Consider the following 57,671-nt stretch of genomic DNA (forward strand, 5'->3'; position numbering starts at 1 on the left):
GGGTGGAGCAGCCCGGTAGCTCGTCAGGCTCATAACCTGAAGGTCGTTGGTTCAAATCCAACCCCCGCAACCAATCACTCGACAAAGCCGCCTTCGGGCGGCTTTTTGCGTTTCCGGCGCGCTGGATCGCGGGACGCGGGCGGGCTAACGCGATCGGCATGCGCCACGACGATAACCTCACCGCCCCCCGCCGGACCTTCGTCACCCATCTCGAATGCGCGATGACGGGCGCGTGCTATGACGCCGACCGGCTCCACGGGCTTTCGCAGGCGGGTCGCCCGCTTCTCGTCCGCTACGACCTTGCGGGCGTGGGCGCGGCGCTGTCGCCCGCGGAACTGGCCGCGCGGCCGGCAGATCTGTGGCGCTACCGCGAATTGCTGCCCGTGCGGAACGCGGCGAACATCGTCAGCCTGGGTGAAGATGCGACGCCGATCGTCCCGCTTCCCCGCGTCGGTCGGGGTGCCGGCGCGGCGGACCTGTGGGTCAAGGATGAGGGGCGCCTGCCCACCGGTTCGTTCAAGGCGCGTGGCCTGGTCATGGCACTGTCGATGGCGAAGGAGCTTGGCGTCACGACGATCGCGATGCCGACCAACGGCAATGCCGGCGCGGCGGCCGCCGCTTATGCCGCCCGGGCGGGGATTGAGGCGGTGATCTTCTGTCCCGACGACACGCCGGAAATCAACGTGCGTGAGATCGCGGCGCTCGGCGCGCGTGTCTATCGCGTCAACGGGCTGATCGACGATTGCGGCAAGCTGGTCGCGGCGGGGAAGGAGGCGAACGGATGGTTCGACCTCTCGACGCTCAAGGAACCCTATCGGATCGAGGGCAAGAAGACGATGGGCCTCGAACTCGCCGAACAGCTTGGCTGGCAATTGCCCGACATCATCTTTTATCCCACCGGCGGCGGCACCGGCCTGATCGGCATGTGGAAGGCATTTTCCGAGATGGAGGCGCTCGGCTGGATCGGTGCGAAGCGCCCGCGCATGGTGGCGGTGCAGGCCGAGGGGTGCGCCCCGATCGTGCGCGCCTGGGAAGAGGGCGCGCGCCACGCGACCCGCTGGGAGGATGCGCACACCGTCGCCGCAGGGATCCGCGTGCCACAGGCGGTGGGCGATTTCCTCATCCTCGACGCGGTCCGCGAAAGCGGCGGTTTCGCGATGGCGGTTGGCGATGCCGCGATCCTCGAAGCGGTCGAGGATGCCGCGCGGCTCGACGGCATGCTGCTCTGTCCGGAAGGCGGTGCGACGCTCGCGGCGTGGCGGCGCGCGATCGCCGAGGGCCTGGTTTCGCCCGACGAACGCGCGCTTCTGTTCAATTGCGCCACCGGCCTCAAATATCCGATGGAGGATCGCTCGCGCCTGCTCGACCGGCACGCACCAATCGATTTCGCCGCGCTTTAACGCGCGTCCTTCACCCACAACATCGCGATCGCGGCGGCAACCAATGTGGCCGCGGCAAAGGCCATGGTCCAGATCGGCTCCTGCGGGAAGAAGTGCTTCATGATCGATCCCATCACCGTCGCGACGAGCAGTTGCGGCACGACGATGAAGACGTTGAACAGCCCCATGTAAACGCCCAGCTTCGCCTGGGGCAGGCTGGAGGCGAGGATGGCATAGGGCATGGCCAGGATCGACGCCCAGGCGATTCCGACGCCGATCTCGCTGACGATCAGCCAGTGTGGATCATGGATGACGAAGAAGCTGCCATAGCCCGCCGCACCGCACAGCAGGCCGACGATATGCGTGCGCGCCTTGCCGATGCGCGCGGAGAGGAGCGGGAGCAGCGTCAACGCGGCGACGGCGGCGACCCCGTTATAGACGGTGAACAGCACCCCGACCCAGTTCGCCCCCTCCTGAAAGCGCGGATCGCTCGCGTCCGCCGCGCCGTAAAAATATTGGGCGACCACCGGGGTCGTGTTGATCCACATGATGAACAGCGCCGACCAGCTGAAGAACTGGGCGACGGCGAGCCGCTTCATCAGCGTCGGCATGCCGGAAAAATCGCCGACGATGTGGCTCAGCATGTTGGCCGTCCGCCCGCTCCGCGCCAGCCCACGGGCGGTCAGGCTGGCAATGCCATAGGCCGCCAGCAGGCCGCCGAGCAGATACATCTCCTTCTCAAGGTCCAGCCACAGGACAAGAAGGGTGACCGCCAGGCCCCCGCCGATCCAGGCAAGCCCGCCGACCGGTCCGCGTGTCGCCAGCGCCCGCATCGCCGCGCCGCCGTCATCGGCCTCGCGCCCGTCGAACGCCGCCATTTCGTCCGGCGCATATTCGCGGGTCGATACCACCGTCCACAACACGGCGAGGAACAGCGCGCCGCCGCCGAACCAGAAGGCATAGCGGACCGTATCCGGAATGGTCCCGACCGGTGCCGCGTTCGACACGCCCAGATGTTCGAGCGCCCATGGAAAGATCGATCCGACCACCGCGCCCGCGCCGATGAACGCGGTTTGCACCGCATAGCCGGCGCTGTGCTGGTCCTTGCGCAGCATGTCGCCGACAAAGGCGCGGAACGGCTCCATCGAAATGTTGAGCGACGCGTCGAGCAGCCAGAGCATTATCGCGGCAAAGAGCAGGACATGCGCCAGCGGCATCGCGAACAGCGCAAGTGCGGCCAGAATCGCCCCGGCCAGGAAATAGGGCCGTCGTCGCCCCAGCCGGCCCAGCCACGTGCGGTCGCTCATATGGCCGATCACCGGCTGGATCAAAAGGCCGGTCAGCGGCGCGGCGATCCACAGCGCGGGCAGATTGTCGATCTCGGTCCCCAGCGACTGGAAGATGCGACTCATATTGGCGTTTTGCAGGGCAAAGCCGATCTGGATGCCGAAGAATCCGAACGAGATGTTCCACAGGCCGGCAAGGCCCTGGCGCGGTTTTTCCATGTAAGTTCCTCGGTTCGGGTTCAGGCGGGCGCGCCGCACGATCGACGCACGATCAGGCGCGCGGGCAACAGGATGTCATGGACCCGCTCTTCGCGGATGCGGCCGAGCAGCGTTTCGACAAGCGTGCGGCCGGCCGCGCGCGTATCCTGCATGACCGTGGTGAGCGGTGGGTTGGTGAAGCTCGCCGGGGCGATATCGTCGAAGCCGACCACCGCGACATCCTCGGGTACGCGGCGCCCGCTCGCGCTGAGCGCGCGCATCGCGCCGATCGCGATCAGGTCGCTCGCCGCCAGGATCGCGTCGAAGGTTTCGCCGCTCGCGATCAACGCTTTGGCAGCGGCGGCGCCGGCTTCTTCCGATGTGATCGCGTCGAACAGCAGCCGCGCGCGCGGAATGATCCCCGCTTCCTTCAGGGCGGCGACATGGCCGCGATAGCGGTCGTGAAATTCGGGATAGTGGCTCGATGCGGTGCCGAGAAAGGCAATGTTGCGCCGGCCGAGGCCGATCAGGTGCCGGGTCGCCTCGCGCCCGCCACCATGATTGTCGCATCCCACCGTCAGGCCGATCCGCTCCGACTGGACCGACCCCCAGCGCACGAAATGCGTCCCCTGCGCGATCAGTTCGGCCAGCTTCCCCCGATACAGCTCATAATCGCCATAGCCGAGCAGGATCAGCCCGTCCGCACGGCGCGAATCCTCATATTCCTGATGCCAGTCGCTGCCCAGCTGCTGGAACGATACCAGCATGTCCTGCCCGTGATCGGCACAGGCGCGCATGATCGACCCCAGCATCGACAGGAAGAAGGGGTTGATCGCGCTGTCGTCCGTCGTCTCGTCCTGAAAGATCAGCACGGCGAGCGTTTCGGCATGGCGGCTGCGCAGGTTCGACGCCGCCTTGTCGACCCGGTAATTCAGCCGCTGGGCGATCGCCTCGATCCGTTTGCGCGTGGCTTCGTTCACGCCCGGGCCGCCGCGCAGCGCGCGCGATACGGTCGGCTGGGACACGCCGGCCAGATGGGCGATATCGAATGAAGTCGGCTTGCGCTGCATGGCCCGGCGTTCGTCCTCCCGTCCGCGAATGTTTCCCCCGCTGGACCATCCCGGACTTCACTCCACTTCGCCTTCCGCGTCAATGTTGCGCACGGGCCACGCTTTGGGCGTGCGCCAATGAATACGTATTCGGGTCGCTGGCGATCCGGCGCGGTTGCGGGGATTAGGGCGGCAAGGCGCCGCGTCCGGCGCACATATCCGGCGATCATCCAGCCGGGACTGGGGAGGATTTATGCGTCGATTGACCCGTGGCGGCCGTGCCGCCATTTTCCATTTCGCGACCAGCGGCAGCGCGATCGCCGCGTGTCTGGTCCTTGCCGCGCCGGCAATGGCGCAGGACGCGCCGGCCCCTGCCGATGACGGCATGGCGGCGCAGGACAACGGCATCGTCGTCACCGGATTCCGCGCCGCGCTGGAAAGCGCGGTCAGCACCAAGAAGCGCGCCGACCAGATCGTCGAGTCCGTCTCCGCCGAGGATATCGGCAAGCTGCCGGACGCATCGATCGCCGAATCGATCGCGCGCCTGCCGGGCCTGTCGTCGCAGCGGGTCGCGGGACGCGATTCGGTGATCTCGGTCCGTGGCTTCGGTCCCGATTTCGCGACCACCACGCTCAACGGCCGGCTCCAGACCTCGACCAACGACGCGCGCGCGGTCGAATTCGACCAGTTCCCGGCCGAAGTCGTCAATGGCGTCGATATCTACAAGTCGCCCAAGGCGTCGCTGGTCGGCCAGGGCCTCGCCGGGTCGGTCGATATCCGCACGATCCGCCCGCTCAGCGTGTCGAAGAACGTGTTCGCGGTCGGCGCGAAGGGCATCTATGTCGATAATGGCAAGCTGAACCCCGGCTCGCACGACTTCGGCTATCGCCTGAACGCGACCTATATCGGCAAGTTCATGGACGACCGGCTCGGGATCGCGATCTCGGCGGCCTATCTCAACGAGCCGTATCAGGAAAAGGACGAGCGCTCCTGGGGCTATCCGGGCAGCGGCACCGCCGCCGACCCCTATGTGATCGGTGGTCTGGAGAGCAACAACATCTCCACCGATCTCAAGCGGCTGGGCCTGACCGGTACGCTGCAATATGAGTTCACGCCGAACCTGACGCTGACGATCGACGGCTTCTATTCGAACTTCAAGGACAGCCAGACCAAGCGCGGCGTCGAGATTCCGCTCGCCTGGGGCGGCGCGGCGCTGTCCAACGCGACGGTGCAGAACGGCGTCGTCACCGCCGGCACCTTCGCCAACGTCCCCTCGGTCGTGAACAACAAGGCGTATGACAAGAATGCCGACCTTTATTCGGTCGGCGGCAATCTGGCGTGGAAGGGCGACAGCGGCTGGGGCGCGATGGTCGATATCGGCTGGTCGCGCACCGACCGCGTCGAAACCGAGATTCAGACCAATGCCGGCACCGGCCCGGGCGCGGCGGGCGCGAACGACACGATCGCCTTTACCCAGGGTCCGGACGGCATCTTCGTCACCAGCCACCAGATCGATTATTCCAATACCGGCCAGATCTTCATCACCGATCCCAATGGCTGGGGCGGTGGTGCGCCCGGTGGGCGTCAGCACGGCTATCTCAACAACCGCACCGTCGATGACGAAATCCTGCAATTCTCGGGCGAGGTCAGCCGCGAGTTCGAAGGCGCGCCGGTCAGCGCGCTGCACTTCGGCGGCAGCTATGTCAGCCGCGACAAGTCGCTGACCCCCGACGAATATTATCTGCGCATCGCCGGCACGGCGTTGCAGGCGGCGGTTCCCCAGCAATATCTGCTCTCGCCGATCACCAGCTGGGTCGGCCTGGGCAAGGTGCTCAGCTACGACATGCGCGGCATGCTGGCGGGCGGGTTCTTCGACCGCGTGGCGAACACCAGTGAGGGCGTTCGCGCCAAGGCGTTCCAGCTGAGCGAGGATGTCGCGTCCGTCTATGCGATGGCCGACCTTCAGGGGACGTTCGGCGGCGGCACCATCTCGGGCAATATCGGCGTCCGTGCGGAGCATACCGACCAGACCTCGGACGGCTTCATCGTCACCGCGGCGAACGGCATTCAGCCCTATTCGGACGGTGCGAAATTCTGGGACGTGCTGCCCAGCGCCAACGTCTCGTTCCGCTGGGATTCGGGCTTCGTCGTGCGGCTCGCCGCCGCGCGGGAGATCATGCGCCCGCGCATGGACGATATGGCGGCGAAGTTCAGCTATGGCTACGACACCAATCTCGGCATCATTTCGGGAAGCAGCGGCAACCCGCGCCTGCGCCCCTATCGTGCGCTGGCGTTCGACCTGAGCCTCGAAAAATACTGGGGCAACAAGGGCTATGTCGCCGCCCAGTTCTTTTACAAGGCGCTGGATTCCTTCGTCTATCAGGCACAGGCGCCCTATGACTGGAGCGGCTTCCCTAATCCGGGCGTTCCCGGCGGCGGGCCGGTCACCAACCTTCAGGGCGTGATCACCTTCCCGATCAACGGCAAGGGCGGCACGATCTATGGCGTCGAAGTCGCCGGCACGCTGCCGTTCGAAACCTTCGTCTCCGCGCTCGACGGGTTCGGGATCACCGGCGGCGTCAGCTACACGATCCCCGAAGTCGCGCCCAGCCCGGGTGCGGATCCGGAGGATATTCCCGGCTATTCGCGCTGGGTGGCGAACGGCACCGCCTATTTCGAGAAATGGGGCCTGAACGTGCGCGGCTCGATCCGCTACCGCTCGACCTATCGCGGCGATTTCACCACTTTCGACGGCAATCCGGATCGTCGTCGGGTGCGTGGCGAAACGCTGTTCGACGCGCAGATCGGTTATGATTTCCAGCCGGGTAGCGCGCTCGAAGGGCTGTCGGTGTTCGTCCAGGGGCAGAACCTCACCAACGAGCCGTTCGTGTCCTATGACAAGAACAACCCGGTGACGGTGCTGAACTATCAGACCTTCGGGCGCCGCTTCTACCTGGGCGCGACCTACAAGTTCTGATGCTCCTCGTGGCTCCCGCTGCGCTATCGTCGCAGCGGGAGCCGCCCCCGACGGCTCGAGCAGCGGGACAGGATCATGACGCCAAGCAACCGCATCATCGTCGTCGGCGGCGGCACCGCGGGCTGGATGACGGCGGCGGCACTCGCGCGCTTCTGCCATCCGGCGCGCACCGTCACGCTGGTCGAATCGGATGCGATCGGGACGGTCGGCGTCGGCGAGGCGACGATCCCCGCGATCCGCAATTTCAACAACGCGCTCGGTATCGACGAGGCCGCGTTCCTGGCCGCGACCGGCGGCACCTACAAGCTCGGCATCGCGTTCGAGGGGTGGGGCGCCCCTGACGAGGCCTATATGCACGCGTTCGGCGTGGTGGGGCGCGGGCTGGGCCTGCTGCCCTTTCACCATTACTGGCTTCGCGCGCGCGCGGATGGCCTGGCCAAGCCGCTCGGCCACTATGTCTTCAACACGGTGGCGTGCGGTGCCAATCGGTTTGCGCATATCGATCGTGCGGATGACAGCCCGCTTCCCCCGGTCCCCTATGCCTTTCATTTCGATGCCGGGCTGTACGCGAAATTCCTGCGCGGCTTTGCGGAGGCGCGCGGCGTCATCCGGGTCGAGGGGCGGATCGATCATGCCGAACGCAGCGCGACCGGCGACATCGCGGCGGTCGTACTGGACGGCGGAACGCGGGTCGCGGGCGATCTGTTCATCGACTGTTCGGGATTTGGCGGGCTGCTCATCGAACGCGAGATGCAGGCCGGGTTCGAGGACTGGAGCCACTGGCTGCCCTGCGACCGCGCGGTCGCGGTGCCGTGCGAAAGCGTCGCGCCGCTGGTCCCCTATACCCGCTCGATCGCGCGCAGGGGCGGCTGGCAGTGGCGGATACCGTTGCAGCACCGGATCGGCAACGGCCATGTCTTTTCGTCGGCACATCTGAGCGAGGACGAGGCGACGGCGACGCTGCTCGCCAATCTCGACGGGGCGCCGACCGCCGAACCCCGGACGTTGCGGTTCAGCACCGGGAAGCGGCGGCGGGCGTTTGTCGGCAATGTCGTCGCGATCGGCCTGTCGTCCGGCTTTCTGGAGCCGCTCGAATCGACAAGCATCCATCTCATCCAGACCGGAGTGAACCGGCTGCTCGACCTGCTGCCTGCCGGCCCGGTCAGCGCGGCGACGCGCGACGAATATAACCGCCAGTTCGATGCCGAAATGGCGTCGATCCGCGATTTCATCATCCTCCATTATCACGCCAATGGCCGGATCGGCGAGCCGCTCTGGGATCAGGTCCGTGCCATGCCGATCCCCGACAGCCTGACCGAACGTCTCGACCTGTTTCGCGCGGAGGGGCGCATCTTTCGCCGCGGCGACGAGCTGTTCGACGTTCCCGGATGGGTGCAGGTGATGATCGGCCAGGGGGTGATCCCCCGGCACTGGCACCCGATCGCCGATCAGGCCTCTCCGGAAAGCCTGCGCACGTTCCTCGACACGATCGAGGGCGCGTACCTCAAGGATGCCGGGCGGCTGCCCGAACATGCCGCCTATATCGCCCGCTTCGCCCCCATGCCCCCGCAGCAGGAGCCCGTATGATGAGAGTATCCGCCGCCCTGACGACCGCCCTGCTGGCGGCCTGTGCGCTGCCCGCCGCCGCACAACAGGCCGAACCCGCGGAACTTCGCGCGCGCCCGGCGGAGGCTGAAGTCCTCTATTTCCTGTTGCCCGACCGGTTCGAAAACGGCGATCCGTCGAACGATCGCGGCGGGCTGGCCGGCGGACCGTTGCAGACCGGGTTCGATCCGACGCGAAAAGGGTTTTTCCATGGCGGCGATCTGGCCGGCCTGATCCGCAGGCTCGACTATATCCAGGGGCTGGGCGCCACCGCGATCTGGCTGGGTCCGATCTACAAGAACAAGCCGGTCCAGGGCGGTCCGGGCGAGGAATCGGCGGGATATCACGGATATTGGATCACCGATTTCACCCGCGTCGATCCGCATTTCGGGTCGAACGCGGAGATGAAGGCGTTCGTCGATGCGGCGCATGCGCGCGGCATCAAGGTCTATCTCGACATCATCACCAATCACACCGCCGACGTGATCCAGTATCGCGAATGCCCGACGAGCGCGTGCGCATATCGCAGCCGGGCCGACTATCCCTATCAGCGTCGCGGGGGCATCAAGGGCGCGGCGATCAATCCCGGATTCCTGGGCGACAATGTCCAGACCGCGGAGAATTTCGCGAAGCTGACCGATCCGACCTACGCCTATACCCCCTATGTGCCACCGGCGGAGCGCACCGTGAAGGTGCCGGCGTGGCTCAACGACCCGATCTGGTATCACAATCGCGGCAACACGACGTTCAAGAACGAGAGCTCGACGATGGGCGATTTTGTCGGGCTGGACGATCTGATGACCGAAAATCCGCGCGTCCTCGCCGGATTTATCGACATTTACGGCGCCTGGATCGACCGGTTCGGGATCGACGGCTTCCGCATCGATACCGCCCGGCATGTGAACCCGGAATTCTGGCAAGGGTTCACCACGGCGATGCTGGCCCGCGCGGCGGCAAAGGGCATCCCCAATTTCCATATCTTTGGCGAGGTCGCCAATGAAGGGGATGTGGGCGACCTGGCGGTGCATACCCGCGTCCACAAACTGCCCAGCGTGCTCGATTTCGGGTTTCGCGCGGCGGTGCAGGCGACGGTGGCCGGCGACAGGGGGACCGACATCCTTGCCGACCTGTTCGACCGCGATCCGCTTTATGAAGGCGGCGCGGCAGCGGCGTTGCGCCTGCCGACCTTTATCTCCAACCACGATCATGGCCGTTTTTCGACCGATGTGCGCAAGGGGCTGCCGCAGGCGGATGATGCCGAGGTGCTGGCACGCGTGAAGCTGGCGCATGCGATGCTGTTCCTGCTGCGCGGCGTGCCGACCGTCTATGCCGGCGACGAACAGGGATTTGTCGGCGACGGCAACGACCAGGATGCGCGCGAGGACATGTTCGCGAGCCGGGTCGCGGTCTATAACGACAATCGCCTGCTCGGCACCGCGAAGACCACGGCGGTGTCGAACTTCGATCCCACCCATCCGCTCTACGCCGAAATCGCGAAGCTGGCGGCGGTGCGCCGCGCGACCCCGGCGCTGTCGCGCGGGCGCCAGGTGACACGCAATTATGAGGAGACGCCGGGCCTGTTCGCGGTCTCGCGCTTCGATCCCGACAGCGGGCGCGAAGTGATGATCGCGTTCAATACCAGTGGCAAGCCGATTACCCGCCAGGTCGAGGTGGGGGCGGCCGTCACCGGCTTTACCGCGCTGGTCGGCCGCTGTGCGCCGACACCGGCCGCACCGGGCAGCGTTACCGTCACGCTGCCGCCCTTCGGCTATGTCGCCTGCGTGGCGAATGGAGGTGCGAAATGAGCGAAGCCGCTTCGCGCGCCGCCCCCCTCGCCCAGCACGACTGGTGGCGCGGCGCGGTGATCTATCAGATCTATCCGCGCAGCTTTGCGGATTCGAATGGCGACGGGATCGGCGACCTGCCGGGGATCACGGCGCATCTCGATCATGTCGCCGCGCTTGGCGCCGATGCGATCTGGCTCTCGCCCTTCTTCACCTCGCCGATGCGCGATTTCGGCTATGATATTTCGGACTATTGCGACGTCGATCCGATCTTCGGCACGCTCGCCGACTTCGATGCCCTGATCGCGCGCGCGCATGCGCTTGGCCTGCGCGTCATCATCGATCAGGTCTATTCGCATACCTCCGATCAGCATCCCTGGTTCCGCGAGAGCCGGTCGGATCGGACCAATCCGCGCGCCGACTGGTATGTATGGGCCGATGCAAAGGCGGACGGGTCGCCGCCCAGCAACTGGCAATCGGTGTTCGGCGGTCCGGCCTGGACCTGGGACGCGCGGCGGGGCCAATATTATCTGCACAATTTCCTGACCGAACAGCCCGACCTCAACCTGCACAACCCGCAGGTGCAGGACGCGGCGCTGGCGGCGGCCAAATTCTGGCTCGACCGCGGGGTCGACGGGTTCCGCGTCGATGCGATCAACTTCGCGATGCACGATCCGCTGTTGCGCGACAATCCGCCGGCGACGGATGGCGGCCCGCGTACCCGGCCGTTCGATTTCCAGCAGCATCTCTACAATCAGAGCCATCCGGATATCGTCCGGTTCCTGGAACGGCATCGCGCGCTGACCGACGGCTATGGCGGCCGGTTCACCGTCGCCGAAGTCGGCGGCCCGACGCCCGAGGCAGAGATGCACGCCTTCACGCGCGGCGACACCCGGCTCAACAGCGCATATGGGTTCGACTTTCTCTATGCGGACCGGCTGACACCCGCGCTGGTGCGCAAGGCGGTGGAGACCTGGCCCGACACGCCGGGGACCGGCTGGCCGAGCTGGGCATTCGAAAATCACGATGCGCCGCGCGCCATTTCGCGCTGGATCGATCCGCAGCATCGCGACGCCTTCGCGGCGATGAAGATGCTGCTGCTGATGAGCCTGCGCGGCAACGCCATCCTGTATCAGGGGGAGGAGCTGGGCCTGACCCAGGTCGAGATCCCGTTCGAGCGGCTTCAGGACCCCGAAGCGATCGCCAACTGGCCGCTGACGCTCAGCCGCGATGGCGTGCGCACGCCGATGCCGTGGCAGGCCGATGCGCCGGCGCTGGGGTTCAGCACGGGCGATCCGTGGCTGCCGCTCGGCGCCGACCACGCCGCGCTGGCGATCGACCGGCAGGCGGGAGACCCCGGCTCGCTCCTCAACCTGACGCGCGATCTGGTCGCGTTGCGCGCCGCCAATCCGGCGCTGCGTGCCGGAGCGATGCATGTGGAGCATGCGACCGACGCGCTGCTCGTCTTTACCCGGAGCGGGGACGGGCAATCGCTGCTCTGCGCCTTCAATCTGGGTGCCGGGCCGCTCGACTGGAGGCCGGCCCAGCCCGATCGCTATCGCGTGCTGCGCGCCGTGGGTGGTGCCGATCAGGACGGCCTGCCCGCCTATTCGGGCCTGCTGCTCGCACAGATCGCCTGAACCAAGGGAGCATAGGATGCGCATGTTTTTCGCCATCGCGGCGCTGGCCGTGACCGCCCTCGCCACGCCGGCGACCGCCCAGGACAATGTCCGTGACGCGAGCGCATCGTCGCCCGACGGCACGATCCGCGTCACCCTCTCGACCGATGGCGAGGGGCGGCCGCTCTATGCCGTCACGCGCGACGGCAAGCCGCTGATCGCGCCCTCGCGCCTTGGCTTCCTCCTCGCCGACGCGCCCAAGCTCGAACGGCATTTCCGGATCGAAAGCGCAAAGACCAGCAGCTCCGATTCGACCTGGGAACAGCCCTGGGGCGAATGGAAGACGGTGCGCGATCGCCACACCGAATTGCGGATCCGGCTGAAGGAAACGACGGCGCTCGCCCGGGTGATGGACGTCGTGTTCCGCATCTTCGACGACGGCATCGGCTTTCGCTACGAATTTCCCCAGCAGGCCAATCTCAAGACGCTGAACATCGCCGACGAACTGACCGAATTCGCGGTGGCGAGCGACGGCACCGCCTGGTGGATTCCCGCCGGCGAGTGGAACCGCTACGAATATCTCTACAATCGCACGCCGGTGAGCGCGGTGGCGCAGGCGCATACCCCGATCACGATGAAGCTGGCCGACGGCACCCACCTCGCCTTTCACGAGGCGGCGCTGGTCGATTATTCGGCGATGTGGCTGCGCCGGGTTGAGGGGACGCGGTTCCGCGCGACGCTGGCCCCGGCCTCTTCGGGGCCGCGGGTGGTGCGCGACACGCCGTTCGTCACGCCATGGCGCACCGTGCGGATCGCGCCGGATGCGCCACATCTTTATATGTCCCAGCTCGAACTCAACCTCAACGAACCCAACAAGCTGGGCGATGTCAGCTGGTTCAAGCCGAGCAAATATGTCGGCGTGTGGTGGGAAATGCACCTCGACAAGGCGACGTGGAGCACCGGTCCCCGGCTGGGCGCGACCACCGCGAACGTGAAGCGCTATATCGATTTCGCGGCAAAGAACGGTTTTCGCGGCGTGCTGGTCGAAGGGTGGAATGTCGGGTGGGACGGTGACTGGTTCGACGGCGGCGACGCGTTCGACTTCGCCAAGCCGGTGCCGCAATTCGATATGGAGGCGCTGTCGCGCTATGCCGCCGCAAAGGGCGTGCATCTGATCGGCCATCATGAGACCGGGGGATCGGCGAGTCATTATGAGCGGCAGCTCGACGCCGCCTATCGCTATGCCGCCGCGCACGGCATTGAGGTGGTGAAGACCGGCTATGTCACCGATGCTGGACAGATCGATCGCATCTGGCCCGACGGCCATGTGACGCAGGAATGGCATGACGGCCAGTTCATGTCGCGCCATCACCTGAAGGTCGTCGAAACGGCGGCGAAATACCATATCGCGGTCAACCCGCACGAACCGATCAAGGATACCGGCCTGCGCCGCACCTATCCCAACTGGGTCAGTCGCGAGGGTGCGCGTGGCCAGGAATATAACGCCTGGGGCAATCCCAAGAACCCGCCCGAGCATGAGGCGAACCTGTTCTTCACCCGGATGCTCGCCGGTCCGTTCGATTTCACGCCGGGCGTGCTGAGCCTGGAGGGCAAGGGTGGCACGCCGATCCTGTCGACCGCGGCCAAGCAGCTGGCGCAATATGTCGTCCTGTATTCGCCGATCCAGATGGCGGCGGACCTGCCGGAAAACTACGCGAAATATCCCGGCGCGTTCCAGTTCATCAAGGACGTGCCGACCGACTGGTCGGATACGGTCGTACTGGCGGGCGAGGTGGGCGACTATGTCGCGGTCGCGCGCAAGGATCGCGCCGGCGCCGACTGGTATATTGGCGCGGTGACCGACGAGACGGCGCGCACGGTCGAACTGAAGCTCGACTTTCTCGACCCCGGCCGCAGCTATGAGGCGCAGATCTATCGTGACGGCGACGGCGCCGATTACCGCACCGGCACGCGTCACGCGATCGCGATCGAAAAGAAGCGCGTGAAGCGCGGGGAGACGATCAGGCTGTGGATGGCGCCGGGGGGCGGTGCGGCGATCCGCTTCGCGGCTTCTCCCAGAGGTTGAAGCTCGGCAGCACGTCGGTCGGACTGTAGGGCGGGGTTCAGGCGCGAACCCAGCCGACCTCGGGATCGTTGAAGTCGACCACATCCGCCAGCTCCCAGACGTTCGAATAGCCATAGCCGACCAGGTTGATGAACGTCTGGATATTGAGCGCCAGCGACCGTGCCTTGACCGGCACCGGGCGGCGATTGTTGCGGAAATTGTTGTTGCAATAGATCAGGATGCGGCGGCCGCTATCCGCGCCAATCGTCTTTGCGAGCGAGCCGGCATGGAAATCGGGCAGCGGCAGGTTCACCGCGCCGCCGATATGACCTTCGCGAAAGGCGGTTTCCGACCGTGCGTCGAGCAGCAGCGTCCCCGCCTCCTTCGCTTCCCGGGCGAAACGGTCGAACGGCAACAGCCGTTGCGCGCGCAATGCCCGCACGTCGCCGGTCAGCTGCTGAAACCCGCGATAGTCGATCTGGGGATTGCCGCCATCGCGCGCCTGTGCGGGAGGGCGCGGTTGCGTTTGCGGGGCGCTGCGGGCGAGCGCGGGCGCGGTGGCGCCGGCGCCGAACAGGGTGAGGAACAGGCGGCGGTGCATGGCGATCCCTTTGTCGTTGCCGGGCGTCCGGCGGATGAACCGTTGACGCGCGCCGGGTCGCGGCGCACCGTCGATCTAACGCAAGGGGGGACGCATGGCCGACGGACTGTTTCGTACGAAGATCGTGAAGGGTGCGGAGGAACATGCGCCCGAACACCGGCTGGCGGCGACGCTCAGCTGGCCCCATCTGATCGCACTGGGGGTCGGCGCGATCGTCGGCACCGGCATCCTGACGCTGATCGGCGTCGGCGCGGGCAAGGCGGGGCCGGCGGTGATCCTCTCGTTCGTGATCGCCGGCGCGATCTGTGCCTGCGCGGCGCTGGCCTATGCCGAAATGGCGACGATGATGCCGGCCTCGGGCAGCGCCTATACCTATAGCTATGCGGTGCTGGGGGAGATCATCGCCTGGGTCGTCGGCTGGTCGCTGATTCTCGAATATTCGCTGGTGGTCAGCGCGGTGGCGGTCGGCTGGTCGGGCTATGCCGCGCCGCTGCTACAGGGGTGGCTGGGCGTGCCGATGTCCGTGATGGAGGGGCCGCATGCCGGCGGCATCGTGAATCTGCCGGCGATCGGCATCATCGCGGTGGTCGCGGGGCTGCTGTCGTTCGGTACGCGGGAAAGCGCGACGCTCAATGCCGGCCTCGTCGTCGTGAAGATCGTGGCGCTCGCGGTCTTCGTCTCGGTCGCGCTTCCCTATTTCGACGCCGCGAATTTCGAACCGTTCGCGCCCTATGGCTTTGCCAAGACGGTGTCGGCGGACGGTGTCGAGCGCGGGGTGATGGCCGCCGCCGCGATCATCTTCTTCGCCTTTTACGGGTTCGATGCGATCTCCACCGCGGCGGAGGAGACGAAGAATCCGGGCCGCGATCTCGCCATCGGCATCGTCGGGTCGATGATCGCCTGTGTCGCGATCTACATGCTCGTCGCGGTCGCGGCGGTCGGCGCGGCATCCTATACCAGCTTCGCCAACAGTCCGGAGCCGCTCGCGCTGATCCTGCGCGAGTTGGGACAGCCGAAATTCGCGACCTTCCTCGCCGTATCGGCGGTCATCGCGCTGCCCACGGTGCTGCTCGGCTTCCTGTTCGGACAGAGCCGCATCTTCTTCACCATGGCGCGCGACGGAATGCTGCCGATTTCGCTCGCCAAGGTGTCGAAGCGCGGGTCGCCGGTGCGCATCACCGTCTTCACCGCGATCATCGTCAGCGTGATCGCCGGGCTGCTGCCGATCGACGAGATCGCCGCGCTCGCCAATGCCGGCACGCTGGCGGCCTTCGCCGCCGTCGCGGTGTGCATGATGGTGCTGCGTCGGCGTGCGCCCGATGCGCCGCGCATGTTCCGCACGCCGCTCTGGTGGCTGGTCGGCGGGATCGCGGTTCTCGGCTGCGCCTATCTCTTCTTCAGCCTGCCGAACAAGACGCAGCTGTGGTTCCTCGGCTGGAACCTGTTCGGTCTTGTCATCTACTTCGCCTATGCCCGCCCGCGGGTAACGGCGAAGGGAGTGGCATGACCGGCTGGCATATCGGAGTCATCGGCGGTTCGGGCCTGTATGGGGTCGATGGGATCGAGGGCGGCGAATGGGTCGATGTCGCCTCGCCCTGGGGCGAACCGTCGGATGCGATCTTTACCGGGCGGCTGGGCGATGTGCGCGTGTCGTTCCTGCCGCGCCATGGGCGGGGACACGGGATCGCCCCGTCCGACCTGAATGCCCGCGCCAATATCGATTGCCTGAAGCGGCTGGGCGTCACCGACATCCTGTCGGTCTCGTCGGTCGGCGGGCTGAGCGAGGCGCGCGCGCCGGGGACCTTCACCATCGTCGATCAGTTCATCGATCGCACGCGCGGCCGTCCATCCAGCTTTTTCGGGACCGGCATGGTCGCCCATGTCTCGATGGCCGATCCGGTCTGCCCGCGCCTGTCACAGCTTGCCGGGGACGCGGCGGAAGCGGCGGGCGCGACCGTGCATCGCGGCGGCACCTGCCTGGTGATGGAGGGGCCGCAATTCTCGACCCGCGCCGAAAGCCACCTCTATCGCAGCTGGGGCTGTTGCGTGATCGGCATGACCGCGATGCCCGAGGCGAAGCTGGCGCGGGAGGCCGAACTGCCCTTCGCGATGATCGGCATGGTCACCGACTATGATTGCTGGCGCGAGGAAGAGGCGGGCGTCGATGTCGCGCAGGTGATCGCACAGCTCTCCGCGAATGCGGCGAATGCGCGCGCGACGGTGCTGAACCTGCTGCGCGCGCTGCCGTCCGAACGGGCGCCCAGCGCGACCGATACCTGCCTCGACACAGCGTTGATCACCGCACCGCCCGCGCGCGATCCCGACCTGCTGGCGCGGCTCGACGCGGTCGCGGGGCGCGCGTTCGCGGCGGGGCGTTAGGCGCTCAGCCCAGCATCTCCGCGAGCGTGCGGGCGATATTCTCGATCGTATAGGGTTTCTGGATCACCTGGCGGCCACGATGCCGGTCGGGAAACTGCGCCTGCTCGCCATATCCGGTGGCGAACATGAACGGGATCTGCCGGTCGAACAGCGCGTCGGCGATCGGAAAGCTGTTGTTGCTGCCCAGATTGATGTCGAGGATCGCGACGCTGGGCGGATTCGCGGTAATCAGGTCGAGCGCGGCATCGACCGACGAGGCGGTCGCGACATCGTCTGCGCCCAGCCGGGTGACGATATCCTCGGCATCCAGCGCGATGATCAGGCTGTCCTCGACCAGCAGGACATTCTGCCCCTTGAGCAGGTCGGCCGGCGGATCCTCCCGATGCCCGGCGGCGGTTTGCGAAAAGCGGATCGCGGGTCCGGTCGATGATCGCGGTTCGGACACGTGGCGGGCGGGAATGCAGAAATCGGCCTCGAACCCGGTTTCGGGATAGCGCGCCTCCGCCTCGCCACCCAGATCATAGGGAAGCGAGCGTTCGATGATCGTGGTCCCAAACCCCTTCCGCGTCGGCTTGACCATCGCCGGGCCGCCAATGTCGCGCCATTGCAGCAACAGGTCGCCCCGCGCGCCGCGGTGCCAGCTGAATTCGACATGTCCCCCCGGGACAGAGAGCGCGCCATATTTGGTCGAGTTGGTGACCAGCTCATGCACCACCAGCGCCATGGTCGAAAAGGCCTGGGGGTTGAGCATCACCGGTTCGCCCTTTGCGTGAATCCGGTCGCCGCCCTCCACAAATGCACCCGATTCCGCGTCGATCAGCGTCTGTAGCGAGGCGGGACCCCAATGATCCTCGGTAATCTGATTGTGCGCGCGGGCGAGCGCATGGATGCGCCCGTCCACGACCTTGACGAAATCGCGCACCGCCTCGTCCTCGGGCTGGGCCTGCCGGATCAGCCCGCGGATCAGGCCCAGGATGTTGCGTACGCGATGATTGAGTTCGGCGATCAGCAGTTCCTGTCGCGCGCTCGCCTGCTGCCGCTCGGCCGATGCCTCGTCGGCGAGCCGCAGCACCACCTCGATCAGCGTCGCGCGCAGCGTTTCGGCAACCCGCATCTCCGACACGGAAAAGGGTTGAGAGCGCCCGCGCACCAGTTCCTTCCATTCCTCGAAGCTCTCGCGCGGGGTCAGGCGCGGGCCGTTGGGGCCATATTCGACCGGCTTGTGCGGATCGCCGGCCCAGCGGATCGAGCGGACCATCTCGGACCGGAACAGCACGACATAATCGCGCGGCGAGCGTGACACGGGAATGGCAAGCAGCCCGGCGGCGGCGCTGGAGAATTTGTCCGCGTCATCGATCAGCGAACCGATATGGTCGGTCGCGAACACCTTCCCCGCCGCGGTCGCGTTGAGCGCGCGGACGATCCGGCGGAACTCCTCGGTCGGCGGGGTGATCCCGGAAAAGGCGTAGCTGCCCGACAGCCAGACGCCGACTCCGTCGGCGGGAATGGCATGAGTCAGAATATCCGCCAGCCAGTCGGGGTCGCGCAGCAGCGCCTCGTCCGATGCGACGGCACCCAGCAACTGGTCCGAAATGTCGCGCGCGCGCCGTTCGAACTCGACCGTCTGTTGCCGTTCGCGGCTCTCCAGGCGCATCGAGAACATCTGGGCGAACAGTTCGGACACCGACCGCCGTTCGAAACTGGGGCAGCGCGGCGAATAATGGTGACAGGCGAACAGCCCCCACAGCTTGCCCTCGACCACGATCGAGATCGACAGCGAGGCATCGACGCCCATGTTTTTCAGGTATTCGATATGGATCGGCGACACCGATCGCAGCAGCGAAAGCGACAGGTCGAGCGGCTCGCCCTTCTCGTCGAGCTGGGGAACGATCGGCACCGGCGCCGCATGGACATCGGCGATCACGCGCAACAGGTTGCGGGTATAGAGGATACGCGCCTGTGCGGGGATGTCGCTGGCGGGATAGTGCAGGCCGAGAAAGCGGCCGATACCCGGCTTGCACGCCTCCGCCACCACCTCGCCCGAGCCGTCGGGCGCGAAACGATAGACCATCACCCGGTCGAATCCGATCAGCGCGCGGACCTGGCGCGCGCCTTCGCGGAAAAAGGCGGTCAGGTCGTCGCACTGGTCCAGCCGCGCGATCATCGACCGCACCGTGCCGGTCACGTCGCCGATCTCGCCGATCGATCGCTCCGCCTCGATCACGATCTGCCCGCGCGAGAGATGGACCGCGACGTCGAACCGCTCGCCGTCGGGAGTCAGTTCGATGCCGAACAATCGCTCGATCGCGTCGGCGCCGCGCAGCATGGCGGTGCGATTGCGCAATTCGTGCATCGCCGGTGCCGTGAATATCTCCGCCAGCGGCAGCCCGATCGCGTTGCCCGGCGACATGCCGATAAAGCCGGCCAGATTCTCGGACGCGCGCGCGATGATCCAGTCGGCGGTCAGGGCGATCAGAAAACCGATCGGCTGGACCGCGCCCAGAATATGGATGGGTTCGCGGTCGCAATTGGTCAGATTGACCGTCGGGGCATCACTCAAAGCAGCTCGTCCTTCCATGCCGCATCGCGCTTTCCTCGAACATCGCGAAGATGCGGCGGGCTGTGTCCGTCGCCGTAGCCCGTTGCCGTTCCGTAACTAACGCGCGATCGAGGATTTGGATCAATCCGCGCCATTTTTCGGCATCCTGGCGCGCGCCCAGAAAGCGGCGGGGCAGCGTGTCGGGGACCGATCGGACCAGCAGCTTGCCCCCCAGTCGCGCGCCTTCAAGGACATAGAGCGCGCCCAGCACCTGCGCCGCGCCGATGAGTTCGGGGGCGGAGAGCGGGGCGGGCAGGGCGGCGCCAAGCTCAGCCAGATCGGCGCGCAGCGCATCGCCGCGCTGCCGCTCCGGCCAATCCGTCACCGGCAGGTCCGGGCAGGCATCGATCGCCGCCTCGACCGGCAGCAACGCCGCGGCCTGCGCGCGCAGAAACGCGGTGTAGGATCCGCGCACGCCCAGCTCGAAGCCGGAAAAGGCCGTATCGACGCGCGCATGGTCGGGCGCGGTCGCCGCACGAAGAATCTGGCGGGCGGAAACGGGGACGTTCATCCGACCGGCTTGTGCCGCAGGCTTCGGCTCCGTCGCAAGTGATTGTTTCAGCCGGGGATCATGCCGGCGCGCGACCCGCGATATGGTGCAGGATCTCACGCCTGCGCGTGTCGCTCGCGCCCGACCATTCGGCAATTTCCCCGATCGTCCGGCGACACCCCTGGCACAGCCGGTCCGGTCCGATACGACAGATCGCGACACAGGGGCTCTGCACCCCCGGCAGCGGCGTGAATTCGAGGAAATCGTCGGCGTCGCCCGACGCGGTCACGCCGGGATCGTGAAGTTCAGGAAATCGGGAACCGGGCCGTTCCAGCCGCCGTCATCGGGACCGTGACCATCATGATGGTCACGGTCGCGCCGCCGGTCCCGCTCGGGGCGGGGCGCGCGGGCAGCGGCCGGTGCGCGATGCGGTTCACGGTCACGGCGCGTTTCGCGCTCGGCAGGCGGCGCGTCGTCCTCCGGAACGGAGTCCTTCGCGGCCGGCTTGGCTTCGCCCTTCTTTTCGCCGGCCTTCTTGCCGCGACGCGCGCGGGGCTTGTCGTCGGTCGGCTCGGCAGCAGGTACGTCGCCGATCCGCTCGATCTTCTGCCCGGTCAGCTTCTCGATATTTTCGACCGCCTCGGCATCGGCGCTGGTGACCAGCGTGTAGGCGGTGCCGGTCGCCCCCGCGCGGCCGGTGCGGCCGATGCGGTGGACATAATCATCGGGATGCCAGGGCGCGTCGAAATTGAAGACGTGGCTGACGCCCTTGATGTCCAGCCCGCGCGCCGCGACGTCCGACGCGACCAGGATGTTCACGTCCCCGGTCTTGAACCGGTCGAGTTCGGCGAGCCGCGCCGGCTGGTCCATGTCGCCATGGATCTCTGCCGAGCGGAAGCCATGTTTCTTCAGGCTCTTGTTCAGCTCGCGAACCGTCGTCTTGCGATTGCAGAAGATGATCGCGGTGCGCACATCCTCCGCGCCCAACAGGCGGCGCAGCGTCTCGCGCTTGCCGAACGCGCTGCTCGGCGCGGAAACCAGCCGCTGGGTGATGTTGATATTGGTGGTCGCGGGGCGCGCGACCTCGATCGTCTTGGGGTTCGTCAGGAACCGGTCGGCCAGCTTCTTGATCGGCGGCGGCATCGTCGCGGAGAAGAGAAGCGTCTGGCGATTGGCGGGCAGCTTCGTGCAGATATTCTCGATATCGGGGATGAACCCCATGTCGAGCATCCGGTCCGCCTCGTCGATCACCAACAGGTTGCACCCGGTCAGCAGGATCTTCCCCCGCTCGAACAGGTCCATCAGCCGGCCGGGCGTGGCGATCAGCACATCGACGCCCTTTTCCAGCGCCTTGACCTGATCGCCCATCTGCACGCCACCGATCAGCAGCGCCATCGACAGCTTGTGATGCTTTCCGTATTTTTCGAAATTCTCGGCGACCTGCACCGCCAGCTCGCGGGTGGGCTCCAGAATCAGGCTGCGCGGCATCCGCGCCCTGCTGCGCCCTTCGGCCAGCACATCGATCATCGGCAGCACGAAGCTGGCGGTCTTGCCGGTGCCGGTCTGGGCGATGCCGATCAGGTCGCGCATCATCAGCACCGGCGGGATCGCCTGGCGTTGAATGGGGGTCGGTTCGGTATAGCCGGCCTCTGTGACGGCCTTCAGCAATTCGTCAGAGAGGCCGAGATCGGCAAAGCTCATCCAGATGTCCGGAAAATATGCAGGCGACAGGCCCGCCTAACCCCGGCGCGCATCGGAGAAATGCGCCCGAAAGTCAAGGTTGGAAGGGGTCAACGCTCGGGAATCAGGGTGCGGAACGCCTGAATCCTGCATTCGCCGCCCGAACGGGAGCGGAACACGTCGCGCTTCGCGCAGACCATCCCGTCCTTGGTCGGGCGGACATAGAAGCCCGAATAGAAATCGAGCGACGGGCATTCGCGGCCCAGCTTCGCGCGCACGCGGCGCCCGCCGGCCAGCACCAGGTCCACGCTGTCGGCGCGGGTGATCGCGGCGCCGCTCACCGCCTCCATCCGCACGCATTTGTCGGCATCCCGCTCGACCCAGGTGATCGGCGGCAGCGGCGCGGCCGGGGCCGACACGCGGCGCGCGGCATCCGGGCCGGGGATGCGGATGACGATATGCTGCTGGATGCGAATCTGCGTTACCCGGCCGGGGGCCGGATCGGGCGGCACGGCAAGTCCCTCTGCCCCCATCGGCGGCAGAAAGAATGCAGTGATCGCGGCAAGCAGTTCGTTCACCATGAAGATGTGCCTCATAACGGCATCGTTTGAACAGTGGATGAATTGCCGCGCGCCATCCCGCCATGGTACCGGCGCGGCATGAACGAACAGCAGCGACAACTGGTGGCCCGGGCGGTCGAACGGTTCGGAGCAAAGGTCGCGGTGACCGATCCGGACGCGATTCGCCCGTGGCTGACCGATTGGCGCGGACGCTATCATGGCGCCGCGCCCGCGCTGCTTCAGCCGCAATCGACCGATCAGGCGGCGGCGCTGGTCGCACTCGCGGCGCAGCATGGCGTGGCGCTGGTGCCGCAGGGGGGGAATACCGGCATGGTCGGCGGCGCGACTCCGCCCGCCGACGGATCGGCGCTGATCCTGTCGACCCGGCGGATGAACGCGATTCGCCGCATCGATGCCGGCGCCGGGCTGGCGGTGGCGGAGGCGGGGGTGATCCTCGCCGAGCTGCACGGCGCGGCGATCGCGGCGGGGCAGCGCTTTCCCCTGACGCTGGGCGCGCGGGGCAGCGCGACGATCGGCGGCCTCGTCTCCACCAACGCCGGCGGCACGCAGGTGCTGCGTTTCGGGACGATGCGGGCGCTGGTGCTGGGGGTGGAGGCGGTGTTGCCGGACGGCAGCATCCATGACGGCCTGGCCCCGCTCAAGAAGGACAATCGCGGCTATGATCTCACTCAGCTGCTGATCGGGGCGGAGGGGACGCTGGGCCTGGTCACCGCCGCGACGCTCCGGCTCGTTCCGGCGGTGGCGGCGCGGGCGGTCGCGTGGGTGGGCGTCGAAACGCCACACGCCGCGCTCGCCCTGCTCCGCCTGTTCGAACGCGCGGGGGAGGTGGTCGAGAGTTTCGAGGTCGTTCCGGCGCATTCGCTCGACCTGGTGCTGCGCCACATCCCGGACACCCGCGCGCCGCTCGCCGGATCGCACCCCTGGCACGTGCTGGTCGAGGCGGTGGCGAGCGCGCCCGGCGATCGCGATCCCGGGGCGCTGATCGAAACCGTGCTGGCCGGCGCGCTGGATGCGGGCCTGATCCGCGACGCCGCGCTGGCGGCGAGCGAGGCGCAGGCCGAGTCCTTCTGGAAGCTGCGCGATTCGATTTCGGAGGCGGAACGCGCCGACGGGCCGGCGCTTCAGCACGACATCTCGGTCCCGGTCGCGGCGATGCCCGATTTCATGATCGACGGCGCGCGCGCGGTAGAGGCGCGCTTTCCCGGCACCAGCGCGGGGGCGTTCGGCCATCTGGGCGACGGCAATGTCCATTTCCATGTGCGCGCGCCCCGTGGCAGCCCCGCCGACTGGGCAGCGGCGGCGAGCGGCACGATCAGCCCGTTCGTCCACGACCTGGTGGTCGCGGCGGGGGGATCGATCTCCGCCGAACATGGCATCGGCCAGATGAAGCGCGACGAGCTGGCGCGCCTGTCCTCGCCCGCCCGCATGCACGCCCTCGCCGCGATCAAGCGGGCGTTCGATCCGGCCGGGCTGTTCAATCCGGGGAAACTGGTTACCCTTGCGCAGGACGGCGTGCGTCAATAGACCGCGCGCATTCGAATCCCAGGAGAAGACGATGGCCACCGCGCCGCAGACCCAAGGCCTTCCGCTGTTCTATAACGACCTTCAGCCGCTTTCGAGCGAGGCGCACGCCGATTTCAAGGCGCGCACCGTCACCTCGGCGCCGTTCATGGCGAAGCAGCATGCGATTCCGCTGACGGTCGAGGAATTCCCGCTGGTGCAGCGTTTCATGCCGATCGTGTTCTCCGTCGGCGATGAGCCGGTTCCGCTCGCGCTGATGGGGCTGAACGAGGGGGTGAACGTCTTTTTCGACGACGCCGGCAACATCAAGGAAGGTCTCGAAATCTACCTTCCGGCCTATGCGCGCCGCTACCCGTATCTTCTCGCCAAGCTGCGTCCCGATGCCGAGGAGCTGTCGCTCTGCTTCGATCCGACGTCCGACATGATCGGTGCGTTCGACGAGGGGCAGGCGCTGTTCGAGGACGGCAAGCCCACCGAGCTGGTCCAGCAGATCCTGAAATTCAACGAGGATTTCGAGATTGCCGGGCAAAAGACCGGCGCGTTCGTCAAGGAGCTGAAGGACCAGGGACTGCTGATGGACGGTGAGGTCGCGATCCAGGCCGAGGGCGAGGAACAGCCCCATGTCTATCGTGGCTTCCAGATGGTCGATGAGAACAAGCTCAACGAACTGCGCGGCGACCAGCTGCGCAAGATGGCACAGAACGGCATGTTGCCGCTGATCTATGCGCATCTCTTCTCGCTGGGCCTGATGCGCGACATCTTCGCCCGCCAGATGCAGGCCGGTTTCGCGCCGCCGCAGCCGGCGGCCTGAGCCGATGGCCGCGGCGTTCCGCAGCGATCGCTACACCAGCGTCGCGATCGCGCTTCACTGGACCCTCGCGGCCCTCATTCTGTTCAACCTGTTCGTGGGGATCGGGCATGATGCCCTTCCGCGCGACTGGGCGCTGATGCCCGCGCACAAGGCGGTCGGCATCCTGGTGCTGGCGCTCAGTCTGGTGCGTCTGGGCTGGCGGCTGGCGCATCGCGCGCCCGATTTCGCGCCCGGCGTCCAGCCCTGGGAAAGGCTGGTCGCGAAGGTCACCCACTGGACCTTCTACGCGCTGATGATCGTCGTTCCGCTGACCGGGTGGATGCTGGTGTCCGGCGCGAAGACGCCGCGGCCCTTCTCGTTCTTCGGGCTGTTCGACGTTCCCTTCCTCCCCGTCGGCCGCGCCGGCGGCGGATTCGGCCATGAGGCGCATGAGGTGCTGGGCTATGCGATGGCTGCGCTGGTCGCGCTCCACGTCGCGGCCGCGCTCTGGCACCAGTTCGGTCGGCGGGACGGAACGCTTGGCCGTATGATTCCCGCCCTGAAACGGGGGGCTTAGCGGTCGTCGCCACTCGGTTCGTCGCATTTGCGATTGTGGCCTTGAAGCAACGGTCAAGCCTGCATATATTCGACTTGTACGGTTTCCGTGTCCCCCCTTTCGCGGAACCGTGCGGCACGCCTGCGGGCGTGTCTCCTCCCTGAACCTTGGCCGCCCGGTGGCAACACCGGGCGGTTTTTTTATGCCAACGAGGTACGGGTCGCGGCGGTCACTCTGCGGCGTCCGCCAGCGGCAGCGTCTCGTCCGCGACCGCATCCACCACCCGGCGCAGCAGCGCCACCGTGGCGTCGAACCCGGCACCCGGCTCGCGTTGGCGCCGGTCGAGATAGAGCGAGCGGTCGAACTCCAGCTGTATCGCGTGGATATTCGTCCCCGGATCGGCGTGGCGTGCCAGCACATATCCGCCGGCATAGGGCGTGTTGAGCGCGGTGCGGACGCCGGCGCTGTGTGCGCTCGCTTCGATCCGGCTCACGAATCGCGTTGCGGCGGCCCGTCCGAACCGGTCGCCGATCACCAGCCGCGCGCCACCCCGGGCCAGCGGCGGCATCGAATGGACATCGATCAGCACCGCGACCCCGAAGCGCGCCCGCGCCGCCGCCAGCGCATCGGCCAGCGCGGCGTGATAGGGGCGATGGTCCTTCCCGATCCGGGCGCGCACCTCTTCGTCCGAAAAGCGCCGCCGCCATAAGTCGGCGCCACCCACCCGGCGCGGGATCAGGCCCAGCCCGCTGCGCAGTTTCAGCGACATCGCGCCGTCGGGGATCGGGTCGGCGCCCTCGTCCACGCGGGGATCGCGCTCGGTCTCGGCGCGGTTCAGATCGATCCACGCCCGCGGACGCGTGGCGACGAACAGCGTTTCCGCCCCGCGTGCCGCCAGCGCCAGCGTATCGGCGTGCCGGTCCTCCAGCGCGATCAACGTCGCGGGCGCGACCCGCAACGCCGCGCGCAGTGCCAGCGGATAGTCGCGACCGGCATGCGGCACCGACAGCACGACTGGCGATGCCGGTTCGGCGGGTCCGTGGCGGTCATAGGGCGGCGCGCCGGTCATGCCGGCCAAGTCTATGCGTCGATATGCGGGCGGGCAACGCCCCGCGCGGCTGGAAAATCTTAAGCTGTTCGCGCATAAGGTGCCGGCTGGCGGGGCAAGCGCGGCGACGGGGCTGCGCGGTGAGGGAGCGCGCATGATCAGGATTCTTCTGGCCGAGGACGACCGGGTGATGCGCGAATATCTGACGCGCGCGCTGGAACGTTCGGGCTATGCCGTGGTGGCGGTCGATCGCGGCACCGCCGCCCTGCCGCTGATCGAGAGCGAATCGTTCGACCTGCTGCTCAGCGACATCGTGATGCCGGAGATGGACGGCATCGAACTGGCGCAACGCGCGAGCGAGATCGCGCCGGGCATGCGCGTCATGTTCATCACCGGCTTCGCGGCCGTCACGCTGAAGGCGGGGAAGCAGGTGCCACAGGCGCGGGTCCTGTCGAAACCGTTCCATCTGCGCGATCTGGTGCTGGAGGTCGATCGCCTGTTCGAGAGCGAACAGGTACCCAGCAGCAATTGATCGTGACGGTGCTTGCATGGGGCGGATCGCCCCGCTAAAGCGCCGCTTCCCGAGATTCGCCGGTGGCCATGGCCGCCGGCAACGGGCGCGTAGCTCAGTGGTAGAGCACTGTGTTGACATCGCAGGGGTCGCAAGTTCAATCCTTGCCGCGCCCACCATTGCAGAGGCCAGCTTTCCCCAGGGGTTAGCTGGCCTTTTTGCTGGCGCCGGGCCGGCGGAGCCTTGCCGGAGCAGGTGCGACGATCTCGCTGGCGACCCGATTGGCCCCCTGTGAAACCGGTGCGTTGGCGGTGTTCGGCATGCCGCACCCGGTTTAGGAAGCGCCATGACCGACCCTGTTTCGAGCACCGCCATCGCACTCACGCGCAGGGAGTTGCTGGCCGCGCCGGTGCTGTTGTCTCCGGCCGCCGCGCTTGCCACGACCGGGGGCGGTATCTCGCCGCTGCTGCGCATGGATGCGGTGGACCTTGCCGCCGCCATCCGCCGGAGGGAGGTGTCGAGCCGCGATCTGATGGCGGCGCATCTCGCCCATGTCGATCGGCTGAATCCGCGGTTCAACGCGATCGTGTCGCGCGTGGATGGCGACCGGTTGATGAAGGCGGCGGCCGATTGCGACGCGGATGCGGTCGCGGGGCGGTTTCGCGGGCCACTGCACGGCTTTCCCCATGCGGTGAAGGATACCGCGCCCACGCGCGGCATCGCATCGACCCAGGGGACGCCGCTGCTGCGCGATTATGTGCCGACCGCCGATTCGCTGGTCGTTTCGCGGATGCGGGGGGCGGGGGCGCTTTTTGTCGGCAAGACCAATGTTCCTGAATTCGCGCTCGGCTCCCACACCTTCAATCCGGTGTTCGGGGTGACACGCAACGCATGGAATCCCGCCGTCACCGCCGGGGGAAGCAGCGGCGGCGCGGCGGTCGCGCTGGCGCTCAGGATGGTCCCGCTCGCCGATGGCAGCGATTTCGGCGGATCGCTGCGCAACCCCGCCGGATGGAATAACATATTCGGGTTCCGCCCGTCCTTCGGGCGCGTTCCCTCGGTGCCGTCCAGCGATGTGTTCGGCCAGACCTTCGCGACCTCCGGGCCGATGGCGCGGCGCGTCCGCGACCTGGCCCTGCTCCTGTCGGTTCAGGCCGGTGCGGACGTCCGCTCGCCTTTCTCGCTTTCCGACGATCCGGTGGTCTTTGCCGGGTCGCTCGATCGCGAATGGCGGGGCCGGCGGATCGGCTGGCTTGGCGACCTGAATGGCGATCTGGCGATGGAGCCGGGGCTTCTCGACACCTGTCGGAACGCGCTGGCGGGGTTTCGCGCCATCGGCATGCAGGTCGAGGAGGCGCGGCTGTCGATGTCGGCGGCGGAGATGTGGCGAACGGCGGTGACGCTGCGCCACTGGTCGGTGGGATCGGACCTCATGGACTTCTATGCCGATCCGGCGAAGCGCGCGCAGATGAAGCCGGAGGCGATCTGGGAGGTCGAGGGCTATCTCGCGCTGTCGGCGCGCCAGATCGCCGAAGCGTCGCAGGCGCGCTCGCGCCTCTATCAGGCGTTTCGCGAACTGTTCGAAACGTTCGATTTCGTGGTGCTGCCCAGCGCGCAGGTGTTTCCGTTCGATGTCGAGACGCGCTGGCCGCGCGAGATCGCCGGGCGGTCGATGGACAGCTATCATCGCTGGATGGAGGTGACGCTTCCGGCGACGATGGCCGGTCTGCCGACACTGGCGGTTCCGGCCGGATTTGGCGGGCCACGCCGGCTGCCGATCGGGCTTCAGATCATCGGACCCACGCATGCCGATCTGGCGGTGCTGCAAGTCGGCCATGCCTATGAACAGGCGTCGCCATGGATCGCCGCGACGCTTCCGCCGGCCGTACGCGGCTGAACGGGCGGCGATGCTGACGCTGCTGAACGGGGTACGCGTGATCGAGGTGGGGGCGGTCGTGCTTGGCCCCTATGCGGGTCAGATCCTCGCCGATCTGGGCGCCGATGTCATCAAGGTCGAGCCGATCGAGGGGGATATCGCGCGCGACGCGCACCCGCGCGGCGCGGCGGGGGGCGCGCTGTTCGTCAACAACAACCGCAACAAACGGATGCTGGCGCTCGACCTCAAACAGGCAGAGGGACGCGCGGCGCTGCACCGGCTGATCGCCGATGCCGATGTGCTGCTGCACAATATGCGGGTCGAGGCGGCCGAGCGGCTGGGCCTCGGCTTCGACGCGGTTTGCGCGGTCAATGCGCGGATCATCCATTGCGCCGCGATCGGTTTCGGGCAGCGCGGCCCCTATCGCGACCGGCCCGCGTTCGACGATGTGATCCAGGCGGCGAGCGGCATCGCCGGCCTGGCGGCGATGACCGGCGGCGATCCGCGCTTCGTTCCGACGATTCTGGCGGACAAGGTCGCCGCGCTGCACGCCGTCTATGGCATCCTCGCCGCGCTGGTCGCGCGCGCGAACGGCAATGCCGCCGCGATCCAGGTCGAGGTGCCGATGTTCGAGGCGCTCGCCGCTTTCCTTCTCAACGAACATCTTGCCGAAGCGACGTTCCGTCAGGACGGGGCGGTGGGCTATCCGCGCCTGCTCTCGCCCAACCGGCGCCCGTTCCAGACGCTTGACGGGTGGATCGCGGTCCTGCCCTATACCGAGCGGCAGTGGCGCGCCTTTCTCGCTGAGGTCGGGCGGGAGGATGTCGCACAGGCCGACTGGTTTGCCGACCCGCGTGCGCGGGCGGCGCGGATCGATGATCTCTATGCGCTGGTCGCGCACGCGCTCGGCACGCGTTCGACCGCCGCGTGGATGGCCGCGCTCCAGGCGCGCGACATCCCCTGTTCGAATGTCGCCACGCCTGCCCAGCTGCTGGATGATCCGCATCTTTTCGACATCGGATTTTTCGACGTGCCGGATGGCTATGCGGAGGGGATCGCGCGGTCGCTTCCCCAGCCGGTCCGTTTCGACGGAGCCGGGGAACGGCCCGACACCGGGCCGCGCGCGATCGGCGCCGACAGCCGCGCGATCCTGGGTGAGGGCGGATTCGATGCGGGAGAGATCGACCGGCTGATCGCGGCGGGGGTCGTACGCGGCTAGGCCAGGTACGCGCGGATGAACGCGGCCCCGTCCGAAATCGCACGCCGGGCCACCGCTGCCATCGACATCGCCTCCAGAAAGCTGTGCGTGGTCCCGGGATAGACGGTCGCCTGCGTCGCGACGCCCGCCTCGGCCAGGCATCGCGCCATCGCCAGCGACTGTTCGATCAGCACGTCATATTCGGGAATGACGAGACAGGTCGGCGGCAGGCCGGTCAGCTCCGCATGCAGCGGGCAGGCATATGGGTCCTGCGCCTCACGCACCGGATCGGTGAGGTAGTTGTCGTAATAGGAAAGCGCCTCGGCGCGATCCATGATCGAACCGGGTCCGCCGAACTGCGCTTCGGCCGCGTCCGAAATCGCGTTCGAGAAATAGCCGTAATTGGCAAGGATCGCGCGCAGGACGCCTGATTCTCCCGCGTCGCGCAGGCGCAGCGCGGCGGCGATGCTCAGGTTCGCGCCGGCGGAATCGCCGCCGATCGCCAGCCGGCCGGGATCGACGCCGATCTCCCCGCCATCGGTGTCGAGCCACCGGATCAGCGCGACGATGCGGTTGAGCGCCTCGGGAAATTTATGTTCGGGCGACAGGGGATAATCGACACCGATCACCGCGAAATCGCCGCGCGCGGCATATTCGCGCATCAGCCGGTCGTGGGTGTCGATCGAAAACAGCGTGAACCCGCCGCCGTGCAGATAGATCAGCGCCGGTGCCGGCGTGGCGGCGCCTTCGGGGAAATAGGCGCGGATGTGCAGCGGTCCCGCCCCCGGATCGAACAGGCGCTCGATCGTCCGCACCATGGCCGGCCCGCCCTCGGCCAGCGGGGCGCGGACCTGCTCGCACACCGCACGCTGGGCCGGGAAGTCGAGGGTCGCGAATGGCGGATGCATCGCCCATCGCGCGCGCATCCCGTCCAGAAAAGCGCGGATTTCCGGGTCCAGCTTCAGTCGGTCGGTAGCCATTGCGTGTCACCTGTGCGTGCGAACCAGGGGGCGGGCAGCGTGCGCGGGGTGGGCCACAGTTCGTCGAGCGTCGCGGCGTCGAACAACTGTCCACCGCGCATGACGAGCGCGACCGATCGCGTGTCGCGGATATCGTTCAGCGGATCGCGGTCGAACACCACCAGATCGGCATATTTGCCCGGTTGCAGCGTTCCCATGTCGTCCAGCCGCCCGATCGTCTCGGCCGCGCCGGCGGTGGCGGCGTGCAGGATCTCCATCGGCGTCATGCCGCCCAGGCGATGCGCCTCCAGTTCATAGTGAAATCCGATGCCCGGCTCGTCCCCATGCGATCCCATGCCGACCAGCGCGCCGGCGCGCACCAGCGTTGCGACATCGCGTGAGAGCGCCGGCAGGCGCGAGGCTGCGAGCGATCCCCATTCGCGATGGCCCAGCTTTTGCGCGATCGCGGCGGGCGGCCAGAAATGCCGTACCTTCGCGTCGCGTGCGGCAGGATCGTGCAGCGCGACATAATAGCTGCGCGCCGCCGGCCCGCTGGTGTTGACCAGCAACGTCGCGACATAGCTGGTCCGGGTGAACTGATAGAGTTTGACCACGTCCTCCTGAAACGGCGCGATCGGCAGCGCGTGTTCGTTGCCGGCATAGCCGTCGAGCAGCTGGGTCAGAATCAACTTGGGGTTATGGCTGCCCTCGGTCGTCGGCAACAGGCCCAGCTCGCGCGCGGCGATCGCGATCCACTGGCGCACGATGCGGCTCTCGCCGCGATATTGCTTGATGTTGCGCAGGCCCCATGCGTCGCGATAGCGGCGCAACACATCCCGGACCTGGTCGAGCGAGGTGAAGCGTTCCTTTGAAAACAGCGCCGGCCCGGTCGATCGCAGGCGCGGACCGACCATCAGACCGGCATCGATCAGGTCCTGATAGGCGATCTGGTCGATCCCCAGCGTCGAGGGGTCGAACGATGTCGTGACGCCATTGGCGAGCCGCACGCGCAGCCCCCACTCCTCGTCGCCGATCACGTTGCGGCGAATGCTGCCGATATGGTCATGGTCGTCGATGAAGCCCGGCGCGACCGTGCGTCCGCCCAGATCGCGCACCGGCGTCCCGGCCGGCACCGCGAGCGTCCCGTGCGCGCCGATCGCGGCGATGCGATCGCCATCGATCAAGATGTCGGCGTCGGCGATCACCCGGTCGCCGTCGGTCATGGTGAGCGCCCGCCCATGGGTCAGCAACAGGCGACCCGCCGGCCGCGCGCGGGGCAGTTCCGCGATCAGTTCGGCCCCCGCGCGCGGCGCGCGCGCGGTGGGACTGGCCAGCGTTCGTACCAGATTGCCGACCGACCAGAGCAGGCCGCCGTCCGCGCGCCAGTCGAAAAAGTCGGCGCCCATCGCGCTGACCTTGCGCGCGGTGCCATGCGACGCGGTCAGGTCGATGTCGATGTCCGGCCCTTGCGGCACCGGCATCACATAGAGCTGCTCGCTGGTCTGCGCCGCGAGCCACTTGCCGTCCGGGCTGATCCGCACGTCATCGGCATTGGCGAGCGCGTCGGTGAAATAATAGCCCTGCGCCTTCACTCGCGCGATCGGGCGCGTGGCACCGGTCTTTAGATCGACTTCGACCAGCCCGGCGTCGCTGACCAGATAGGCGCGGCCGGGCCGGTTCGCGACGAAATGGGGGCGCTGGCCGAACCGGCCCTCGGCAATCACCCGGGCCGCGCCGCCATCGGCGGGAAGGGCGACCAGCTGCGCCGGGCGCACCGTGCCGAACTCGAAACTCGATTGCCGCCGCGCCGCCGCAGGCGATCGCACGGCCAGGATCGTCCGCCCGTCCGGCGTATAGGCCGGGTGGGTGTAAAAGGCGGTCAGGTCGCTCACCTTGCGCGGCGCCTCCGATCCGTCGGCGGCGATCGTCCAGACCTCACCGCCGCCCGCCTCGCTCCAGCTCACATAGCTGAGCCGTCGCCCGTCCGGACTCCAGCTGGGCAGGGAGGGCAGGGCGCCCTCGATCGGCAGGCGGCGCGACGGGCCGCCACGCAGCGGCTGGACATAGAGGCTGCCCAATGCGGCGAACGCGACCCGCTGGTTGTCGGGGGACAGGGTCGTCCCCTGTGGCAATTTCGCGCGGACCGCGCCGGCCGGCTCGCGGAACGCGATCCGCGTCGCCGGTCCGATCGCCAGTTGCAGATGCGCGATGAACGGGATCCGCGTGGGCGCCGATCCATCGACCGGACGCCGCTCGATCCGGCCATCGACCGCGATCAGGATCGCCTTGCCGTCGGGGGCGAAGCTATAGCGAGGGATCAGGTCCATCCACGCCGCGCCGTTCATCAGGTCGAGCGTTGCCGGCCCCAGGTCGCGATCCTCGCCCGTCACCAGGTTGCGCAGCCGCAGCCGGGTTTCGGCCATGCGGCGGGTGGCATAGGCGAGCAGCGTCCCGTCGGGGGAGATGGCGGGTCGGAAAAACGCCTCGCTCCCCGCGCTGCGCCCCTCGCCGGAGTCGATTACGGTCTGTTCGGCGCCGGTGGCGAGATCGCGGCGCACGATCGTCCACGGCACCATGTCCTCGAACGACAGGTCGCCGGTGCGACGCGCGAAATAGAGCCATTTGCCGTCGCGCGATGCCGCCGCGCCAAGCGTGCTCTGCCATGCCGCGCGCGGCGCGTCGGGCTTCAGCCTTGCCGGAGCGACGAGTTCGCCGGGGCCACCCGCCACCGGATGGCGCCACAGCTCGTACCGGTCCCATCGGATGCGATAGCGGCTGACATAGACATGGGTGCCGTCGGCGCTCCATTCCGGCGAGGTGCGGACCGCGCCGTCATCCCCGTCGGTGATCCGCCGCGCGTCGCTGCCGTCGGCACGCGCGATCCAGACATTGTCGCCCCCGGACCGGTCGCTGACATAGGCGATCCACTTGCCGTCCGGGGAAAAGGTCGGCTGGACATCGAACGCGATGCCCTGGGCGATCGGCACCGCACGCCCGCCGGTGACGGGCAGCGCATAGAGTTCGCCCAGCATGTCGAACAGGATCGTCCGCCCGTCCGGCGAAATGGCGAGCGACATGAAGGTGCCGCTCGACACCTCGGTATCGAGCGTGCGCGTCGGCTTGAGCGGCAGCGCGTCCTGGGCCTGCACGCCAGTTGCGAGCGTCACGGCCGCGATCATTGCCAGCATTGCCCGACCCATCTGCCCGCCTCCCTGTTGACCCCGAAACCCTAGCCGCCGGATGCCCGGGACGGAACGGGCCAAGTCGCACAAACCGCCCCCGCCAGCGTCAGGCGAGATGGCCGTGCGCCCGCGGCTCGCGCATCCGCCACGCCACCACGAACGCGATCGCGCAGACCGCCGAGACATACCAGGCGAACGCCTGTTCATGGCCGATCTGCTTCATCAGCAGTGCGGCATATTCGGCGGTTCCGCCAAAGATCGCCGCAGCGATCGAATGGCCCAGGCCGACGCCCAGCGCACGGATCCGCGCGGGGAACAGCTCCGCCTTGAACAACCCGGATACCGATGTGTAGAAACTCATCAGGAACAGCGAGGCGAAGACCAGCAGCCCCGCGCTCCACAGGGAACCCGCCCGCCCGATCGCGCCGAGCAGCGGCACCGCGAACAGTGTCATGCCGCCGCTGAAGATCAGCAGGTTGGTCCGCCGCCCGATCCGGTCGGACAGCGTCCCCAGCACCGGCTGAAGCAACAGGAACGCAAAGGTGACGATCAGCATCACCCGGCTGGCCCCGGCGACGTCCATGTCGGCGGTATTGACCAGATATTTCTGCATATAGGTGGTGAAAGTGTACAGTGTCACCGCGCCGGCGGCGCTGAGCGCCATCACCACGAACATCGCGCGCGGATGCTGAAACAGCGTGGCGAGCGATCCCGCGTCCGACCCGTTTGCCGCCGGTTCGGCGGTTTCATGCATCTGATCACGCAGCAACAGGAAGACGCCGGCAAGCCCCGCGCCGATGACGAACGGCACGCGCCAGCCCCATTCGCGGATCGCGGTTTCGGACAGGCTCGTCTGGAGCGCGAAGATCGCGAGCAGCGCCAGCAACTGTCCGCCGATCAGCGTGACGAACTGGAACGAGGCATAGAAGCCGCGCCGGCCCGGCTCCGCGATCTCGCTGAGATAGGTGGCGGCGGCGCCATATTGCCCGCCCGTCGAAAACCCCTGCATCAGCCGCGCGACCAGCAACAGCGCGGGGGCGGCCGCGCCGATCGCGGCATGGGTCGGCAGGAACGCGATCAGCAGCGACCCGGCGCCCATCAGGATGACCGACGCGATCATCGCCGCCCGCCGGCCCCGACGGTCGGCATAGCGTCCGAAAAACCACCCGCCGAGCGGCCGGATCAGAAAGCCGGCGGCATAGATGGCCGCGACGTTGAGCAACTGCGCGGTGCGGTCGCCCGAGGGAAAGAACGCCGAGGCGAAGTAGAGCGCGGTATAGGCATAGGCATAGAAATCATACCATTCGATGAGGTTGCCGATCGATCCCGCCACCGCCGCGCGCGCGCGGGTGCGTCGGTCGAGTGCGATCGGGCGCGCATCGCGCGTGTCGAGCGGGGCGGCCCCATCGCCGGGGACGCCGATCATGGCCGGACCTGCGTTCATCTTCCTCTCCTGCGACGCCTTTTCGTCGGCGTTCGATCCTAGTGCGCGAGTTCGCGCGAGCGTGCCGCCGCCGCGGTCAGCATGTCGGCCGCAAGGCGATCGATCGCCTTGCCGGCGTCCATCACGGCCAGCCCGGCGGCGGTGGTTCCTCCCGGGCTGGTCACCTGGCGGCGCAGTTCGTCGAGCGCCGCGGGATCGGCCTCGGCCAGCGCGGCTGCGCCGGTAAAGGTCGCGCGGGCCAGCCGCATCGCCAGGTCCGGGGACAGGCCGGCCTTGCCCCCCGCTGCGGCGAGCGCCTCGGCAAAGCGAAAGAAATAGGCGGGGCCGCTGCCCGACAGGGCGGTGATCGCATCCATCTGGGCCTCGGCCTCCGCCCACACGACATCGCCGGCGGGGCGAAGCAGGTCGCGCGCCAGATCGCGGTCGCCCGCGCGGGTGCCGGGACCGGCGATGGCGGCGGTGATGCCGCGTCCGATCGCGGCCGGGGTGTTCGGCATCGCCCGGATCGCCCGGCGCGTGTCCAGCGCGGCTTCAAGCCCGGCCAGCGTCACCCCGGCCATGATCGAAACGATCAGCGCGCCGTCCATGGCGAGCGGGCGAAGCGCCGGCGCGACATGGGCGAAACTCTGTGGCTTGACCGCCAGCACGATCACGCGTGCGTCGTCGGGGGCCAGCGCCTCCAGCGCTTCGATGCGCTCGACCCCGTCGGGAAGCGCGTCGGCCATGGGATCGAACGCCAGTACGCGGTGACTGGCGCGCCAGCCCCGGGCGAGCGCGCCGCCCATCCGCCCGCAGCCGATGAGCAGCACCTCCATCAGCGGGCGTCCCGATAGCGTTCGGCGAGCAGGTCCTGACGCGATCGCGTCGATGCCGTGCGCCCTTCCACGATCACGTTCAGCGCGATGCTCGACGGTTCGAGCGGATCGCCGTCCCACACCACCAGATCGGCGGGCGCGCCGGGTGTCAGCGTGATCCGCTCGCCGCCCCAGATCGCGGCGGGATTGATCGTCACCGCGCGCAGCGCGTCGGCATAGGGCAGGCCGTTCGCCACCGCGATCCCCGCGCCCTCGCGCAGCGCCATGCCGGCATTGTAGCTCATATGGATGCCGCCGCCGACCATGCCAAAGGCGATGCGCACCCCGGCGGCGGTCAGGATCGCGGCGTTGGTCTGACGGGCGCCAAGCTGGTCGAAACTCTCGGGCATGTTGGTCAGCGGGTCCAGCACGACGGCGATCTTTGCCTGTGCCAGCGCGTCGGCCACCCGCCACGCCTCCGCGCCGCCCACGATCACCACCCGGATGCCGAACTCGCGCGTCAGGTCGATCGCCTGTCGAATGTCCGTTTCGCGATGCGTCTGGATGGCGAGCGGGATCTCGCCGGCGATCACGTCGCGCAGCGCTTCGCCCTCGTCATGGCGGCCGCGTCCCGGCGGCGGACCGCCCCGACGCTTGCCCGCGTCGGCCGCTTCGCCTGCTGCTCCGGCCCGCTTCGCATCGGTCAGCGCCTTGCGCAGCACCGCCCATTGCTGGGCGCGCGATCCGATCCGGTCCCACGCACCGCCGCCGATCACCGCATAGGCCGCGACATCGCCCCGGCCCAGAATGTCGGCGCCGTCGCGCAATCGTGCGATCACCGGCTCGCCGCTGAACACCGGCTGCCGCGACGGCGAGGGGTAGATGAGCGCGCGGGTCAAGCCGTCGGCGCGGGCGAGATCGACCAGCGTCGAATTTCCGTTGAGCGCGCGGGCCGGGTCGAACCCGGGATTGCGATCGTCGGCGGAGGCCTGGTCGCGCGTATCGGCGGATGACGAAACCTCGATCAGCCCGATCTGGGTCGCGCCGTTCATCAGCCCGGGGGTCACCGGCTTGCCCTTCGCGTCGATCACGGTCGCCCCTTCCGGCGCCGCGCCGCCCGGCGTGACCGAGACGATCCGGCCGTCGGCGACGATGATGGTGGCGTCGCGGACCGGCGTGTCGCTCTCCATCGTCCACGCTTCGGCGTGGGTGATGGCGATCGGCGGGGCGGCCGTCTGGGCCAATGCGGGCGTGGCCGCGCCGAGCGCGAACATGGCGATCAGGCGCTTCATGGCTGCGCACTCCGACGGCCCAGTTCGAAATCGGAAACCGGCGCGGTACGCGGTTGCGCCCGGTCCCAGGCGATAGCGCCGTCGATCAGGACCAGATCGGCGCGGCTGTACACGCTGAACGGATCGCCCGACCACAGGACCAGATCGGCGCGATAGCCGGGCGCCAGCGTCCCGATCTGGGTGTCCAGGCCCAGCAGCTTCGCCGGATTGCTCGTGGTCCATTTGATCATCGTTTCGGGCGGCGTCACGATGCCGATGCGCCGCCCCGCCGCTGCCGCCTTGGCCGCCGCGATATTGAGCCGCTGGCCATCGGCCGGCGAATCCGAATGCATCATCACGCACACCCCTTCGCGTTCGAGCAGCGGCGCCTCGGCGCGGATCGCGTCCTGCGCCTCCATCTTGAATCCCCACCAGTCGGCCCAGACCGCGGCACAGGTTCCCGCCGCGCGCAGCAATCCCGGAATCTTGTACGCCTCAGTCGCGTGGTGGATCGCGCCGATCCGGAATCCGAACTCCTTCGCGATGTTCAGCATCGCGGCGATGTCGCCCGCGCGATAGCAGTGCAGGTTGACGCGGATGTCGCCGGTCAGGATCCCCGCGATCGCCTCCAGCTTCAGGTCGCGCGCCGGTGCCGGCCCGGCGCCCGCGCGATGCCGCTCCCATGCGCGGCGATATTCCTGCGCCTCGATGAACCGCTGCCGCATATAGGCGATGACGCCCTCGCGGCTGGTCGGCCCGTCCTGGTCCTTTTCCGCGCCCCAGCTTTTCGGATTTTCGCCACAGGCCATTTTGAAGCCCTGAACCGCGCCAGCGACCTTCATGTCCCACACGGTCGGCGCGCGCACGGGTTTCACCACGACCGACCGGCCGCCAAAGATCGGGGTCGATCCGGGGAGGATCTGGATCGTCGTGACGCCCGCCGCCAGCGCCCGGTCAAACGCCATGTCCTGCGCGTTGACCGCGGTTTCGATCCAGGTATCGGCGCTGTTCGGAGTGGCGGTTTCGGCAACGTCGCTCGCCTCGCGGTCGATGTCGGTCAGCGGGCGCACGAAGGTGCCGTCGTGGCTGTGTACATCGATCACGCCCGGGGTGATCCAGCGGCCCTTCGCATCCACTTCGCGGACGCCCGGATTGGCCAGCGCCCGGCCGACCGCGACGATCCTGCCGCCCCGGACAAGGACGTCGCCACCGTCGATCCGCCCGCCCGCGCCGTCCAGGATCGTCGCGCCACGCAGCAGCATGTCGTCGGGCCTTGGCTGGACATAGCGGCTGGGAAAGGGGTCCTGTTGCCCGGGCGCCGGCGCGGCGGCCCGTTGCGCATCGCCCGGCGCAGGCGCGGCGAGCGACAAGCCCGCGACCAGCATCCACCCGATCCGTCCCGCCATCGGCATGTGTCAGCGCTCCCCGTTCATCCGCCGCATCCACGCGACCGTTTCGACATCGGGCAGGGTGGCGGTAATCGCCGCAAAGGTCGACGGCTTCTCGTCCTGGCCCAGTTTGAACTTGCCCGACAGGTCCGTCACCCGCGCGCGAAAGCCGATGATGTGCGGCAGCATCGCGTGATAGCGCGGCCCCAGCTCCTCGACCCGCCACGGCGCGGCACGGCCATTCTCGACCGCGTCGATGAGCAGCGCGAGCGCGTGTTCGGTGAGCGCGTCGTCGAACGCGATCCGCGCCGCGATCTTCAGCTGGGCATAGTTCCAGGTCGGCGCCCAGTCGCGCCGCCCGGCATGTTCGGGGCTGATATAGGCGGCCGGCCCCCGGAACAGGATCGTCGCGTCCGGCCGTCCGGCAAGCAGGGCATGGAGCGGGTTGCTCCGCATCAGATGACCGATCAGCTCGATCAGCCGGCCGGAATCGTCATAGACGCCCACCAGCGGCAACAGGCTCGCCTCGATCGCCGCGCCGGTCCCGCCACAGACCCATGCCAGCGGATAGTCGGCGATAAGCGCCCGGACATCGGCGTCGCTGAACCGGTCGAACGGCGAAATGCCGGTATCGTGGCGCGTTTCGGCCACGCGGATATCCCCGTCCCCCATGTGATGCTGACCCGCCACCTGTTCCAACTGGCCCCCTTTTTCCGCAGCCGCCGGGGGGCGGCAAGCACCAAGTCAAAAAAGGATGGGGGTCCAAGCACATTGCGGAAGGCCGTGAATCTCGATAGCCTTGGCTCTCCTTGAGGCAAATTACGGAGGGAGCGGGGGTCCAATGCTCAGGCCTTGGCAGGTCACGCTCGGCGAGCGGATCGATCCGGCGCGCGATGTGCCGATCTACATGCAGATCATCCAGGCGCTGATCCGCGACATCGAGCGCGGGCGCCTGACATCGGGGACCTATCTGCCCAGCAGTCGCGAACTCGCGTCGATCCTGGGTGTCAATCGCAAGACGGTGGTGCTCGCCTATGAGGATTTGATCGCGCAGGGCTGGCTGGCCTCGGCGGGGACGCGCGGGACGATGGTATCGACCTCGCTCCCCGACCCGGTCGAGCGGCAGCGCGGCGAGGCCGAGGCGACGATGAGCGAGGTGCCGATCGACTATCGCTACGCTTCGCCGCCCGATCGGCCGTTGGCGCTGCCGTCGGGGCCGGGGCTGAAGCTGGACGAGGGGGCGCCCGACGGCCGCCTGTTCCCCGCCGAACTGCTCGCCCGCGCCTATCGCGCCGCCGCCCATCGCGCGTCGCGGGAAAACAAGTTCCAATATGGCGATCCGCGCGGCACGCCGGCGCTTCGCGAGAGCGTCGCGACGATGCTGAAGAGCCAGCGCGGATTGCCTGTCTCGGCGGAAAATATCTGCATCACGCGGGGGAGCCAGAACGGCATCTTCCTCGCCGCCCATGTGCTGGTCCGGCCGGGCGACACCGTGATCGTCGAGGCGCTGACCTACGAACCCGCAGTGGCTGCCTGCCGGTCGCTCGGCGCCAATATCGTCGCGGTCCCGCTCGACGCGGACGGGATCGACGTGGCGGAGGTCGAACGGGCGTGCCGGCGCAATGCCGTGCGCGCGGTGTTCCTGACGCCGCATCATCAATTTCCGACGACGGTCTCGCTGCGCCCGGAACGGCGGCTGCGGTTGCTGGAACTGGCGCATCAGTTCGGCTTCGCGATCATCGAGGACGATTACGATCACGAATTCCATTTCGAATCACAGCCGCTGTTGCCGATGGCGGGCTATGGGCCGGGCCACGTCATCTATGTCGGGTCGATGTCGAAACTGCTGCTGCCGACACTGCGGATCGGCTATGTCGCGGCGCCGCCGCCGGTGATCGACGCGATCGCGCACATGGTGTCGCTGACCGACGGCATGGGCAACCGGCTGACCGAGGATGCCGCCGCCGAACTGATCGAGAATGGCGAGTTGCGCCGGCACGCGCGCAAGGTGCGCCAGGTCTATGCGAAGCGACGCGAAAGTTTCGCGGCGGAACTCGACAGCCGGTTCGGCGACATCGTCGAGTATCGCATGCCTGAGGGGGGGCTGGCCTTCTGGCTGCGCTTCAACGTCGATCTCGACCAGATGGAGGCGCGCGCGGCGGCAATGGGATTGCGCTTCGCCTCGTCACGCTCGTTCATGACCCGCGACGACGCTCCCCGCGGGCTGCGCGTCGGGTTCGCCAGCCTGAACGAGCGGGAGGCGCGGGCGGCACTGGCGGCATTGCGCGAGGCGGCTGGATAAGGCCGGCGGCACTGGACCCTGTGGGTGACCCATTGTTGGATGTTTTCCGATCCATGGCGGGGGCGCAGCATCGCCACGATCTGGGAGGAACTGGCATGAAACATCTCGTCGTCGCTCTGGCCGCCTGCGTTGCGGTTCCGGCTCTCGCTCAGGAGGCGCCCAAGCCGGCGGAACCGGCGGCCGTATCCGAGGCGTGGCCGGAGGCCTGGTTCGAAATCTTCAAGCTCGCGCCCGGCAAGCAGGAAGAGTTCATCCGCCGCATCGCCCAGGCGGACGAGGTCGCCGCCGCGGCCGGTCTGCCCCCGATCCAGCTGTTCTTCCACGAAGACGGCGCGGATTTCGACGTGATCCTGTTCAAGCCGGTGACCGGATTCAAGCCGACGCCGGAACAGCAGGCGGCGATGGCAAAGAAGCGCCGGGAACTCGGCATGCCGAGCGGCCCGGCCTATTTCATCGACATCCGTGAACTGGTCGCCTCGCACACCGATTCAAAGACCTATGGCCCCTTGTCCGCCGCGCGCTGGATCGCCCGGCTCGACAAATGGCGCGCGGAAAATCCGCCTCGCAAGCCGGTCATGGGCAAATGAGGGTCGATCGGCGCGCGCTGCTCGGCGGCGGCGCGGGAATGGCGGTCACCGCCTTGTCACCTGCCGCGTTCGCCGGGGCGCGGGGCGACATGCTCGACATCGCCTATCTGAACGCGCGGGTGTGGACCGGGGCCGGTCCCGACATGCGCAGCGACGCGATCGGGGTGAAGGGCGATCGCATCGCCGCGATCGGTGCCGCCGCAGTCCGCGCGCGGATCGGCAAGCGGACGCAGGTGATCGACCTTCAGGGCGCGTTCGTGACGCCCGGTTTCATCGATCCGCACGTCCATTTCGTCAAAGCATCGACCATGTTGTCACAGCCCTCGCTGCGTGACGCGGCGACGCCGCGCGCGTTCATCGACCGGGTGGCGGCGGCGGCGCGGGATCTGCCCAAGGGGACCTGGCTTCAGGGCGGGAACTGGGATCAGGATCGTTGGGGCGGCGAAATGCCGAACCGAAGCTGGATCGATCCGGTGACGCCAGACACGCCGGTCGCGGTGATCCGTTACGACCTGCACATGCTGCTGCTCAACTCGCTCGCGCTCAAGCTGGCGGGCATCGATCGCAACACGCCGGACGTGCCGGGCGGGGTGATCGAGCGCGATGCGAAGGGCGAGCCGACCGGCATCGTCAAGGATGCCGCCAAGGAGCTGGTGCTGCGGGCGATCGGCCAGCCGACGCCGGACGAGATCGACGCGGTGACGCGACAGGGGATCGCGCTCGCGCTGAGCAAGGGCGTGACGCAGGTCCATCCGACCGAGCTGGAAACGATCAGCTTCGATTCGACCCGGCGCCTGCGCGCGCAGGGCGAAACGGGTCTTCGCTTTCGCCATTATCTGCCGCTCAAGGATTGGGAGGCGCAGGCCGCGCTGATCGCACGTGAAGGGCGGGGCGACGATTGGGTGCAATGGGGCGGGTGCAAGGTCGTGTTCGACGGCTCGCTCGGCTCGCGCACCGCGCGCTTCTACGAACCCTATCACGACGATCCGCAGACCCGCGGCATCATCGTCACCGATCCGGCCGACCTCAAACGCTGGATGCTCGGCGCGGACAAGGCGGGGCTTCAGATCGCGGTCCACGCGATCGGCGACGAGGCCAATGATATCGTGCTGGCGACGATGGCACAGGTGATCCGGGCGAACGGCGCGCGCGACCGGCGGTTCCGGGTCGAGCATGTTCAGCATGTGAAACCGCATGCCTTTCCCCGGTTCAGGGAAATGGGCGTGATCGCTTCGGTTCAGCCCTATCACGCGATCGACGATGGTCGCTGGGCGGTCCGCCGCGTCGGCGAGAAGCGGCTGGAGACCAGTTTCGCCTTTGGCACGCTGATCCGCTCGGGCGCGCATGTCTGCATGGGCTCGGACTGGCCGGTCGCGCCGATCGACCCGCTCACCGGGCTGGAGGCGGCGGTCGATCGCGAGACGCTGGACGGGAAAAATCCGGGCGGATGGTTTCCGGCGCAGCGCATCTCGCTGGCACAGGCGATGCGCTGCTACACGCGCGAAGGGGCCTATGCCGGGTTCAACGAACGGCGGATGGGGCTGATCGCGCCCGGCATGCTGGCCGATCTCGCCGTCTGGGATCGCGACTTATTTGCGATTGACTCGCATTTGCTTTTGAAGGCAAGGGTGCTGCGGACGATCGTCGGCGGGGTTCAGCGATACGGATAGCGCCGATGCGGCCACGCTTTTGCGCAACTTTCGCATTGGACCCCCGTGCATCGCCAAACTGGATGTTTCGCGGCCCAATGCATCCGCGCAATGTCATCATGCGATGACCTGGCTGGCACGAAACCGGACCGGGATCGGGGAGAAGGCACAACCAAATTCGGGGGAATTGAACATGGCTGTCAATCGCACGCAGTTTTGCCGCACCGGCCTCGCCACCTTGGCCGCCGTGATGGTGTTCGGGTCGCCGGCCCAGGCGCAGGAGGCGACGTCCAGCGACGACATCGTCGTCACTGCCCAGCGCGAGAACGAAACCCAGGTCAGCCGCAGCGGATCGCTCGGCGCGCTGGGTGAGAAGGACGCGATGGACACGCCCTTCGCGGTCAAGAGCTATAACGAGGCGCTGATCCTCAACCAGCAGCCGCTGACGCTGGGCGCGGTGCTTGAGAATGACCCCTCGGTCCGTACCTCTCTGGGCTTCGGCAACGCTTCTGAACAGTTCGTGATCCGTGGCTTCCCGCTCTATGGCGAGGATGTCGCGATCGACGGGCTGTACGGCGTCACGCCGCGTCAGCTGGTTTCGCCCGAACTCTATGACCAGGTCCAGATCCTGAACGGCGCCAGCGCATTCCTGTTCGGCGCCGCGCCGGGCGGATCGGCACTGGGCGGTACGGTGAACCTCAGCCCTAAGCGCGCGAAGGACAAGGATACCAACCGCCTCACCGCCAATTACCTGTCGGACCGCCATTTCGGCGGCGCGTTCGATTTCGGTCGCCGCTTTGGCGCCGACAATGCGTTCGGCGTGCGCATCAACGGCGCGGGCCGCTCGGGTGATATCGCGATCGAGGATGAATTCCGCAGTTCGGTGGTGCTGGGCGCGGGCATCGACTGGCGCGGCGGCCGCGCGCGCGTCAGCCTCGACCTCGCCTACCAGCGCGCGAAGGTGCAGCATATGCGCCCGTCGGTCACGTTGCAGAGCACCGTCACGACGGTGCCGGACGCGCCGCCCGCCGATCTCAACTATGGTCAGGCATGGAACTACACCACGCTTCGCGACATCTTCGGCATCTTCAAGTTCGAATATGATCTGACCGACAGCTTCATGTTCTATTTCTCGGCCGGCGCCCGCGACGCGGCGGAGCGGGGGTCGTACCAGAGCTTCCGCCTTGTCAACGCCACCACCGGGGCCGGGTTCGTCACCGGATCGAACATCCCGCGCAACGACAATAATGAAGCGGGGCAGGTGGGCGTGCGCGGCAAGTTCGCGACCGGCCCGATCACGCATGAGATCAATCTGGGCGGATCCCACAGCCGGTACGTGAACCGCAACGCCTATGAGTTCAGTTCGTCCAACACGGCAATCGCGCCGGCGAACAATCTCTACAATCCGATCCAGGTCGCGATGCCGGCGCTGACCGCGTTGCGGGCCGGCAACCTCGCCGATCCGAACCCGGCGAACCGGACGCGGCTCTCCAGCCTGTTCTTCTCCGACACGCTCGGCTTCTTTGACGATGTGGTCCAACTGACCGCCGGCCTTCGTCGCCAGAACATCTATTATCGCAGCTACAACATCACCACCGGCGTGCAGACCAGCACCTATAACAAGAGTGCGACGACCCCGGTTGTCGGCCTGGTCATCCGGCCGAGCCAGACGGTGTCGATCTATGCCAACCGGATCGAGGGTCTGGTACAGGGTCCGGTCGCACCGGCCGGCACGATCAATGTCGGCGAGGTGTTCCCACCCTACAAGACCGTCCAGTATGAGGTCGGCGGCAAGGTGGCGCTGGGCGGGTTCAACGCCTCGATGGCGCTGTTCCAGACCGATCGTCCGCAGACGCTGACCGTGCCGACGACGGCGGGCAATGTGTTCACCGTCAATGGCCAGCAACGCAACAAGGGGATCGAATTCGCGCTGGACGGCGAACCGGTCGATGGGCTGCGCGTCATCGCCGGCCTGTCGCTCACCGATGCCAAGCAGCGGCGTACCCAGGGTGGCACGACGGACGGCAAGGATGCGATCGGCGTTCCCGACTATACCGCCAACGTCAATGTCGAATGGGATCTCGGCTTCCTGCCCGGCGTCACGCTGACCGGGCGCGTGATGCAGACCGGCAAGCAGAAGGTGAACCTGACCAACACGCTCGAACTGCCCGAATGGACCCGGTTCGACCTGGGTGCGCGCTACGTGCTGGTGGCCGGCAACGCGCCGATCACCCTGCGCCTCAACGTCGATAATATCGGCAACCGGCGCTACTGGGCGTCCTCGCTCGGCGGGTATCTGGTGCAGGGCATGCCGCGCACGTTCAAGGCGTCCGCGACGATCGAATTCTGATCCGCGCCGACGCATCGATCACGATAGGCCCGGCCGGCGACGGTCGGGCCTTTTGTGGTTGCTTGGACCCCCGTGCTTGCAAATTCTGGGGGTGGCCGGGGCCAGTTGTCCGCCTATCCTGATGCGATGACCGTCTCCGCCTCCGCTCGTCCCGGCCAACGCTCGACCCTGCTCCGCCTGCATCGCTGGATCAGTCTCTGCGCGGCGATCTTCTGGCTGCTTCAGGCGCTGACCGGTGTGCTGATCGTCTTCCACTGGGAAGTCACCGACGCGCAGATCTCCGCGACCCACCGTCCCACCGACTATGCGGCGATCGAGCGCCGCATCGCCCGGTCGGTGACCGCGCGCGGCGGCACCGTCGGATCGGTCTGGACCGCCGCCGGCGCGCCCGACCGCTACAATGTCAACTATACCGATGCCGACGGAACCAGCCGGTCGATTCGCATCGCCGGCGACGGCACCATCCTCGACACGCCGCAACCGGGCGAGGAGCGGCTGATGGGGTTCCTCGTCGGATTTCACCACGATCTGCTCGGCGCATGGGGCAGCTGGATCGTCTCGATCAGCGGCCTGCTGCTCTGCACCAACCTGCTGCTCGGCCTCGCCACCGCCTGGCCACGGCGCGGAACATGGGGCCGGGCGCTGCGGCCCAGTCGGCGCGGTCCGCTGACGGCGCGGCTTTACGGTTGGCATCGTGCGCTCGGGCTGCTGGTCGTCGTTCCGGCGCTGGCGATCGCCGGGACCGGCACGCTGCTCAAATTCGAGGATGGGGTGGGCGAATGGATCGGCGCGACATCGGTCACGCTGCCGGCCAATCCCCCGGCCGGCCCGCCGATCGGTTTTGCCGCGGCCACGCGCGCCGGCCTTGCCGCCCTGCCGGGAAGCGCGTTCACCCAGGTCGCCTGGCCAAAACCCGATGACGCCACCTATCGGGTGCGGCTGCGCGCGCCGGGCGAACTACGGCGCGCTTATGGGGGCAGCTATGTGCTGGTCGATGCCAATGACGGCCGGGTGCGCGGCGTCTTCCCGATCGCGGCCGCCTCACCCGCCAACCGGTTCATGAGCGCGCTGTTCCCGATCCATACCGGGGAGGCGGGCGGGCTGGTCGGCCGGTTGCTCTCGATCGCGATCGGGCTGTGGCTGATAACGATGATCGTCACCGGGGTCTGGCTCTGGGCGAAGCGGCGCCGGCCGCGGCGGCAGGGGGGATAGCCGATGCTGACCCCCCACGCCCTGGCGCTTGCCGTCGCCGCCGCCGCGCCGCAGACTGCCGATGCCCGGCTGGCGGCGCTCGAACGCGAACTCGCCGCGCAGCGCGACCGGATCGCCGAGCTGGAGCGTCAGCTCGCCGCGCGGCAGGAGCCGTCGCGCACCCAGCCCGAGGCCGCGCCGTCGATCGCCGCCGTTGCCGCCGCGTCCTCGTCCCCAGCCGCACCACCGGTGCCACGGCCGGTCGCACAGCCGGTGCTCGCGGTTTCCGGCGACCTGCGCGTGCGCGAAGAGTGGAATCGCGGTGCCGGCCGCGATCGCGCCCGCGCCGTGCTGCGCGCCCGCCTGCGCGCGACCTATCGCGGCCCATCCGGCTTTTCGGCGGGCGCACAGCTGGCGACCGGCGATCCGGACGATCCCAACAGCGCCGACGTCACATTGGGCAATTTCGCCGACGACCTGATGGTATCGCTGGACCAGGCATGGATCCGGTATCAGCATGGGGGCGTCGCGATATCGGCGGGCAAATTCCCGCTCCCCTTCGCGCGGACGGACATGGTCTGGGATGGCGATGTATCGCCACAGGGGCTGGGCGCAACGCTGTCGATGCCGCTCGCCGGCCTGCGCACCGATGCCCGGCTTCTCTGGTTCGCGGTCGATGAATCCGCTGGCGGACGCGACAGCGACATGCTGGGCGGCCAGCTGTCGCTCGCCACCCCCGCCGATGCGCCGGTGACCGCGCGCCTGGCCGGCAGCTATTATCATTATCGTCTGAATTCGGTGGCGGGTGCCGATGCGGGCGATTTTCGGGGCAATCTGGTCTCCGGCGGGCGATATCGCTCGCAATTCCACCTCGCGGAGCTGCTGGCGACAGTGGAATATCGCGGGTTGGGCGATCGCTGGCCGGTCTCGTTGACCGGCGATGTGGTTCGCAATTTCGGCGCGACGGTGCCGGGCGACAGCGGGATCTACGCCGAACTCGCCGCGGGACGCGCGGCGCGGGCGGGGGATTGGCGCATGGCCTATCAGTTCGGCCGGGTAGAGGTGGACGCGGTGCTGGCCGCGTTCAGTCACGACAATATCGACCTGTCGACAAATTACCTGCTGCACGGGCTGGTGCTCAGCCACATACCTCGCTCCGGACTGGCCGTGGAACTCGACTGGTATCGCTATCGCCCGCTCGATCCGGCCTATACGACCGGCTCGCTCGCCTGGCGGGATCGCGTCCGGCTCAATCTGATGGTGTCGTTCTGATGGCGCTCCCGCTGCTCGCCCTGGCCATCGCCGTCGCAGCGCCACAGGAAGCGCAGACCGAAACCCACACTCATCGCGCGCCGCCGGGCGACACGGCCAGCGAACCGGCGCCGCCCTTTCAACTCGAAGCGGTCTACACCGCCGAGGTCATCGGCAATGTTGCGGGCGGCGTCGCGCGCGGGGTTCGCTATCTCGACAATGTCGATGTGATCGCCGACGCCGATCTCGCCCGGATCGCCGGATGGCGCGGCGCGCGGCTGCACCTCTATGCGCTGTACAATAACGGCGCCTCGCTCGGCGAACTGACCGGCGACGCGCAGGCGGTGAGCAATATCGAGACCGGTGTGCGCGCGCTCCGCCTGTACGAGATGTGGCTCGACCAGCGGATCGGGGCCGGCATCTCGCTTCGAACCGGCCTTTACGATCTCAATTCCGAATTCGATTCGCTCGATAGCGCCGGCCTGTTCGTCAGCAGCCCGCACGGAATCGGCACCGATTTCGCCCAGAGCGGCGGCAATGGCCCCTCGATCTTTCCCGCCACCTCGCTCGCCGCCCGGATCGAGGTCGCGGCGACCCGCGACCTGACCTTCCGTGCCGCGATTCTCGATGGCGTGCCGGGCGATCCCGCGCGGCCGGGCCGGACCGTCATCCGCCTGCGGCCGTCCGATGGCGCGCTGATCGTCGGCGAGGGGGAGATGCGGCTGGGCGGCGGCAAGATCCTGCTCGGCCACTGGCGCTATACCGCGCGCTTCGACCGGCAGGACGGCGCGGGGCAGGCGCGGGGCAATTCGGGAAGCTATCTGCGCGCCGAACTGCCGATCGTGCAGGGCGACGGCCCGGCGATCACCACCTTTGCGCGGCTCGGCGTGGCGCGCGCGCGCTTCAACATGTTCGATCGCTTCGCCAGCGCCGGCCTGACCGTTGCCGGCCTGCATGCCGACCGCCCGGCCGATCAGTTCGGCATCGCGCTCGCCGCAGCCTTTACCGGCGCCCCCTATCGCGCGGCGACCGGCGCGGCCGCGAGCGAAGTGGCGATCGAGGCAAGCTATCGCGCCCCGCTCACCCCCTGGCTGGCGGTGCAACCGAACCTCCATTATGTCCGCCGCCCGTCGGCGGACCCCGCGATCGGCGATGCGCTGGTGCTGGGGCTGCGCATGGAATTCGGCTTCAGCCGCTGACGCTCGCCCCCGTGCGGGTCGCCCTCGCCTGTCGCGTTCGCCGGGCCGCAGCGGGCGGCCGCGCGGTCGCTGTTCATGCGCCGCCGGTCGGGCTATCTCCCGCACATTCGATCATCGATTGTTGAAAGAGGGGAATGCCCATGTCCGTCGCCGCCGATCTTGCGCTGTTCGTCGATGGGGCCTGGCAGGCGGGGGAGGGGCGGGACAGCCGCCCGGTCGTCAATCCCGCCACCGGCGCCGCTATCGCCGACCTGCCGGTCGCGACGACGGCGGATCTCGACGCCGCGTTGGCCGCCGCTGAACGCGCATTCGCCAGCTGGCGCGCGACCGACGCGAATGCGCGCGCCGCGATCCTGCACAAGGCGGCGGCGCTGATGCGCGATCGGGCGGACACCATCGCCGCGCTGCTGACCCGCGAACAGGGCAAGCCGATCGCGGAGGCGCGCGGCGAAGTGGCCGGCGCCGCCCAGCTGTTCGACTGGTATGCCGAAGACGCGCTGCGCGACTATGGCCGCGTGCTCGTCCGCCCCGCCGGCCAGCGATCGGTGGTCGTCCGCCAGCCGGTCGGCGTCGTCGCGGCGCTCAGCCCGTGGAATTTCCCGATCTATCTGATGGCGAAAAAGGTCGCGCCCGCGCTCGCCGCCGGGTGCGCGGTCATCTCCAAACCGCCCGAAGAGACGCCGGCCTGTACGCTGGCGCTGGCCCGTTGCCTGGACGATGCCGGCCTGCCCAAGGGCGTGTTGCAGGTGGTGTTCGGCGTGCCGGACACGATCAGCCGCCACCTGATCGCCTCGGACATCGTGCGCAAGGTCAGCTTCACCGGATCGGTCCCGGTCGGCCAGCATCTGATGCGACTCGCCGCCGACGGGGTGAAGCGGATGACGCTGGAACTGGGCGGTCACGCCCCGGTGCTGATCTTTGCCGATTGCGATCTGGAACGGACGCTCGACATGGTCGTGCCACAGAAGTTCCGCAACGCGGGCCAGGTTTGCGTCAGCCCCACCCGCTTCTATGTCGAAGAGCCGGTCTATGAGGCGTTCCTGGCCGGGTTCGCCGCACGCACCGCGCAACTCCCGGTCGGCGATGGCGCGGACCCCGCAAACCGCATGGGACCGCTCGCCAACGTCCGCCGTCCCGATGCGGTCGAGGCGCTGGTGCGCGATGCCCAGGCAAAGGGCGCACGCACGCTCGCGGGTGGGGAGCGGATCGGCAATGAGGGTTTCTTCTTCCGCCCGACGCTGCTCGCCGATGTGCCGAACGAGGCGGAGATCATGTCGAGCGAGCCGTTCGGCCCGGTCGCCGTCACCCGCCCCTTCGCGACGATGGACGAGGCGATCGCGCAGGCCAATCGCCTGCCCTATGGCCTCGCCGCCTTCGCCTTCACCGAAAGCGGTCGTCGCGCCAACCTGCTCGGCGATGCGATCGAGGCGGGGATGATCGGCATCAACAGCTTTGCCATCGGCGGCGCGGATTCACCCTTTGGCGGCGTCAAGCTGTCGGGTTTCGGCAGCGAGGGCGGGGCCGAAGGATATGAAAGCTACACCGTGACCAAGGCGATTCATCAGGGATAGGGCCGCCATTGCGTTGCGCGCCCGAGCGGCTAACCTCTGCGTCGGGCCGAGGCGATGCCCCGATGCCCGACGGGGAGGCTGACATGGGACTGGCGGCCGCGCTGCTGGTATTTACCGGCATCTGGCACATGACCGAATGGGTGATGGATCGCCGCACCGCCGATACGCTGCGGCTGGTGCCGGTCGGTGCGGTCTATGCGCTGCTCGGCGTGCTGATCGCGCTCAATCTTGGCGGTGGAATCGCCGGCGTGGTCGCGTTGCTCGCGGTGATGGCGGGGATGGGCGCGGCGTTCGTGATGCGGCGCCGGCTGGCGGTGCGCCGCTGGGTCGTCTGGGCGTTTATCGGCGTGGACGCCGTCATCGTGATCGCGCTTGTCCGGGCGCTGCTGGCATGAGGCGGGGGAGGTTTTGATGACGCGGTTCACCGTCAATGGACGCGCGGTCCAGGTCACCGCGCCGCCGGACATGCCGCTGTTGTGGATCCTGCGCGACATGCTGGGGCTGTTCGGGACCAAATATGGGTGCGGCATCGCCCAGTGCGGTGCCTGTACCGTGCATCTGGACGGTCATGCGGTCCGCTCGTGCCAGGTGCTCGCCGCCGATCTCGACGGCGCGCAGGTCGTCACGATCGAGGGGCTGGGGACTCCCGACGCGCCGCATCCCGTGCAACGGGCATGGATCGACCGGCAGGTGGCGCAATGCGGCTATTGCCAGTCGGGCCAGATCATGCAGGCTGCGGACCTGCTGCGCCGCCACCCCGCCCCCAGCGATGCCGATATCGACGCGGCGATGGCGGGCAATCTGTGCCGCTGCGGGACCTATCCGCGCATTCGCGAGGCGATCCGCGCCGCCGCCGGGCTGACCGAGGGCAAGCGCGCCGACGCGGGCGGAGCCAAGCCATGAGCCGTGCCGGCACGATCGCGCGCCGCACGCTGATCCTGGGATCGGCGGCGGTCGCCGGCGGGGTGGCGTTCGGCGCCTATCTCTACAACACCCCCAACCCCAACCCGCTCGCCGACGGATTGGGGGAGGGCGGGGTGACCTTCAATCCCTGGGTCCGGATCGACGGGGCGGGCATCACCCTGATCGCGCCGCACACCGATCTGGGGCAGGGCGTGCGTTCGCTTCAGGCGATGCTGATCGCGGAAGAGCTGGACCTGGAACCGGGCCAGTTCGCGGTCGAGACCGGTCCGCCCGATCCCAATTACCGCAATTCGGCACTGGCGATCGAAAATGTCGGCATCGATCCGGCCGATCCCGGACTCGGCACGCGCTTCACCCTTGCCGCGCTCGACACGCTCGCGCGGACCCTGGGGCTTCAGGTGACCGGTGGCTCCTCGACCGTGCCGGACAGTTTCGTGAAGCTGCGCGAGGCCGGGGCGATCGCCCGCGAGACGCTGAAGCGCGCCGCCGCGATCCGCCATCGCGTGCCGGTGGAACAGCTGAGCACGGCGCATGGCGCGGTGATCCTGCCGGATGCGCGCGCGATTCCCTATACCAGCCTCGCCGCCGATGCCGCCGCGATCGATCCCGTGACGCGCGTCGCATTGCGCGATCCGGCGCAGTGGCGGCATCTGGGCAAACCGATGCGGCGGCTCGACATCGTCGCCAAATCGACCGGCACGGCGCGCTATGGCATCGATCTGACGCACGACGGCATGGTCCATGCTGCGGTGCGGACCAATCCCGCCCAGGGCGCCGGCTTGCGCGGGTTCGACGCGACTGCCGCCCGGCGCATGACCGGTGTGCGCGACGTGATCGCGATCGAGGGCGGGATCGCCGCGATCGCCGACAATAGCTGGACCGCGATGCAGGCGGCGAACGCGGTCGAATGCGATTGGGAGGATGCCGGCTATCTTCCCGACATGGCCGCCCAGTGGAATGCGGTCGAAACGGCGTTCGGCGGGACGATCGATTCGACCGCGCGCGACGATGGCGATGTCGATGCCGCGCTGGGCGCGGGGATCACCGTCGCGGGCGACTATCGCATCCCCTATCTCGCCCATGCGCCGCTTGAGCCGCTCGGCGCGCTGGTGCTGGTGACGGATGCGCGCACCGACATGTGGGTGGCGAGCCAGATGCCGCTGTTCGCGCGCAAGTTCGTCGCCGAACTCACCGGTCATGACGAGAATGACGTCCATATCCATAATCAATATGCCGGCGGCAGCTTCGGTCACCGGCTGGAGTTCGAGAATATCCGGGCGGCGGCGCGGATCGGCGCCGCGCTGCGCGGCACGCCGGTCAAGCTGACCTATAGCCGGGAAGAGGATTTCGCCCATGACTTCCCCCGGCCGATGGCGATGTCGCGCTTTCGCGCCCGCGCCGTCAACGGCAGGGTCGAGGCGCTCGACATCGCCGTCGCCGGCCCCTCGGTCATGGCGTCGCAGGGCGCCCGCGCCGGCCTGCCCTCGCTGGGACCTGACGCGCAATTCCATGCCGGCATCTCGAACGCCCCCTATGCCATCCCGGCGATGCGGGTGCGCGCGCATGCGGTGGAACGGATGCCGCCGACCAGTAGCTGGCGGTCGGTCGGCGCGTCGGGCAACGGCTTCTTCCTCGAATGCGCGCTGGACGAGGCGATCCTGGCGGCCGGCGGCGATCCGCTCGCGGAGCGGCTGCGGCTGTGCAACAGCCCGCACGCCCGCGCGGTGCTGGAGGCGGTGGGGCGGATGAGCGGGTGGGGAACCGATCCCGGCCGGGACCGCGGGCGCGGCATCGCGATGATCGAGTCCTTTGGCACCCCGGTGGCTGAAGTAGTGGAGGTGACGCGCACCCCCGCCGGCATCCGCATCGACCGGGTATTCGTCGCCGTCAATGTCGGCCCGGTGCTCGACCCGGTGAATTTCGACAATCTGGTAAAGGGCGGAGTGGTGTGGGGGCTGGGTCACGCCATGAATTGCGAGATCACCTATCGCGACGGCCGCGCCGAACAGACCAACTATCACGCCTTTCAGGGGATGCGGATGCATCAATGCCCGGCGATCGAGGTACAGGCGGTGCAGACCGGCAAGCGCATTACCGGCATCGGCGAACCCCCGGTTCCCCCGGCGCCCGCCGCCCTTGCCAACGCGATCTTCGTGGCGACCGGAAAGCGGCTGCGCGAAATGCCGTTCAACAAATTCGTCGATTTCGTCTGAGAAGGGGGCGGCGATGCGGTGGCAGATCAATCTGGCGATGCTGATCCTTCCCTCGGCGCTGCTGGCGGGCGCGGTGATGGCGCGACCGGGCGATGTCCCGACCGGTGCCACGGCGCCGAAATCCGCGGCGCCGGGCCTGGAGGTGCGCCGCTTCGGCGCCATCGGCGTGGCGGAGGGGTTGAAGGCATGGGATTCGATCCATGCCGTCCTGTCGCACCCGCGCTGCCAGTCCTGCCATGTCGATGAACGCGGCGTTCCGCTCTGGTCCGGCGCCTATTTCGGCGGAACCCGCGCCCATGCGATGAACGTGCGCGGGGGCAAGAGCCGCACGGGAGAGGAAACCCTGCCCTGCGCCACTTGCCACCGGGTGTCGAACCGGCCGAACCGCATCCCCCATGCGCCGCCGCATGCCGGCATCGAATGGAAACTCGCGCCCGTTGAATTCACATGGGTCGGCCGGACCAGCGCGCAAATCTGTCGTCAGTTGCGCGATCCGCGTCGCAACGGCGGACGCGATGGCGCCGGGTTGATCGAACATATCGTCCACGATCATGATGTGAACGGCTTCATCCGCTGGGGCTTCGATCCCGGCCCGGGGCGCGAAAAGCCGCCCGGATCGCTGCAATCGCATCTGGACGATACCGGCCGCTGGGTGGCGGCAGGCATGCCCTGTCCCGACGAACGCGGAGCCGCCCCGGCCGGTTAGGGGTGTACATGCGGCCTTGACCCGGGGGCAACCGGTCCGCAATGCGGACGCGACGACCCCCCGGCGCCTGCCATGCCGCCGGGTTCAGAATTGGATCGTATCGGCACCGCGCCTGGCGCGGCCGGTTGGCATAATGGGCGGCGAGGCGGCCGCGATCAGGAGGACAGGATGCGCACGATCGACCATGTGATTGCTGGAGCCAGCGGCGGCGCGGCAACCCGCTTTGCCGATGTTTTCGATCCCAATACCGGCAAGGTGCAGGCGCGGGTTCCGCTCGGCGTGCAGGCTGATCTGGACGCGGCGATGGGCAAGGCGCTGGCGGCGCAGCCCGGCTGGGCGGCGACCAACCCGCAACGGCGCGCGCGCGTCATGTTCGCGTTCAAGGCGCTGGTCGAAAAGAACATGGAGGAGCTGGCGCGCCTGCTCAGCTCCGAACATGGCAAGGTGATCGCCGATGCGAAGGGCGATGTGCAGCGCGGGCTGGAGGTGATCGAATTCGCCTGCGGCATCCCCCATGTGCTGAAGGGCGAATATACCCAGGGCGCGGGTCCCGGCATCGACGTCTATTCGATGCGCCAGCCGCTGGGCGTGGTTGCCGGCATCACGCCGTTCAACTTCCCGGCGATGATCCCGATGTGGATGTTCGGCGTCGCCATCGCCTGCGGCAACGCCTTCATCCTGAAGCCCAGCGAGCGCGACCCCAGCGTTCCCGTCCGCCTCGCCGAACTGATGCTGGAGGCCGGCCTGCCCGAGGGCGTGCTTCAGGTCGTCCATGGCGACAAGGAAATGGTCGATGCGATCCTCGACCATCCGGAGATCAAGGCGGTGAGCTTCGTCGGCTCCTCCGACATCGCGCATTATGTCTACCGGCGCGGCGTCGCGGCGGGCAAGCGGGTCCAGGCGATGGGCGGCGCGAAGAATCACGGCATCGTCATGCCCGATGCCGACCTCGATCAGGTGGTGAACGACCTTTCCGGCGCGGCGTTCGGATCGGCGGGCGAGCGCTGCATGGCGCTCCCGGTCGTCGTCCCGGTCGGCGAGAAGACCGCGACCGCACTGCGCGAAAAGCTGCTCCCCGCGATCGAGGGGCTGCGGGTCGGCGTCTCCACCGATGCCGACGCGCATTACGGCCCGGTGGTCACCGCCGCGCACCGCGCGAAGATCGAGAATTACATCCAGATGGGCGTCGATGAGGGCGCCGAACTGGTGGTCGATGGTCGCGGTTTCAGCCTTCAGGGGCATGAGGAGGGCTTCTTCATCGGCCCCAGCCTGTTCGACCGGGTGACGCCACAGATGCGCACCTATCAGGAGGAAATCTTCGGTCCGGTGCTCCAGATGGTGCGCGCCGACAGTTTCGAAGACGCGCTGCGCCTGCCGAGCGAGCATCCGTACGGCAATGGCGTCGCGATCTTCACCCGCAACGGCCATGCCGCGCGCGAGTTCGCGCAGCGCGTCAACGTCGGCATGGTCGGCATCAACGTGCCGATCCCGGTGCCGGTCGCCTATCACACCTTTGGCGGGTGGAAGCGCAGCGCGTTCGGTGACACCAACCAGCACGGCATGGAGGGCGTCAAGTTCTTCACCAAGGTGAAGACCGTGACCCAGCGCTGGCCCGACGGCAGCGTCGCGGGCGAGAACGCGTTCGTCATTCCCACGATGGGGTAAGGGCATGAGCCAGTTCGACCTGACCGACGACCAGCGCGAGATCCAGGATCTCGCGCGCCGCTTCACCGCCGACCGCATCACCCCCTTCGCGGCGGAGTGGGACGAGAATAGCCATTATCCCGTCGATGTCTGGAAGGCGGTGGGCGAACTTGGCTTCGGCGCGATCTACGTGTCCGAGGAGTCGGGCGGAATCGGCCTCGGTCGGCTGGAGGCGGCGCTGATCATGGAGGCGATGGCCTATGGCTGCCCCGCGACCAGCGCGTACATCTCGATCCACAACATGGCCGCGTGGATGATCGACCGGTTCGGCGGACAGGAGATTAAGGACCGTTTCCTCCCCGACCTGGTCAGCATGGAAAAGATCGCCAGCTACTGCCTGACCGAACCCGGATCGGGTTCGGACGCCGCCGCGCTCAAGACGAGCGCGCGCCGCGACGGCGACCATTATGTCATCAACGGCACCAAGCAGTTCATCTCGGGCGCGGGCTATAACGACGTCTATGTCTGCATGGTCCGTACCGGCGAGGAAAAGGCGAAGGGCATCACCTGTCTGGTGGTGGAGAAGGACACGCCCGGCCTGTCATTCGGCGCGCCGGAAAAGAAGCTTGGCTGGAACGCCTCACCCACTGCCCAGGTGATCTTCGAGGATTGCCGCGTGCCGGTGGAAAACCGCGTCGGCGCGGAGGGGGAGGGGTTCCGCTTCGCGATGGCCGGGCTTGACGGCGGGCGGCTCAACATCGGGGCCTGCTCATTGGGCGGTGCGCAACGCTGTCTCGACGAGGCGATCGCCTATACCAGGGACCGCCAGCAGTTCGGCCAGCCGGTGGCGGACTTCCAGAATACGCAGTTCACGCTCGCCGACATGGCGACCGATCTGGAGGCTGCGCGCGCCCTGCTCTACCTTGCCGCCGCCAAGGTGTCCGCCAATGCGCCGGACAAGTCGCGCTTTTCCGCGATGGCGAAGCGGCTGGCGACCGACAACGGCTCCAGCATCGTCGATCGCGCGCTCCAGCTGCATGGCGGCTATGGCTATCTGCGCGACTATCCGATCGAACGCTTCTGGCGCGACCTGCGCGTCCACTCGATCCTCGAAGGCACCAATCAGGTGATGCGGATGATCGTCGGGCGGGAGCTGACGCGGCAGTGAGGGGGCCTTCCATCCGCGTTCCTGCGAAAGCGGGAAGGCAGAGCCACCGGTGCGGCGCTCGCGACTCTGGGTTCCTGCGTCCGCAG

44 protein-coding genes and 1 tRNA gene are annotated in these 57,671 nt (G+C 67.8%); 29 read left to right on the forward strand and 16 right to left on the reverse strand.

Features of this window, described 5'->3' with window-relative positions; translation table 11 throughout:
- Window positions 1-158: 158 nt before the first annotated feature.
- Window positions 159-1,400, forward strand: a complete 1,242-nt coding sequence (locus KF783_RS08910) for a threonine synthase (RefSeq protein WP_294078363.1) — start codon at window positions 159-161, stop codon at window positions 1,398-1,400.
- Here the strand turns inward: KF783_RS08910 and KF783_RS08915 are convergent.
- Both KF783_RS08915 and KF783_RS08920 read right to left on the reverse strand, forming a co-directional pair.
- Complete coding sequence (locus KF783_RS08915) at window positions 1,397-2,884, reverse strand: MFS transporter (protein ID WP_294078365.1); 1,488 nt, start codon at window positions 2,882-2,884, stop codon at window positions 1,397-1,399. The two genes, KF783_RS08910 and KF783_RS08915, sit on opposite strands and share 4 nt — an antisense overlap.
- A 20-nt stretch (window positions 2,885-2,904) precedes the next feature.
- A complete protein-coding gene (locus KF783_RS08920) occupies window positions 2,905-3,933 on the reverse strand; it encodes a LacI family DNA-binding transcriptional regulator (RefSeq protein WP_294078367.1) in 1,029 nt (342 codons plus the stop codon).
- A gap of 232 nt (window positions 3,934-4,165) precedes the next feature.
- Here KF783_RS08920 and KF783_RS08925 point away from each other — a divergent pair, with 232 nt between their 5' ends.
- The 5 genes from KF783_RS08925 to KF783_RS08945 all read left to right on the forward strand — a co-directional run bounded on the left by KF783_RS08925 (window position 4,166) and on the right by KF783_RS08945 (window position 13,983).
- Complete coding sequence (locus KF783_RS08925; RefSeq protein WP_294078369.1) at window positions 4,166-6,889, forward strand: TonB-dependent receptor; 2,724 nt, start codon at window positions 4,166-4,168, stop codon at window positions 6,887-6,889.
- Between the two features lie 75 nt (window positions 6,890-6,964).
- A complete protein-coding gene (locus KF783_RS08930) occupies window positions 6,965-8,476 on the forward strand; it encodes a tryptophan halogenase family protein (RefSeq protein WP_294078371.1) in 1,512 nt (503 codons plus the stop codon).
- The gene (locus tag KF783_RS08935; RefSeq protein WP_294078663.1) at window positions 8,476-10,299 is read left to right on the forward strand and encodes an alpha-amylase family glycosyl hydrolase; all 1,824 of its coding nucleotides are present in this window, start codon (window positions 8,476-8,478) and stop codon (window positions 10,297-10,299) included. Before KF783_RS08930 ends, KF783_RS08935 begins: the two co-directional genes overlap by 1 nt.
- Window positions 10,296-11,918 (forward strand): alpha-glucosidase, encoded by a 1,623-nt coding sequence (locus tag KF783_RS08940; protein WP_294078373.1) that lies wholly within the window; start codon window positions 10,296-10,298, stop codon window positions 11,916-11,918. The genes KF783_RS08935 and KF783_RS08940 overlap by 4 nt, the downstream gene beginning before the upstream one ends.
- A 16-nt stretch (window positions 11,919-11,934) precedes the next feature.
- Window positions 11,935-13,983 carry a glycoside hydrolase family 97 protein gene (locus KF783_RS08945; protein WP_294078375.1) on the forward strand — a complete coding sequence of 683 codons (2,049 nt, stop codon included), beginning with the start codon at window positions 11,935-11,937 and terminating at the stop codon, window positions 13,981-13,983.
- 37 nt (window positions 13,984-14,020) lie between these two features.
- Here KF783_RS08945 and KF783_RS08950 read toward each other — a convergent pair whose 3' ends face one another.
- Window positions 14,021-14,563, reverse strand: a complete 543-nt coding sequence (locus tag KF783_RS08950) for a rhodanese-like domain-containing protein (RefSeq protein ID WP_294078376.1) — start codon at window positions 14,561-14,563, stop codon at window positions 14,021-14,023.
- Window positions 14,564-14,657: 94 nt separating this feature from the next.
- On the opposite strand from KF783_RS08950, the gene KF783_RS08955 reads away from it, so the two are divergent.
- A complete protein-coding gene (locus KF783_RS08955) occupies window positions 14,658-16,070 on the forward strand; it encodes an amino acid permease (protein WP_294078377.1) in 1,413 nt (470 codons plus the stop codon).
- Window positions 16,067-16,942, forward strand: a complete 876-nt coding sequence (locus KF783_RS08960; RefSeq protein WP_294078379.1) for an S-methyl-5'-thioadenosine phosphorylase — start codon at window positions 16,067-16,069, stop codon at window positions 16,940-16,942. The genes KF783_RS08955 and KF783_RS08960 overlap by 4 nt, the downstream gene beginning before the upstream one ends.
- 4 nt (window positions 16,943-16,946) lie before the next feature.
- On the opposite strand, the gene KF783_RS08965 is transcribed toward KF783_RS08960, so the two are convergent.
- From KF783_RS08965 to KF783_RS08985, 5 genes are all read right to left on the reverse strand, one after another.
- The gene (locus tag KF783_RS08965; protein WP_294078380.1) at window positions 16,947-19,520 is read right to left on the reverse strand and encodes an HWE histidine kinase domain-containing protein; all 2,574 of its coding nucleotides are present in this window, start codon (window positions 19,518-19,520) and stop codon (window positions 16,947-16,949) included.
- Entirely contained in the window at window positions 19,495-20,052 is a 558-nt protein-coding gene (locus KF783_RS08970; RefSeq protein ID WP_294078381.1) for a biliverdin-producing heme oxygenase, read from the reverse strand. The genes KF783_RS08965 and KF783_RS08970 overlap by 26 nt, the downstream gene beginning before the upstream one ends.
- 58 nt (window positions 20,053-20,110) lie before the next feature.
- Complete coding sequence (locus KF783_RS08975) at window positions 20,111-20,320, reverse strand: DUF1289 domain-containing protein (RefSeq protein ID WP_294078383.1); 210 nt, start codon at window positions 20,318-20,320, stop codon at window positions 20,111-20,113.
- Complete coding sequence (locus KF783_RS08980; RefSeq protein WP_294078385.1) at window positions 20,317-21,732, reverse strand: DEAD/DEAH box helicase; 1,416 nt, start codon at window positions 21,730-21,732, stop codon at window positions 20,317-20,319. The genes KF783_RS08975 and KF783_RS08980 overlap by 4 nt, the downstream gene beginning before the upstream one ends.
- Window positions 21,733-21,821: 89 nt before the next feature.
- Window positions 21,822-22,307: a hypothetical protein gene (locus KF783_RS08985; RefSeq protein ID WP_294078386.1), complete on the reverse strand. Its 486-nt coding sequence runs from the start codon at window positions 22,305-22,307 to the stop codon at window positions 21,822-21,824.
- Between the two features lie 63 nt (window positions 22,308-22,370).
- Between KF783_RS08985 and KF783_RS08990 the strand changes: the two genes are divergently transcribed.
- The 3 genes from KF783_RS08990 to KF783_RS09000 are packed head-to-tail and all read left to right on the forward strand — an operon-like array spanning window position 22,371 to window position 25,180.
- The gene (locus KF783_RS08990; RefSeq protein WP_294078387.1) at window positions 22,371-23,816 is read left to right on the forward strand and encodes an FAD-binding oxidoreductase; all 1,446 of its coding nucleotides are present in this window, start codon (window positions 22,371-22,373) and stop codon (window positions 23,814-23,816) included.
- Between the two features lie 31 nt (window positions 23,817-23,847).
- Complete coding sequence (locus KF783_RS08995; protein ID WP_294078388.1) at window positions 23,848-24,624, forward strand: SapC family protein; 777 nt, start codon at window positions 23,848-23,850, stop codon at window positions 24,622-24,624.
- Between the two features lie 4 nt (window positions 24,625-24,628).
- Window positions 24,629-25,180 carry a cytochrome b gene (locus KF783_RS09000; protein ID WP_294078390.1) on the forward strand — a complete coding sequence of 184 codons (552 nt, stop codon included), beginning with the start codon at window positions 24,629-24,631 and terminating at the stop codon, window positions 25,178-25,180.
- Window positions 25,181-25,388: 208 nt separating this feature from the next.
- Here KF783_RS09000 and KF783_RS09005 read toward each other — a convergent pair whose 3' ends face one another.
- A complete protein-coding gene (locus tag KF783_RS09005; protein WP_294078392.1) occupies window positions 25,389-26,228 on the reverse strand; it encodes an N-formylglutamate amidohydrolase in 840 nt (279 codons plus the stop codon).
- Window positions 26,229-26,361: 133 nt separating this feature from the next.
- Here KF783_RS09005 and cpdR point away from each other — a divergent pair, with 133 nt between their 5' ends.
- From cpdR to KF783_RS09025, 4 genes are all read left to right on the forward strand, one after another.
- Window positions 26,362-26,739: a cell cycle two-component system response regulator CpdR gene (cpdR, locus tag KF783_RS09010; RefSeq protein WP_294078394.1), complete on the forward strand. Its 378-nt coding sequence runs from the start codon at window positions 26,362-26,364 to the stop codon at window positions 26,737-26,739.
- An 83-nt stretch (window positions 26,740-26,822) separates the two neighbouring features.
- Window positions 26,823-26,897, forward strand: a tRNA-Val gene (locus KF783_RS09015).
- 167 nt (window positions 26,898-27,064) lie between these two features.
- Complete coding sequence (locus KF783_RS09020; protein WP_294078396.1) at window positions 27,065-28,615, forward strand: amidase; 1,551 nt, start codon at window positions 27,065-27,067, stop codon at window positions 28,613-28,615.
- A 10-nt stretch (window positions 28,616-28,625) separates the two neighbouring features.
- Window positions 28,626-29,813, forward strand: coding sequence for a CoA transferase (locus KF783_RS09025; protein WP_294078397.1), 1,188 nt, complete (start codon window positions 28,626-28,628; stop codon window positions 29,811-29,813).
- Here KF783_RS09025 and KF783_RS09030 read toward each other — a convergent pair.
- The 7 genes from KF783_RS09030 to KF783_RS09060 form a co-directional block, all read right to left on the reverse strand.
- Entirely contained in the window at window positions 29,810-30,772 is a 963-nt protein-coding gene (locus tag KF783_RS09030; RefSeq protein WP_294078399.1) for an alpha/beta hydrolase fold domain-containing protein, read from the reverse strand. The genes KF783_RS09025 and KF783_RS09030 overlap by 4 nt on opposite strands.
- Complete coding sequence (locus KF783_RS09035) at window positions 30,754-33,918, reverse strand: amidohydrolase family protein (RefSeq protein ID WP_294078401.1); 3,165 nt, start codon at window positions 33,916-33,918, stop codon at window positions 30,754-30,756. The genes KF783_RS09030 and KF783_RS09035 overlap by 19 nt, the downstream gene beginning before the upstream one ends.
- A 121-nt stretch (window positions 33,919-34,039) precedes the next feature.
- A complete protein-coding gene (locus KF783_RS09040) occupies window positions 34,040-35,377 on the reverse strand; it encodes an MFS transporter (RefSeq protein WP_294078403.1) in 1,338 nt (445 codons plus the stop codon).
- A 38-nt stretch (window positions 35,378-35,415) separates the two neighbouring features.
- Complete coding sequence (gene proC, locus KF783_RS09045) at window positions 35,416-36,192, reverse strand: pyrroline-5-carboxylate reductase (RefSeq protein ID WP_294078405.1); 777 nt, start codon at window positions 36,190-36,192, stop codon at window positions 35,416-35,418.
- Window positions 36,192-37,463, reverse strand: coding sequence for an amidohydrolase family protein (locus KF783_RS09050; protein WP_294078406.1), 1,272 nt, complete (start codon window positions 37,461-37,463; stop codon window positions 36,192-36,194). Before KF783_RS09050 ends, proC begins: the two co-directional genes overlap by 1 nt.
- A complete protein-coding gene (locus KF783_RS09055; RefSeq protein ID WP_294078408.1) occupies window positions 37,460-38,854 on the reverse strand; it encodes an amidohydrolase family protein in 1,395 nt (464 codons plus the stop codon). The genes KF783_RS09050 and KF783_RS09055 overlap by 4 nt, the downstream gene beginning before the upstream one ends.
- 3 nt (window positions 38,855-38,857) lie before the next feature.
- Window positions 38,858-39,520 carry an FMN-binding negative transcriptional regulator gene (locus KF783_RS09060; RefSeq protein ID WP_294078669.1) on the reverse strand — a complete coding sequence of 221 codons (663 nt, stop codon included), beginning with the start codon at window positions 39,518-39,520 and terminating at the stop codon, window positions 38,858-38,860.
- A 151-nt stretch (window positions 39,521-39,671) separates the two neighbouring features.
- Here KF783_RS09060 and KF783_RS09065 point away from each other — a divergent pair, with 151 nt between their 5' ends.
- From KF783_RS09065 to KF783_RS09130, 14 genes are all read left to right on the forward strand, one after another.
- The gene (locus KF783_RS09065) at window positions 39,672-41,132 is read left to right on the forward strand and encodes a PLP-dependent aminotransferase family protein (RefSeq protein WP_294078409.1); all 1,461 of its coding nucleotides are present in this window, start codon (window positions 39,672-39,674) and stop codon (window positions 41,130-41,132) included.
- Window positions 41,133-41,227: 95 nt separating this feature from the next.
- Window positions 41,228-41,719 (forward strand): hypothetical protein, encoded by a 492-nt coding sequence (locus tag KF783_RS09070; RefSeq protein WP_294078411.1) that lies wholly within the window; start codon window positions 41,228-41,230, stop codon window positions 41,717-41,719.
- Window positions 41,716-43,389, forward strand: coding sequence for an amidohydrolase (locus KF783_RS09075; protein WP_294078413.1), 1,674 nt, complete (start codon window positions 41,716-41,718; stop codon window positions 43,387-43,389). The genes KF783_RS09070 and KF783_RS09075 overlap by 4 nt, the downstream gene beginning before the upstream one ends.
- A 172-nt stretch (window positions 43,390-43,561) precedes the next feature.
- Window positions 43,562-45,718, forward strand: coding sequence for a TonB-dependent receptor (locus KF783_RS09080; protein ID WP_294078415.1), 2,157 nt, complete (start codon window positions 43,562-43,564; stop codon window positions 45,716-45,718).
- 105 nt (window positions 45,719-45,823) lie between these two features.
- Window positions 45,824-46,930 carry a PepSY-associated TM helix domain-containing protein gene (locus KF783_RS09085; RefSeq protein ID WP_294078416.1) on the forward strand — a complete coding sequence of 369 codons (1,107 nt, stop codon included), beginning with the start codon at window positions 45,824-45,826 and terminating at the stop codon, window positions 46,928-46,930.
- Between the two features lie 3 nt (window positions 46,931-46,933).
- A complete protein-coding gene (locus KF783_RS09090) occupies window positions 46,934-48,181 on the forward strand; it encodes a putative porin (RefSeq protein WP_294078418.1) in 1,248 nt (415 codons plus the stop codon).
- A complete protein-coding gene (locus tag KF783_RS09095; protein WP_294078420.1) occupies window positions 48,181-49,359 on the forward strand; it encodes a carbohydrate porin in 1,179 nt (392 codons plus the stop codon). The genes KF783_RS09090 and KF783_RS09095 overlap by 1 nt, the downstream gene beginning before the upstream one ends.
- Window positions 49,360-49,499: 140 nt before the next feature.
- Window positions 49,500-50,930, forward strand: a complete 1,431-nt coding sequence (locus KF783_RS09100; RefSeq protein WP_294078421.1) for an NAD-dependent succinate-semialdehyde dehydrogenase — start codon at window positions 49,500-49,502, stop codon at window positions 50,928-50,930.
- Window positions 50,931-51,013: 83 nt separating this feature from the next.
- The gene (locus tag KF783_RS09105; protein ID WP_294078422.1) at window positions 51,014-51,325 is read left to right on the forward strand and encodes a hypothetical protein; all 312 of its coding nucleotides are present in this window, start codon (window positions 51,014-51,016) and stop codon (window positions 51,323-51,325) included.
- Window positions 51,326-51,341: 16 nt separating this feature from the next.
- A complete protein-coding gene (locus KF783_RS09110; protein WP_294078423.1) occupies window positions 51,342-51,833 on the forward strand; it encodes a (2Fe-2S)-binding protein in 492 nt (163 codons plus the stop codon).
- A complete protein-coding gene (locus KF783_RS09115; RefSeq protein WP_294078425.1) occupies window positions 51,830-54,067 on the forward strand; it encodes a molybdopterin cofactor-binding domain-containing protein in 2,238 nt (745 codons plus the stop codon). Before KF783_RS09110 ends, KF783_RS09115 begins: the two co-directional genes overlap by 4 nt.
- Before the next feature lie 13 nt (window positions 54,068-54,080).
- Entirely contained in the window at window positions 54,081-54,773 is a 693-nt protein-coding gene (locus tag KF783_RS09120; RefSeq protein ID WP_294078426.1) for a hypothetical protein, read from the forward strand.
- A 168-nt stretch (window positions 54,774-54,941) separates the two neighbouring features.
- Window positions 54,942-56,438: a CoA-acylating methylmalonate-semialdehyde dehydrogenase gene (locus KF783_RS09125; protein WP_294078428.1), complete on the forward strand. Its 1,497-nt coding sequence runs from the start codon at window positions 54,942-54,944 to the stop codon at window positions 56,436-56,438.
- Between the two features lie 4 nt (window positions 56,439-56,442).
- Window positions 56,443-57,585: an acyl-CoA dehydrogenase family protein gene (locus KF783_RS09130; RefSeq protein WP_294078430.1), complete on the forward strand. Its 1,143-nt coding sequence runs from the start codon at window positions 56,443-56,445 to the stop codon at window positions 57,583-57,585.
- Window positions 57,586-57,671 lie beyond the last annotated feature (86 nt).

Source organism: Sphingomonas sp. (assembly GCF_019635455.1).
Taxonomy (GTDB): Bacteria; Pseudomonadota; Alphaproteobacteria; order Sphingomonadales; family Sphingomonadaceae; genus Sphingomonas.

Coding starts and splice junctions, on each gene's coding strand:
- KF783_RS09065 (WP_294078409.1), top strand. CDS start 39,672: ATGCTCAGGCCTTGGCAGGTCACGCTCGGCGAGCGGATCGATCCGGCG.
- KF783_RS09120 (WP_294078426.1), top strand. CDS start 54,081: ATGCGGTGGCAGATCAATCTGGCGATGCTGATCCTTCCCTCGGCGCTG.
- KF783_RS08970 (WP_294078381.1), bottom strand. CDS start 20,052: ATGAACGTCCCCGTTTCCGCCCGCCAGATTCTTCGTGCGGCGACCGCG.
- KF783_RS09030 (WP_294078399.1), bottom strand. CDS start 30,772: ATGGCTACCGACCGACTGAAGCTGGACCCGGAAATCCGCGCTTTTCTG.
- KF783_RS09005 (WP_294078392.1), bottom strand. CDS start 26,228: ATGACCGGCGCGCCGCCCTATGACCGCCACGGACCCGCCGAACCGGCA.
- KF783_RS09100 (WP_294078421.1), top strand. CDS start 49,500: ATGTCCGTCGCCGCCGATCTTGCGCTGTTCGTCGATGGGGCCTGGCAG.
- KF783_RS08950 (WP_294078376.1), bottom strand. CDS start 14,563: ATGCACCGCCGCCTGTTCCTCACCCTGTTCGGCGCCGGCGCCACCGCG.
- KF783_RS09000 (WP_294078390.1), top strand. CDS start 24,629: ATGGCCGCGGCGTTCCGCAGCGATCGCTACACCAGCGTCGCGATCGCG.
- KF783_RS08945 (WP_294078375.1), top strand. CDS start 11,935: ATGCGCATGTTTTTCGCCATCGCGGCGCTGGCCGTGACCGCCCTCGCC.
- KF783_RS08910 (WP_294078363.1), top strand. CDS start 159: ATGCGCCACGACGATAACCTCACCGCCCCCCGCCGGACCTTCGTCACC.
- KF783_RS09125 (WP_294078428.1), top strand. CDS start 54,942: ATGCGCACGATCGACCATGTGATTGCTGGAGCCAGCGGCGGCGCGGCA.
- KF783_RS09110 (WP_294078423.1), top strand. CDS start 51,342: ATGACGCGGTTCACCGTCAATGGACGCGCGGTCCAGGTCACCGCGCCG.
- KF783_RS09115 (WP_294078425.1), top strand. CDS start 51,830: ATGAGCCGTGCCGGCACGATCGCGCGCCGCACGCTGATCCTGGGATCG.
- KF783_RS08920 (WP_294078367.1), bottom strand. CDS start 3,933: ATGCAGCGCAAGCCGACTTCATTCGATATCGCCCATCTGGCCGGCGTG.
- KF783_RS09025 (WP_294078397.1), top strand. CDS start 28,626: ATGCTGACGCTGCTGAACGGGGTACGCGTGATCGAGGTGGGGGCGGTC.
- KF783_RS09095 (WP_294078420.1), top strand. CDS start 48,181: ATGGCGCTCCCGCTGCTCGCCCTGGCCATCGCCGTCGCAGCGCCACAG.
- KF783_RS08985 (WP_294078386.1), bottom strand. CDS start 22,307: ATGAGGCACATCTTCATGGTGAACGAACTGCTTGCCGCGATCACTGCA.
- KF783_RS08960 (WP_294078379.1), top strand. CDS start 16,067: ATGACCGGCTGGCATATCGGAGTCATCGGCGGTTCGGGCCTGTATGGG.
- cpdR (WP_294078394.1), top strand. CDS start 26,362: ATGATCAGGATTCTTCTGGCCGAGGACGACCGGGTGATGCGCGAATAT.
- KF783_RS08925 (WP_294078369.1), top strand. CDS start 4,166: ATGCGTCGATTGACCCGTGGCGGCCGTGCCGCCATTTTCCATTTCGCG.
- KF783_RS08965 (WP_294078380.1), bottom strand. CDS start 19,520: ATGGAAGGACGAGCTGCTTTGAGTGATGCCCCGACGGTCAATCTGACC.
- KF783_RS08995 (WP_294078388.1), top strand. CDS start 23,848: ATGGCCACCGCGCCGCAGACCCAAGGCCTTCCGCTGTTCTATAACGAC.
- KF783_RS09055 (WP_294078408.1), bottom strand. CDS start 38,854: ATGCCGATGGCGGGACGGATCGGGTGGATGCTGGTCGCGGGCTTGTCG.
- KF783_RS09020 (WP_294078396.1), top strand. CDS start 27,065: ATGACCGACCCTGTTTCGAGCACCGCCATCGCACTCACGCGCAGGGAG.
- KF783_RS09070 (WP_294078411.1), top strand. CDS start 41,228: ATGAAACATCTCGTCGTCGCTCTGGCCGCCTGCGTTGCGGTTCCGGCT.
- KF783_RS08955 (WP_294078377.1), top strand. CDS start 14,658: ATGGCCGACGGACTGTTTCGTACGAAGATCGTGAAGGGTGCGGAGGAA.
- KF783_RS09080 (WP_294078415.1), top strand. CDS start 43,562: ATGGCTGTCAATCGCACGCAGTTTTGCCGCACCGGCCTCGCCACCTTG.
- KF783_RS09075 (WP_294078413.1), top strand. CDS start 41,716: ATGAGGGTCGATCGGCGCGCGCTGCTCGGCGGCGGCGCGGGAATGGCG.
- proC (WP_294078405.1), bottom strand. CDS start 36,192: ATGGAGGTGCTGCTCATCGGCTGCGGGCGGATGGGCGGCGCGCTCGCC.
- KF783_RS08990 (WP_294078387.1), top strand. CDS start 22,371: ATGAACGAACAGCAGCGACAACTGGTGGCCCGGGCGGTCGAACGGTTC.
- KF783_RS09050 (WP_294078406.1), bottom strand. CDS start 37,463: ATGAAGCGCCTGATCGCCATGTTCGCGCTCGGCGCGGCCACGCCCGCA.
- KF783_RS09105 (WP_294078422.1), top strand. CDS start 51,014: ATGGGACTGGCGGCCGCGCTGCTGGTATTTACCGGCATCTGGCACATG.
- KF783_RS08935 (WP_294078663.1), top strand. CDS start 8,476: ATGAGAGTATCCGCCGCCCTGACGACCGCCCTGCTGGCGGCCTGTGCG.
- KF783_RS08940 (WP_294078373.1), top strand. CDS start 10,296: ATGAGCGAAGCCGCTTCGCGCGCCGCCCCCCTCGCCCAGCACGACTGG.
- KF783_RS09090 (WP_294078418.1), top strand. CDS start 46,934: ATGCTGACCCCCCACGCCCTGGCGCTTGCCGTCGCCGCCGCCGCGCCG.
- KF783_RS09130 (WP_294078430.1), top strand. CDS start 56,443: ATGAGCCAGTTCGACCTGACCGACGACCAGCGCGAGATCCAGGATCTC.
- KF783_RS09040 (WP_294078403.1), bottom strand. CDS start 35,377: ATGAACGCAGGTCCGGCCATGATCGGCGTCCCCGGCGATGGGGCCGCC.
- KF783_RS08980 (WP_294078385.1), bottom strand. CDS start 21,732: ATGAGCTTTGCCGATCTCGGCCTCTCTGACGAATTGCTGAAGGCCGTC.
- KF783_RS08915 (WP_294078365.1), bottom strand. CDS start 2,884: ATGGAAAAACCGCGCCAGGGCCTTGCCGGCCTGTGGAACATCTCGTTC.
- KF783_RS08930 (WP_294078371.1), top strand. CDS start 6,965: ATGACGCCAAGCAACCGCATCATCGTCGTCGGCGGCGGCACCGCGGGC.